The organism is Aquamicrobium sp. LC103, from assembly GCF_001014615.2.
Taxonomy (GTDB): Bacteria; Pseudomonadota; Alphaproteobacteria; order Rhizobiales; family Rhizobiaceae; genus LBCQ02.
Map to the genome: position 1 here is coordinate 223,460 of NZ_LBCQ02000001.1, position 55,627 is coordinate 279,086.

Here is a 55,627-nt window from a genome sequence, read left to right on the forward strand (position 1 = left end):
CCTATGCCGAGTTCGCCAATGGTGTGATCGCGGCCATGCGGACGTCGGGCGCCCCCAAGACCCTTTCCTCGGACGTCGCGGAAGTCGTCTGGCGCGCGGCAACCGATCCATCTGCCCCGATGCGCATCCCAGCAGGCGCCGACGCGGTTGCGCTGGACCATTAGGTCAGGACCCAGCCTTCCAGACTGACGTCCGATGCAGGGCCGAGTGGATCTGCATCGGGCGAGATCACCATCTCCCACGGGCTCCGTCCGCAAGAACATGACAATGAGCTGACGGTCTTCTTCCCACCCCGTTGCGGACCTTCGATCGAAGACTCAATTTAGCCTGCCATCATCGGCGGTAGAGGATCATGCCGGCGTGATGGAGTACGTCGTCGATGAAGTCGCCATCGGCTGTGAAGCCGGTGTCGTCCCAATATTCGATGTGCGTGCCGGTCACTTCGTAGCGGCCTTCGTAGGCGCGCTCGCGTGTCCCGCGCGCTTCCACATAGCGACCGTTGGGAAGGAGCTCGTGGCGGATGTATCCGTCCTCGGTCACCCAGAGACCGACATAGGGATGGTTGGCCTGCATTTCCGTTTCCCCGGCCGTTGCGGGTTGGGCCATAAACGTTGCGGCAACCAGGGCTGCAAATATGCGCTGCACGGTCGAATTCCTCGTTCAATGCCTCGGTGTCGTCAGTGAGGGAACGGCCGCCCGATGCGGCCGTCCCCGGTGAGGTCCGATGTCCTACTGCCGGCGCGGTTCGTTGTTGTCGACGACTTCCTGGTAGGCGACGAGATCGAGAAAGGCCTCGGCCTCGACGACCGATCCGTCCTCCATCCGGAAGATCCACACGAACTGGTTGCGGTAGGGCGCGCCCGACGTCGTGGTGGCCGCGGCGTCGAAGCGGACGATGACCCTGTCCTCGACGGCCCAGACATGGTGAACCTCCGGCGTCAGCGGAGACGCCAGGCGGCTGACGAGCGGGACCGATCCGCGCTGCACGAAGTCCTCGACGCCGTCGTAGGTATCGGCGACCGGGCCGGAACCGTGGATCGTCCAACGGACGTCCGGGGAGAGCAGGTCGAAGACATTGCCGCTTCCGGCTGCCCATTGCTCGAACGCCTCGCGCACGACGGCTTCGTTGCGGATTTCGGCTTCCGGCGCGGCGATGGTGCTGGCCTGCGCCGGTGCAACAGCAACGACGAATGCCAGGGCAGTCAGCAGATTGCGGGCGGCGGCTGGCCTGTTTCCGGTCCTCGAGGCAAAAATCATGAGTTCACTCCATTCTTGAAGGTTGCGGGTATGACCGGGACACGATCGTGCCCCTCCAGCCAGAGCAGCCGCCACAGGGCCACTTGGCATCTGGGTAGCCGGCATCAATTTGCCGATGCGGTCGGCCGGATGGTGATCTCGGTCGTATCGACGCCCGCCGGTGCCTCGATCACATGCCGCACCGCACGTGCTATGTCGGCAGGCTGAAGCGCGACGGCGCGATAGGCGTCCATGACGGCCATGGTTTCTTCATGGGTGATGGTCGAGGCGAGTTCGCTTTCGACGACACCTGGATTGACGCAGGTGACGCGGATGTTCGTGCTTTCCTGCCGCAGCCCGTCCGAGATCGCCCGGACCGCGAATTTCGTGGCGCAATAGACCGCCGCCGTCGGCACGACCTGCAGCGCGCCGATTGAACCGATGTTGATGATCTGGCCGCTGCCCTGCGCTTCCATGATCGGCAGCACCGCGCCGATGCCCCAGAGCACGCCCTTGATGTTGACGTCCACCATGCGCTCCCACTCGTCCTGCTTGCCGGCGGCAAGCGGCGAGAGCGGCATCACGCCGGCATTGTTGACGAGGACGTCGATGCGTCCCCATTTCTCCATTGCCGCCTGGGCGAAGGCGGTCATGGACGAGCGGTCGGTAACGTCCAGCGATCGTGCCTCCACGATGCCGCCCGCGTCACGGATGTCTGCCGCGACGGCCTCGATGCGGTCCAGGCGGCGAGCGCCCAGCAACACCTTCGCCCCGGCACCCGCAAGCTCTCGGGCTATGCCTTCGCCGATGCCGCTGGAGGCGCCGGTGACAAGGATGATCTTCTCCATTTACGTACTCCCTGCATGCGTTCGGAGAGAAGATGGACGCTCGCGACCGGTGATGGTATCCGTCGCCTGCTGGACTGAATGGTTAGCGTTGCTGGACAATGAAGATCGATCTCAACCTCCTGCCGCTCTTTCTTGCCGTCGCGGAAGAGCACAATTTCCGGGCCGCCGCCGATCGGCTGGGCGTGACGCGCTCGGCCGTCAGCCAGGGGATGCGACGGCTCGAGGACGTCTTCGGTACGGCGCTCGTGATGCGAACGACGCGTTCCGTGCGCCTGACGGAAGCTGGGGAGCGCCTGCACGACGCCCTGTCCCAGCCGTTCTCGGATATCGAAACCGCGCTTGAAAGCGTGTCGGCGGAAAATGCGCCGCGCGGGCTCCTCAGGATCGCCGCCACCTCAATCGCCGAGCAGTTCCTTTCGGGACCGCTCATCGCCTCCTTTGCAGAGGCCAATCCAGGCGTGACGATCGACGTCACGGTCACCGACGAGGAGTTCGACATCGTCGCGGCCGGCTACGACGCGGGCGTCAGGCTGGGCGAGGTGATCGAGCAGGACATGATCGCCATCCCCATAACCGGCGATCAGCGGGAGATGGTCGTCGCAAGCCCGACCTATCTTGCCGCCCGCGGAGTGCCGGCGCATCCGCGCGAACTCGTCCATCACCGCTGTATCGGCTGGCGTCCCGCGCCCAATGTCGCGCCCTATCGCTGGGAATTCGAGGAGAACGGCATTCCCTTCGATGTGGCGGTCGAGCCCCAGGTCACCACCAACGACCTGCGCCTGATGCTGCGCACCGCGCTTGCCGGAGGCGGCATCACCTTCGCGCCGGAGGAGACGTTCCGGCCGTTCGTGGAATCAGGCGAACTGGTGCCTCTGCTTGGCGACTTCCTGCCGCCGTTCCCGGGGTTTTTCCTGTACTTCCCGCAGCGCCGCAACATGGCCCTCAAACTGCGGGCGCTGATCGAGCACATAAGACGCTCGAACTCCCGTTGAACGGCACATGGGGTTCAGCCGGGTTTCGATCGCATCTCCGTCTTTGAAACACGGAAGCACGCAGCAAGGCGAATCCTGTGGGCAGATGCCGCTCCTGCCCGCATCGATGGCAGGAGCTACCAGGGGGCGTTACCTGCTGGCTCCACAAAGCGGCCCGACACCGCATCGTCACCAAGCAAAGCATATTCGACCGGAAGCCGTGCACCTTCTTCCGGCGTCATGAAGCCGTTATGGGCGGTAAGGTCGGTCCTGACGTAACCAGGCGCCACCGAATTGACGGCGATCGAAGTTCCCCTCAGCTCCGCTGCCAACTGCACCGTCAGCATGTTGAGGGCCGCCTTGGAGGCATTGTAGCCGATCAGCCGGGCTTCATAGTAGGGCGAGGTCGGGTCGCCATTGATCGCCAGCGAGCCCAAGGTGGTGGCTAGGTTGACGATGCGGCCCGCCCGCGACCTGCGCAGCAGCGGCAGCATCGCCTGCGTCACCGCCAGGGTGCCGATGAAGTTGGTTTCCATGAGCCGGCGCGCCGCCGCTATCGGCGCAGCGGACGGCGGGCCGTCGGCGGCATCGACGATGCCGGCATTGTTCACCAGAATGTCGAGCCGGCCATACCTGGCGGCGATATTCTCGGCGGCAGCAGCGATAGTCGTCTCGTCATTCAGGTCGATCCCGATGGCTTCCACATCCAGCCCGGCACCTGCCAACGCGCTCGCTGCGTCCCGGCCGCGCCGCATGTCGCGGGCACCCATCAGCACGGCGACACCGGACTGCGCCAACCGGCGGGCGATCTCGAGCCCGATGCCCTTGTTGGCACCGGTAACCAGAGCGATTTTCGTATGGGTCATTGAATTCCTTCAAAATGTTGGCCGAAAGCCCGGCTCAATATATGAAGGATCATTCGATTTTAGGATTCGCATATGGACGCGACACCACCCCGGCACCTCAATACCCGCAAAAAGCCGCGTCAGGCGCGCTCAGTGACCACGGTCGAGGCGATTTTCGAAGCGACCATTCAGGTTTTGCTCAGCGAAGGAATCCACCGGCTGACGACGACGCGGGTCGCCGAACGAGCGGGGGTGTCGGTTGGCACCATGTACCAGTATTTTCCGCACAAGCAGGCGCTGCTCTATGCGCTCAACGAGCGTTATCTGGACCTTCTGGCGGAACGCGTGGAGCAGGCCTGTCGTGCGCATCATGGCGCCGTGAAAGAATCGATGGTCGAGGCACTCGTCACCACCTATTGGCAAGCCAAGACCGAGCGAAGCGATGTCACCCGCGCGCTCTACAATTCCGTGGTCGAACTCGACAATCAGGCGCTGATCGACGCTTTCGCCAAACGCATGGACGCGGCGACCAGCGCCATGCTGAAAAGCGCGCCCGACGCCGACTATGCCAACATCGACCTGGTCAATGTGACGCTCCTGTCCGTGATTTTCGGCACGGTGCGAAACGTGTTTGAACGCAACCTGCCAGGATCCGAGCAGGAGGCCATACGCCGCGAACTCGTGACCATGTGCCTCGGCTATCTCAAAACGTCGGGAGGATAAAAGCCGCTGCTTTCGGCCCGCCATTTGCATCATCACCGAGCAGCATTGCAAACCGCCGAGTCCACGCCGCAGCCCGAGCCCAAAGCAGAAATTGCTCGCCCGTGTTCATGGTGCTGCTGTTCCGAGCGCGGCGGCCAGTAGATCGGTCAGGCCGCGCCCGGCGCTGCCGTCCTTGTCAAGGCGCGGATTGTAGATGGTGATCTCGATGCCGGCTGCCTTGCCGCTCGCCAAGGCAATCCGGAGCGCGGCCCCCAGCTCGTCCCACGACAACCCGCCCGGCACGCGGAAATCGACGGCCGGCATGATGGCGTCGTCGAGGCAGTCGGCGTCGAGGTGGATGAAGAAGCCGTCCAGTTCCGCTCGCGTCAGGTGATCAACCGCTTCGCGCGCGGCAGCCTCGATGCCCATCGCGCGCACGGCGGGTAGGTCAAGCGCCTTGAGCTCTTCGGGAAGCGGCCGGCTTCCATACTCCTCCTGATCCTCGTGATCGCGATATGCGAACGCGACAGCGTCTTCGGGACGGACCAGAGGGCCGCGACCTTCGATGTCGGTCAGGAGCGACGGACCGTGGCCGGTGACGAAGGCCAGGTCCATCGAGGCGCCCTCGCCATTGGGTTCCGCCTCGGGCTGGAAGAAATCGGCGTTGCCGTCGATAAAGAACAGGCCGTAGCGGCCGCGCCGTCGAAACGCGAGCATCGAGCCCAGCAGGATCGTGCAATCGCCGCCCAGCACCACCGGAAACTCGCCGGCATCAAGCACCGCTTCCACCGCGTCGGCGAGCTTGGGCGACCACGCCGCAATCGCCCCGGCGTTCAGGATGCCGGTCCCGGGATCGGGCGTCGGATCCTTCGCAGGCACCGCCAGCCGCGCGGCGTGGCGTGCGTGGATGCGCTCCGCAAGACCGAGACCCAGGAGCTTGTCGGGCAAGCGCTCCACACCGTCGGTCGCCAGGCCAAGCGTGGAAGGGGCTTCGACAATCGCATAGGGATGGGTCGGCATGCGCGCCTCCGTTGGGGATTATTTTGCGAAGTAGGTCATGGCCTCGATTTTGTGACCGTCCGGATCGTGCACGAACGCCCCATAATAATTGGCATCGTATTTGGGCCGCAGCCCCGGCGCGCCATCCTCGCTGCCACCATGTTTCAATGCTGCCGCGCGTTCGACATCATTGATCCCAACCGAGACATGGTGGATTACGGCTACCTCCCGTTCCGACCTTGTTTCCTAACGGCAGCTTCCGGTCATTGTTCCCTGGATACCCGGGCGTATTCCCACCGGCAGGCCTTGCCGGCCTTGTGACGAGACGCCCGTCATTCCGTGATCGTCAGTGCCTCGAGCCTGCCATAGACCTCGTCCAGGCCATGGGTGAAGCCCATCTCGATCGCCGCGGCCCGCGCCTCGGCATCGGCGTAGCGCATCACCATGGTCATACGGGACCCGGTTCCACGCGCGACCAGATCGGTCGTGATCGTTGGACCCGAGGAGGTGTCGCCGTTGAAATGCTCGACATGAACCATGCGATGCGGGGCATCGACCGCCAGGATCGGCCCCGAGAAAAAGAACTCGGGCCATTCATAGTGAAACGATCCGCCCGGACGCAGGTCCACCTCGCAGCGCGTCATCGTATCGCGCGAGGCCATCCACTGGCGGATCAGATCGGGCTCGGTCAGCGCACGCCAGACGCGGGCGGGCGGATGGGTGAAATCGCGCCGGACGACAATGTCGGTTTCGCCCTCCAGTACGAGCTGCAGCTTGGCTGGATCCGGGGTCATGCTCATGGCGTGCTCCTTTCAGGGTTCCCGGAAGCGATTTGGCCGGCCTCGTCCGGCAGGCCGTCGAGAACCGCGTCCAGCTTTTGGAACTGCGTCTCCCAAAGAGCGCGGTATTGGCCAAGCCAGTCCCAGAGCGCCTCGACGGCGTCCGGTTTCAGGCGGCGGGGGCGGGCGGTGCCTTCGACGCGGGTTTCGATCAGCCCCGCCTCCTCCAGCACCTTCAGGTGGCGGCTGATCGCGGGCTGGCTGATGGAAAACGGGCGGGCGAGGTCCTGCACCGTCGCCTCGCCCTCCGCCAGCCGCGCGATGATGGCGCGGCGGGTGGGGTCGGCAAGGGCGGCGAAGGAATGGTCGAGTGTCGTCATGCGAAATCCAATATATAACACACAGATTATATAGCAGATAAATGATTTAGCAAGTCCAAGGCTGCATCCGGACGGTGGGACGGGTTGAAGGATCACCCGTTCGAAGCTCGAAGCCGCCTTTTCCCTGGATTTCGGTATTTCGACGATCTACATTGACGCTTCTTGTGCCTGAATTGGCACCAGGCCTCGGCCCTCCGCATCGCCCACCGCACTGAATTGCGGTTCGGCTTGCGCTTCAGCCCTCAATACAAATCCACCGTAATCTCACCCTACAAGCGGGAGGAGTTCCCATGGCCAATGCCCAATGCGCTTGCGGCGCCCTCAGACTGATGCTCAGCGAGCCGCCACGATCGACCGCGCTATGTCACTGTTTCGCCTGCCAGCGAAGAACAGGTGCGCCGTTCAGCGCCAATGCGTTCTATTCGGTCGACAGTGTCGAAATTTCCGGACCGTCTACGGAATTCGTTCGTACCGCAGAGAGCGGCCGCAAGGTCCGGATGCATTTCTGCCCGGCTTGCGGCTCGACCGTCTATTGGAAGCCCGATGCCTCGCCTTCCGTGATCGGGGTGGCGGTAGGGTCGCTTGCCGACCCGGATTTCGCGCCGCCCGCCATGTCGGTGTTCGAACAATCGAAACATAAATGGGTGCGACTTGACGGAACGGTGGAGCGATTCCAGCGCATGCCGTCCGACAAACGGTCGAGGAGCACCTAGGCAGCTTTCGATCGCGCGGTATCCGCGACATGGCCCCAAGCACGGCGATTGTCGCGCGGTCCCGTTCTACTCGTCCGGGCGTCTTGCATGACGCGCGATCCTGGCGATCAGGATTGCTGCGATGATGGCGGTGGCGAGGTTGTAGAACATACCGCCGACGAAGGCGGAGGCGTAGAGGCCGGCAGGCGCCTCCATGTCCGTCCCGCCCGCAAGCGTCGCACCGAACAGCATGCCGACCGCCGCCACGCCCAGCGCCGCCCCCACCTGCTGGAGCGTGGAGATAACGCCTGACGCCATGCCCGCCTGCCGCTCCTCCACAAACCCCAGCACGAGGTTCAGGAGCGGCGTCATGATGAGGCCCTGCGCCGCGCCGACCACGACCAGCACCGGGATCAGATGCGCTACGACGAGATCGGCGCCGGCGAGCCAGACCTGTGCGATCAGCAGGCCGATCGACAGCGCATAGACGAATCCTCCGGCGGCGATGGCGGCCGTGCCGAAGCGGGCGACGAGGCGCGGCGCGCTCATCGAGGCCGCGACGAAGCCGATGCTGCACGGAGCGAAGACGCCGCCCGCCTCGAACGGGCTGAGCCCGAATCCGGTCTGCGCCAGGAGCGCGAAGCAAAGGAAGAAGGACGAGGCGGTGGAATAGATCAGCAGCACCAGCAGGCCGCCTTGCGCGAAACGGGGCTGGCGCATCAGTTTCATGTCGACCAGCGGCTGCAGGCCCGCCCGTCGCCGACCTTCCTGATGGCGGTGGAAGGCGAGGAGCAGCGCGACCGCCGCCGCCAGCGACACGAGGCTCCAGAGCGGCCAGCCATGGGCCGACCCCTCGATCAGCGGCACCAGCAGCAGGGTCAGGCCGAGGCTCACCAACACCACGCCCGGCCAGTCGAGCGAGGGGCGCGAGGGCGCGCGGGTCTCGGGAACGAAACGCGCCATGAGGATCGCGAAGAGGCCGATCGGCACGTTGACGAGGAAGATGATGCGCCAGCCGAGCCCAAGGAGATCGGCCTCGATCAGGAAGCCGCCGACGACCTGTCCGGCGATGGCGGCAAGGCCGAGCGTCATGCCGAGGAAACCGAAGGCGCGGCGGCTGTCGGCACCGGAGAAGTTCACCCGAATCGAGGCATAGACCTGCGGGAACAGCAGCGCGGCGGTCAGCCCCTGCACGACGCGCGCGCCGATCAGCACGCCCGTGTTCGGCGCCAGTCCGCAAAGCGCCGAAGCGAGCGTGAAGCCCGCCATGCCGACGAGAAACAGCTTGCGGCGGCCGTAGAGATCGCCGAGCCGCCCACCGGTGATGAGCAGCACCCCGAAGGCGAGCTCATAGCCGGCCACGATGAACCCTATCTCGGAAAAGCTCGCGCCGAGATCGATTTGCATGCCGGGGATCGCGACATTGACCACGAAGAGATCGAAAATCGTGACAAACCCGGCCAGCAACAGAACGGACAGGCCCAGCCAGGGCGGGCGGGCCGTCTTGGCCGCGGCCTTGATATCGAGAGTTTCAGCGGTGCAGGCGTCGGAATTCATCTTGCGTCCTTTCGTCGTGACGCGATAGGCAATACCGTCGCCGTAGCCTTTTACAATTTAGCTTCTTATGCTGTTACTACCGGTAACGAGACGACCATGCGCACCCTCCAACGAACCCGTCCCGAACTTACCGACTTCCTGCGTGCGCGCCGCGAGCGCCTGACGCCGGAAGATGTCGGGCTGCCGGCGGCCAAGCGGCGACGCACGCCGGGGCTGAGGCGGGAGGAAGTGGCAGCGCTCGCGGGCGTCGGACTCACCTGGTACACCTGGCTCGAGCAGGGCCGGGATATCGGCGTCTCAGCCGACTTCCTCGACAATCTCGCCCGCGTGCTCAAGCTCGACGCCGCCGAGCGCCGGCATCTCTTCCTGCTTGCCCATGAGCGCCCGCCGGCCGAGCCCGGCAAGACATTCTGCGCGGTGCCGTCGCTCGCGCGCCGTCTGGTGGACGATCTCGCGCCTCACGCCGCCTATGTCATCAACCTGCGATGGGATGTGCTGGCCAGCAATGAGCCGGCCGACCGCCTCTTCGGTTTCGGCCGCCACGGCCCCGCCCGACGCAACCTGCTCCGGCTGCTCTTCACCGATCCAGAGCTACGGGACGCCTTCGTTGATTGGGAGGGGCAGGCACCGGCCATGCTCGCCAGCTTCCGCCGCGATTTCGCGGCTTCGCGCGACGATGCCGACGCACGCGCATTGATCGACGAGCTGGAGCGTGTCTCACCCGACTTCAGGCGCTGGTGGCATCGGCAAGACGTGCACGGGCCCTGTACCGGCACGCGCCTGATCCGCATCGACGGGAAGCCTGTCACCTTCGAGCACACCTCGCTGGCGATCGACGGCGGCCAGCATCTCAAGCTGGTGGTCTACGCACAAGTCGACGACCGCCGATGACAGGGCGCGATCGCCGGCTTGCGTCGCCGCCCTACCCGCGATGCAGCATCTTGAGCGCGTCGAACAGGATGCGCGGGTCGTGCTGTCCCTTGTAGAAGGGCGAGACCTTCCGATCGAGCCCGAGTAGTCCGAAAACGGCGATCTGGGCCGAACGCACCGAATACTCCACGGTGAACACCACGTCGTCGGGGATTTCGGTGAACTGGCCGATGAAGGCGAGGTTCCTGGAACCGGCCGGGACGACCTTCGGGCGATCCGTGCCGGTGCGCGGCATGAACTGGCTGGTGATGTAGGGCATCATCGCCGGGATGACGATCGAGGTGTCGCGGATATGCTCCATCTTCTCCGCGAAACGGAGATGGAGCAGAATTTCCTCGAGGATCTCGCGGCCGGTGCATTCCGACATCTTCTTCTGGACAAAATTGCCGACCTTGTCCGGAAACAGGCCATATCCCCACCAGACCCAGGTGCCCTTCGGCTGCTCGTAATAGTGCGGCTGGTGATTGAGCACCACGGTCAGGAGCCAGTTGGAATCCTTGATGGTGACGAGCCCGCCCTTGCCCGCCTCGCTGCCCGAGAACGCCTCGAGCAGGTCGAAGAAGGTCGAATCGTGGGCGGTGACGGTGATCGATTCCCATTTGGTCTTCTCGATGTCCGTGCAGAAAGCCGCCGGGCGTCCGAAATCCGGCGACTTCGCCGCGAGGCGCTGCCACAGTTTCCAGGAGCCGCCATGCTTTTCCGTATCCAGGGCAGGTGCCGCGGTCGACGAGCCGTAAGTCGTGTCGGCGGTCATGCTGCCATTGGTGACGAAGACGAGATCGTCCGGCGCGAGATCGATGTCGCCTTCCTTCCCCTCGGCGAGATAACGGATGCGGGTGGCGACCTTCTCGCCGCCGTCGATGGCGACGTCGATATCGGTCACCTCGGTGCCTGCCCGGAAGACGACGCCGCGCTCCTTCAGCCAGCCCATGATCGGCCGCACCATGGCGTCGTACTGGTTGAACTGGGTACGGTAGATTCCGGCCATCGTGTCGATGGTCGAAAACAGATGCGTGAAGCGCAGGCAGTAGCGCTTGAACTCCACCGCGCTGTGCCACGGCTCGAAAGCGAAGGTCGTGCACCAGATGAACCAGAAATTGCTTTTGAAGAATTCCGGGTCGAACCACTCCTCGATCGTCCGCGTGCCGAGCACGGCCTCGGGCGTCGCGCAGAGCTCCACGAGGTCGAGCCGGTCGCGCTCCCTGAAGCCCAGGTTAGCGACGTCGACGATGGCGCCGCCCGAGACGAGTCTGGCCTTGTCGTTCCAGAAGAACTCCTGATGGAATTCCATCAGTTCGTCCCTGGCCGACTTCTTGGGGTCGCTGATGGCCGGGATGAACGACAGGAGATCGTAGGTGCAGTTGAACTTTTCCTCGAACATGCGCCCGCCGCGCATCGAATAGCCGTCTTGCGGATTGCCGCGCGCGTCGAGGCTGCCGCCGTAATTCTCTTCCTGCTCGAAGATGGTGATACTCTCGCCCGGAACCCCGCCTTCCTTCACGAGATAGGCCGCGGCGGCCAGCGAGGCGATGCCGCTGCCGACCAGATACGCCTTCCTGGCGGAATTGCCCGATCCGTCGGCTGTCGTAGTGTCGCTCATCGGTTGGTACTCCTTCCGTCCTCTATCCGTCCAGTCGGCGCGTCCATGCGGAATAGTTGCATATAGCCGTCGGAATGCAACCACCACATGACGCTAAGCCGAGCCGAGAGGTCGGATTGCACGAACCGTTCCGTGGACCATCCGAATTGGCCAGCAATTGCATTGACCCCCCTTCGGCACGGGCGGAAGATAGGCGGCTACCCATCGATCAGGAAGCCTCGTCAGCGACCGGATTCGAAAGGAAGCTGGCGAGCGCAAAGCCGCCATCCGCATAATCGTGGGGGCGGAACCGAGCTGCATTTCGAGGTTTGCTCCCATTCGCATCATCAAGGAGTTTTCCGATGCCGACTGGATCATCTTCAATGAGCCGGCGAGACCTGTTGTCAATGATCGGTACGGTCGCCGGCAGTGCCGCGATGTACCAGGCCATGACGACGCTCGGTTTCGCCCAGGAATCGCCCTTCACGGGATCGTTGAAGCTGGATGGCGACCCGAAGGGGGCCTCCGTGCTCATACTCGGCGCGGGGCTTGCCGGCATGGTGGCCGCCTACGAACTGCGCAAGGCCGGGTACAAGGTCCAGATCCTGGAGTATCGCGAAGTGGCCGGCGGCCGCTGCTGGACCATTCGCGGCGGCGACAAGTACACCGAGCTCGGCGGCTTCGAGCAGGAATGCAAGTTCGACGAAGGGCAGTACCTTAACCCCGGCCCCTGGCGCGTTCCCTACCACCATCATGGCGTTCTCCATTACGCCAAGGAATTCGGCGTCGAGATGCAGCCATTCAACCAGGTCAACCACAACGCCTACCTGCATTCGTCGAAGGCGTTCGACGGCAAGCCGCAGCGCTTCCGGCACATCAATGCCGACTTCAACGGCCATGTGGCGGAACTGCTCGCCAAGAGCACCAATCAGGGCGGGCTCGACCAGGCCGTTTCCACCGAGGATCGCGAGAAGCTGCTTGACGCGCTGCGCGGCTGGGGTGCCCTCGACAAGGACTACGCCTATGTGAAGGGCGTCGATTCGAGCGAGCGCCGCGGCTACCGGGTGGATCCGGGAGGTGGCCAGATGCCGGTGGCGGAGCCGTCCGATCCGATCGGACTTTCCGAAATCGTCCAGTCCGGCCTGTGGCGGAACCTCTCGACCGGAAACCTCTACGAATTCCAGACCGCGATCTTCCAGCCGGTCGGCGGCATGGACATGATCGCCAAGGGCTTCGAGAAGGAGATCGGCGACCTGGTCACCTACAACGCCAAGGTCATCGAGATCGACCAGGACGACCAGGGCGTGACCGTCCACTACGTCGATTCGGTGACCGGCGGCGAGCCGAAGACGGCGACAGCCGATTGGTGTATCTGCACCATTCCGTTCTCGGTTCTCAGCCAGGTCAAGACGAAGGTCTCGTCCGAAATGCAGGCGGCGATCGACAATCTGCCCTACGCGGCCTCGGTCAAGGTCGGGCTGCAGTTCAAGCGGCGCTTCTGGGAAGAGGACGAACACATCTATGGCGGCATCACGTTTACCGATCTGCCGAACACGCTGATCTCCTATCCGAGCTCCGAATTCTTCAGCAAGGGCAAGGGCGTGCTGCTCGGCGCCTATTCCTGGGGAGCGTGGGCGATGCAGTTCACCTCGCTGCCGCCGGAGGAGCGGGTCAAGAAGGCGCTCGAATACGGCGCGCAGATCCATCCGCAATACAATGACGAGTTCGACAACGGCATCTCGATCGGCTGGCACCGCGTGCCCTGGACGCTCGGCTGCTACGGCACCTGGTCGGAAGACAGCCGCAAGGCGCACTACCAGGCCGCGAGCTCGATCGACGGGCGCATCGCCATGGCGGGCGAGCACATCTCCTACATTCCCGCCTGGCAGGAGGGCGCGATCCTGTCCGGCCTCGATGCGATCAGCCGCCTGCACCAGCGCGTAATCAACGGTTGAGGAGTGCGATAACATGAACCAGATCAAATCGATCGCCGGCGCCTGCGCGGCCATTGCGATGCTCGCCGGTAGCGCCGTTGCCGCGCTCGCCCAATCGTCGGACGCGACGGGCGGCGTCACCGAGACCAACAAGGTCGTGCAGACGGACGGCGCCGCCATCTACGAGACGGTCTGCCAGGGCTGCCACATGCCCGAGGGCGCCGGCGCGATCGGCGCCGCCGCCTATCCGAAGCTCGCCAACAACGAGAACCTCGAGGCGGCGGGCTATCCGGCCTATGTGATCATCAACGGCCAGAAGGCGATGCCGGCATTGGGGTCCATGCTCGACGACGAACAGGTGATTGCGGTGGTCAACTACATCCGCACCCATTTCGGCAACAACTACGCCGAACCAGCCACGAAAGACGACGTCGAGGCGGCGCGACCCTAGGGCGCAGCAAATCCACGGGGCGCCTTCTTGCAAAGGCGCCCCGCCTTTTCGACAATCGACAGGTACACGTCCTTCCAAAATTCAAGGAGCTACGATGACGAAACGACTCGCTTCCACTTTGATTCCGCTGGCCATGCTGCTGTCGACGCCCATGGCCTTCGCTGAAGGCGAGGTGGTCCGCCATTCGACGCCGGGCTCCAACTTTCCGATCGCCCGCGCCGTCGAGGTGCCGGCCGGCCTGACCACCGTCTATGTCAGCGGAGCGGTTCCCCCGGTCGCCGACGAACAGGCCGAGAAGAACACCGTCGCCGCCTTCGGCGATACGGAGGCGCAGACGGTCGGCGTGCTCAAGTCGATCGAGAAGACGCTCACCGACCTCGACCTGACCATGGGCGACGTCGTGAAGATGCAGGTCTTCCTGGTCGGCGATCCCGAGAACGAAGGAAAGATGGATTTCGCCGGCTTCATGAAAGGCTACACGCAGTTCTTCGGAACCGAGGCGCAGCCCAACCTGCCGAGCCGCTCGGTGATGCAGGTCGCCGGTCTCGTCAATCCCGGTTGGCTGGTCGAGATCGAAGTCACGGCCGTCCGCAAGTAACGAAAGGTTCCCGGGAAGCTTTCGAAGGAAGCTTCCCGGGCGGCGCTCCGGCGCGCGCTCGTCCCCGAAGGCGACGTTCCGAGCATCGCCGCAACCAAAGCGCGAAAATTGCGGGGAAAATACTTAGAACCATTCTAAGCTATTGATCCATGAGTGTTTTTGTCATGTATGAATTGACAAGACCACTGTTCATGGGCTTTATGTCGGGTGCTCCAAGGGAGCGCCAACCTTTGATGTCTGGGCCTTGAACCCTTTCGATTGGAGGACGAAATGTCTGTCTGCCTCTCGCGGGCCGGCCGTGTTGCCGTCTGCAATCTCCGCCAACGATCGTCATCCCGGTCCGATGCGGCCGCGGGCGCCTCGCCGACATCGTCGCGGGGCCTTTGAATGCATTTTCTCGAGGAAAACGAAGGCTGTGACGTCGACTGCTATTTCCAGCGCAAGCCGGAAAAGCTGGTGCTCGAAGGCTATCGCCGCTGGATGGCGGGCTTCGAGACCGGTTCGGTCGCGCCGTGGGAGATGACGTGGGAGCTCTATGCCGCGGCGCTCGGCGCGCGGCCCGGCCGCCAAGCCCTGGCGGAGCTTTCGAACTTCGTCCGCACGCTGAGGCATTGCGCCGCATGCCCCATGCGCAGCTTCCCCTTCAACGCGCACCATATCTGTCGCGACGAATGCCTGACGCTCGGGCTCATCGCCGGCTATCAGCATGGCGACCGCAGGACCGCGCAGACCTGCCTGTCGGCGATCGCCTGCGCCGCGCGCGGCCCGCAGATCTCGGAAGCGGCCGAAAGCTTCGCCGATACGCTGGCGGCGCTGGACCAGAAATTGCTGCCGATCCCGCAATTCGCGATCGAGGACGTGCTGGCGCGCTCCCGTTCGCAAACGGTGCATTGAGGTGACGCGATGAGGCGAAGAATGGCCCAGATCTCGTCGATATTGGCCGCCTGCCTTTTGACGGCGGCGGTGTTCGTGCTGCCGGACTCGGCCGGCAACGACAACAGCGCGGCCGCGAATCTGGCGCGCGAACTGAGCGGAGTTTCGCCCCACGTCACGAATGTGGGGCTCAATCTTACCCGGTGAGGACCGGGTCCGTAAGGAAACACATCGCATGCCGATGCGCGCGATGACCCAAAAGTAGAGTTTGGAAATGCTGGTCTGTCACTGCAATCTGATTACCCAGAAGGAAATCGAGCAGGTTGTCGTCGAGCTTCTCGACGCGGATCCGTGGCAGCTCATCGTTCCGGCCAAGGTTTATCATACGCTGAAGAAGCGCGGTCGCTGTTGCGGCTGCTTCCCAAATGTGGTGGAAACGATCATTCGGGTAACCGAGGACTATCACCGGCGCGCGAGCGCCGGTGAAAACGAGATCGTACCATTCCTGGACCGCGTACGTGGATTGCGCGGCCAGTACGGGAGCAGCAGCAATGAAGGGCGAACAAAGGATCATCGAGCGGCTTAACGAAGCCCTCTTTCTCGAGCTTGGCGCGGTCAACCAGTATTGGCTGCACTACCGGCTGCTCGAAGACTGGGGATACACGAAGCTCGCCAAGAAGGAGCGTGAGGAATCCATCGAGGAGATGCATCACGCCGACAAGATCATCGAGCGAATCATTTTCCTCGAAGGTCATCCGAACCTGCAGAAGGTCGGTCCGCTGAGGATCGGCCAGAACGTCCGGGAAGTGCTCGAAGCCGACCTTGCCGGCGAATATGACGCCCGCACCTCCTACAAGAAGTCGCGCGAGATCTGCCAGGAGCTCGGCGACTACGTGACCATGAAGCTTTTCGAGGAACTGCTCATCGACGAGGAAGGCCATATCGACTTCCTCGAGACGCAACTCGAACTCTTCGACAAGATCGGCGAGGAAAAATACGGCCAGCTCAACGCCGATTCCGCCGACGAAGCCGACTGACTTCTCAATAATGGCGGCCGTGGAATTCCCGGCCGCCATTTTCTTTCGGCGCCACGGCGCATCACCTTCCCGTCACGCCTTGTTGACCCTCCCCCGTCTCGGCCCGCATTGACGCTGTTTGCCCGCATATGCTCAATCGCCGGTGAAATTCCAGACGGGAGCCTTCCTGATGAAAAGATTGCTGATCGGCCTCGCCTTGCTTCTGGCGATGGCGACGCGCGCCCTCGCCCTCGATCCCGCGAAATGGGACGAGGTTCTGGAGGACGCGAAAGGCGAGACGGTCTATTTCAACGCCTGGGGCGGATCTGAGAACATCAACGCCTATCTGGAATGGGCGGCCGGCGAGATGCAGCGGCGCTACGGCGTCGGCGTCGTCCACGTCAAGCTGGACGACACGGCGACCGCCGTCGCCAAGGTGGTGGCCGAGAAGGCGGCCGGCCGCAACGACGGCGGCAGCGTGGACCTCATCTGGATCAACGGCGAGAATTTCGCCTCGATGAAGCGTCAAGGCCTGCTGCTCTCGCCCGGCTGGGCCGAGAAGCTGCCGAACTGGCGCTATGTCGACGCCGACGACAAGCCGACGATCCGCACCGATTTCACCATTCCGGTGGAAGGGCTGGAAAGCCCCTGGGGCATGGCCAAGCTGGTCTTCTTCCATGATTCCGCGGAGACGCCCGCGGACGCCCTGCCGAAATCGGCGCGCGAGCTGCTTGCCTGGGCCGGGGAGAACCCGGGCCGTTTCTCCTATCCGCAACCGCCGGACTTCACCGGCACCTCCTTCCTCAAACAGGTGCTGGCGGAATTGGTCGAGGACCGTTCGGTGCTTCTGAAGCCTTCAGACGATGCCGATTTCGACAAGGTGACCGCACCGCTCTTCGCCTATCTCGACCAGCTCAACCCGCTGATGTGGCGCGGCGGCAAGGCCTATCCCCGCAACTATCCGGCGATGAAGCAATTGCTCGCCGACAACGAGGTCGACATCATCTTCGCCTTCAACCCGTCGGAAGCCTCCGGCGCCATCGCCAATGGCGAGCTGCCGGACACGGTGCGCTCCTTCACCTTTCCCGCGGGAACGCTGGCGAACACGCATTTCGTCGCTATTCCCTACAACGCCTCGGCCAAGGCCGGCGCGCTGGTGCTCGCCGATTTCCTGCTCTCGCCGGAAGCCCAGGTCCGCAAGCAGGATCCGAAATTCTGGGGCGACCCGACAGTGCTCGCGATCGACAGGCTCGATGAGGCCGACCGCGCGGCCTTCGAGGCGATCGATCTCGGCGTCGCGACCTTGCGCCCCGAGGAGCTCGGCCCGGCGATCGACGAGCCGCATCCAAGCTGGATGGAGCGGATCGAGGAGGAATGGAAGCGCCGCTACGGCGTGGGGAACTAGCGTCGGCGCGCGAGGCGCGAGCCGACAGCAGCGGCCCTTCTCATGGCGACGCCCCCTCCACCGCCTCCGGCGGTCCCCCTCCCCCGTAAACGGGGAAGGACCCCGGGAAGCGGCCGGCCGCAACGCCGGATCCTCCCCTGCAACGCGGGAGAAGGGGACCACGCGCAGCGTGGTGGAGGGGCAGCATGTGATGACGTCCCGCCGCCCGGAAAGAAGAACGGTAAGCTCTGCCTTACCATTCCTGCCACGACGCTGTCGACCGACGCTGGCCGGTCTCCACTTCAAGGAACGACAATCCCCACCAAGCTCAGGAGACCAGGGGGTATTCTTGCGCCGGCAATTCTATAGTTTCACTCCATGCTGACGCGCCTCGGCCCTCCCCTAACGGTGTTCCTGCTTGCCGGCCCCATCCTTTTCGGCCTCGCCGGCACGGTGCTGCCCGCCTTCGGCTATCTGCCGGCGCTCGGCGGCAACGAGTTCACGCTCGCTTACTTCGCCGACTTCCTGGCGCGACCGGGGATAGATGGATCGATCGGCCTGAGTTTCCTCGCCGGCATCGCATCGGCGGGCATATCGCTGCTCGTCGTGATGTTCTTCGTCGCCGCCTGGGCGGGCACGCGCGTCTTCTCGCGCCTCCAGCACCTCGTCTCGCCGCTGCTTTCCGTACCGCACGCGGCGGCCGCCTTCGGCCTCGCCTTCCTGATCGCGCCATCGGGCATGATCGCTCGTCTCGTCTCGCCGGAACTGACCGGCTGGACGCGCCCGCCCGACATCGCCGTCGTCAACGATCCGATGGGGCTCGCCATGATCGCCGGACTGGTGGTGAAGGAAATTCCCTTCCTGCTTCTGGTGACGCTCGCCGCCATGCCGCAGGTCAGGCTCGCCGAGACGCGCATGCTCGCCGCCTCGCTCGGCTACGGACGCGTCGCCGGCTTCCTCCTGCTTGCCTGGCCCGCGATCTACGCGCAGATCAGGCTCGCCGTCTTCGCCGTCATCGCCTTCGCAAGCTCGGTCGTCGACGTCGCGATGATCCTCGGCCCGACGACGCCACCGACGCTCGCCGTGCGGCTCCTTCAATGGATGAACTCGCCCGACCTCTCGATGCGATATCTCGCTTCCGCGGGAGCGCTGGCGCAGCTTGCCGTGACGGCGGCGGCACTTGCCGCATGGATCGGGATCGAACGTCTCGGCGCGCTCCTGCGCAACCATCTGGCGCTTCGCGGCCGGCGCTTCCGCCACGACGCGCCGGCAAGGCACGGCGCGCTCGCCGCCATGTCCGTCTCCGCGCTCGTCGTCTTCGCCGGGCTGGCCACGCTCGCCATCTGGTCGGTTTCCGGCTTCTGGAAGTTTCCCGACACGCTGCCGCAATCCTTCACGCTGAAGACCTGGATGACGGCCACGCCCCGGATCTTCTCGCCGCTGGCGACGACGCTCGTCGTTGCCGTCGCGGCGACCATCGCCGCCGTGATCCTCGCCATTCTCTGCCTGCGCCGGGAGGACGAGACCGGCCGCCGGCCGGGACGCTGGGCGCTGTTCCTGGTCTACCTGCCGCTCATCGTGCCCCAGGCGGCGTTCCTCTTCGGGCTCCAGCTCCTTTTCATCCTGACGGGGACGATGGCAAGCCTGCCGGCGCTGATCCTCGGGCATCTCGTCTTCGTGATGCCCTATGTCTTCCTTTCGCTGAGCGATCCGTGGCGCGCGCATGACCGCCGCTACGAAGCGATCGCGGCGGGCCTCGGCCGCAAGCGAAGCGAAACCTTCTGGAAAGTGAAGCTGCCGATGCTCCTGCGCACCGTGCTCATCGCCGGCGCGGTCGGCTTCGCGGTCTCGATCGGCCAATATCTGCCGACCGTTCTGATCGGCGCCGGGCGGCTCGCGACCGTCACGACCGAGGCCGTGGCGCTCGCCTCCGGCGGCAACCGCCGCGTTATCGGCGTCTACGCCTTCCTGCAGATGCTCCTGCCGACGCTCGGCTTTCTCGTTGCGACCGCTTTGCCGGCGATGCTATTTCGCCGCCGGCGCGCCATGCGCATTTGAGGACGGAACGGATGGACGACAGGGGGCTTTCTCTCGACAAGGTGACGATCGCGCTCGGCGCGACGCAACTCCTGTCGCTCACCCGCCATGTTCCGCCGGGCGAGGTACTGACGGTGATGGGGCCTTCGGGCTCGGGCAAGTCGACGCTGCTCGCCTATATCGGCGGCTTTCTCGATCCGGCCTTCACCGCCACCGGCCGCGTCATGGCCGGTCCGGTCGAGATCACACGCCTGCCGGCGGAGGACCGCCATGTCGGCATATTGTTCCAGGACCCGCTGCTCTTCCCGCATATGTCGGTAGCGGGCAACCTGATCTTCGCGCTTCCGGCGCATGTCGCGGACAGAAAGGAGCGCAGGCGCCGTGCCGAGAGGGCACTGGAGCGGGTCGGTCTTGCCGGGCTCGGCGAGCGCGATCCCGACACGCTTTCCGGCGGCCAGAAGGCGCGCGTCGCGCTTGCCCGCGTGCTGTTGTCGGAGCCGCGCATGCTGCTGCTCGACGAGCCGTTCTCCAGGCTCGACGCCGATCTGCGCCAGCAGATGCGCGAGCTGGTCTTTTCCCGCGCCCGCGAAAGCGGGCTGCCGGCGCTGCTCGTCACCCATGACGAGGCAGATGCCCAGGCCGCCGGCGGCGACGTCGCGCGGATCGGCGAATGAGCGCGCGCGCCCTTCCCCGCCTGCCCGTCAGCGAGACCCTGCCAGAGCTGGAGAAGGCATTGGAAAGCGGCCGCAACGCCGTGCTCGTCGCCCCGCCCGGCGCGGGCAAGACGACCATCGTGCCGCTCGCGCTTCTTGACACGCCCTGGCGCGGCGACGGACGCATCGTGCTCCTCGAGCCGCGTCGGCTCGCCGCCCGCGCCGCCGCCCGTCGCATGGCGAGCATCATCGGCGAGGAGCCTGGCGGCACCGTCGGCTATGCGATGCGGATGGAAAACAAGGTCTCGGCGAAGACGCGCGTCCTCGTCGTGACCGAGGGCGTGCTTGCCCGGATGATTCTCGACGACGCCGAACTGCCCGGCGTTTCCGCGGTGATCTTCGACGAGTTCCACGAGCGCTCGCTCGACGGCGATTTCGGGCTCGCGCTCGCGCTCGACGTCCAGGGCGCGCTGAGGCCCGACCTGCGGCTGCTCGTCATGTCGGCGACGATCGACGGCGCGCGCGTCGCCTCGCTGCTCGGCCACGCGCCGGTCGTCGCCAGCGAGGGCCGCAGCTTTCCCGTCGCACTGCGCCACGAAGAGCGTCCAACCGACATGCGCATCGAGGACGCGATGGCGCAGGCGGCGCGCTCGGTGCTTTCGGAAGAACAGGGCAGCGTGCTAGCCTTCCTGCCGGGCCAGCGCGAGATCGAGCGCACCGCCGAACTGCTGCGGGACCGCGTCGCGGCCGATGTCGACGTCGTGCCGCTTTATGGCGGGCTCGACGGCAAGGCGCAGGACGCGGCGATCCGCCCCGCGTCCGCCGGTCGACGGAAGCTCGTGCTGGCAACGAGCATCGCCGAAACCTCGATCACCATCGACGGGGTGCGGGTGGTGATCGATTCGGGCCTGTCGCGGCTGCCGAAATACGAACCCTCGACCGGGCTGACGCGGCTCGAGACGGTGCGCGTATCGCGCGCCTCCGCCGACCAGCGCGCCGGTCGCGCCGGCCGCACCGAGCCGGGCGTGGCGCTGCGGCTCTGGCGTGCCGAGCAGACGGCCGCGCTGCCAGCCTTCACGCCGCCGGAAATCCTGGAGGCCGACCTTTCCGGCCTCGTGCTCGACTGCGCCGCCTTCGGCGTCACCGACCCGACGACGCTCTCCTTCCTCGATCCGCCGCCGGCGCCCGCGCTTGCCGAAGCGCGCGCATTGCTTGCGGATCTCGGCGCCATCGACGTCGGCGGGCGCCTGACGGAGGCGGGCCGAGCGATGCGCAAGCTCGCCCTGCCGGTGCGGCTCGCACATATGGTCGCTGAGGCCGCGAAAAGCGGCGACGAGGCGACGGCGGCCGAAATCGCGGTGCTTCTCACCGAGCGCGGGCTCGGCGGCAACGCGGCCGATCTCGACCAGCGACTTTCGCGTTTCCGGCAGGACCGCTCGCCGCGCGCCCGCAACGCCCGCGACCTCGCCGCAAGGCAGGCTCGCTCGGCACGGCTTGGAGGAAGGAAGGCGGAAGACGAAACGGGCCGCTCGGCCGGCGCGCTCCTTCTCCTCGCCTATCCCGACCGCGTCGCGATGGCACGCGGGGAATATGGCCGCTTCGTCCTCGCCAACGGGCGCGGGGCGGCGCTCGATCAGTCGGAGCAGCTCGCCAAGGAAAAATTCCTGGTCGTCGCCGACCTGCAGGGCAAGGCCCAGAACGCACGCATAGGCTCGGCCGCCTCCATCTCGGAGGACGAGCTGCGCCGTGATCTCGCGCATCGGCTGGAGACGTCGAGCGAAAGCTTCTTCGACGCCGGGCGGCGCGCCGTGCGCATGCGCGAGACGACCAGGCTCGGCGCGATCCGGCTCGCCGAGCGGCAATTGCCTTCCCCGAGGGGCGAAGAGGCCGACCGCGCCGTGATCGAGGCGCTGCGCGCGCACGGGCTCGACCTCATCGACTGGAGAAAAAGCGCCGGCACGCTGCGCCGCCGGCTCGCCTGGCTGCATCGCGGCCTGGGTGATCCGTGGCCCGACATGAGTGACGAAGCGCTCGCCGCGAGGCTCGACGACTGGCTGGCGCCCTTTCTTTCCGGCGAGCCGTCGCTTGCCGCGATCGACGCACAGACGCTTTCCAACGGGCTGATGTCGCTGGTGCCGCACGATGCGCAGCGGCGGGTCAACGAGCTGGCGCCGACCCATTTCGATGCGCCGTCGGGCAGCAGCGTGCCGATCCGCTACGACGAGGAATGGCCGGTTCTGGCGATCCGCGTCCAGGAGCTATTCGGTCTCGACCGCCACCCGTCCATCGCCGGCGGCACCGTGCCGCTCGTGCTGGAGCTTCTTTCTCCCGCCCATCGGCCGATCCAGACGACGCGCGACCTGCCCGGATTCTGGCGCGGCTCCTGGGCGGATGTTCGCGCCGAGATGCGCGGGCGCTACCCGAAACATGCCTGGCCGGAGAACCCGCTCGAGGCGGCAGCGACGAACCGCGCCAAGCCGCGCGCGAAATAAGGCTTGGCGCGGGCCGCTGGCACGCGCATATACGGCCCATGGCAGCAAGCATAAGCAGACCCGACCCGCAGCAGATACACCATTTGCGCCTGAACACGCTGATCAGGCTGCGCTGGCTGGCGATCGTCGGCCAGAGCGCGGCGGTGCTGATCGTCGCCTATCTCCTGGAGTTTCCGCTGCCGGTCAGCCTGTGCTTCGCGCTGATCGCCTGCTCGGCCTGGCTGAACCTCTTCCTCGCCTTCCGCTATCCGGCGACCCATCGCCTGCAGCCGCTCGCCGCGCTCGGCATCCTGATGTTCGACGCGCTGCAGCTCGCGGGCCTGCTCTTCATGACCGGCGGCCTCACCAATCCCTTCTCGCTGCTGATGACCGTGCCGGTCGTCATCTCGGCCACCTCGCTGCCTGCGCGGTGGACGGCGCTCCTCGGCCTGATGGTGGTGGCGATGGCGACCGGGCTGATGTTCTTCCATCTGCCGCTGCCATGGTTCCCCGGCACGACGCTTTCCATGCCCTTCATCTATGTCGTGGGCGTGTGGATGGCGGTCGTCTCCTCGATCGCCTTCACCGCCGTCTACGCCTATCGCGTGGCGGAGGAGGCCCGGCTGCTCGCCAACGCGCTGGCGGCGACCGAACTGGTGCTCCAGCGCGAGCAGCATCTTTCGGCGCTCGACGGGCTGGCGGCGGCGGCCGCACACGAACTCGGCACGCCGCTCGCCACCATCTCGCTTGTGGCGAAGGAGATGGAGCGGGCGCTCGGCAACGATCCGCGCTATCGCGAGGACGTCACCCTTCTGCGCTCGCAGAGCGAGCGCTGCCGCGAAATCCTCAAGCGGCTGACCAGCCTGTCCTCGGAGGGAGAGGCGCACATCGCCCGGCTGCCGCTGACCTCGCTCATCGAGGAGGTGATCGCGCCGCATCGCGATTTCGGCATCCGCATCAATCTCGCGCCGGGCCAGCGCGCCGGGCCGGAGCCGGTCGGGCGGCGCAATCCGGGCGTCATCTACGGGCTCGGCAATCTGGTCGAGAACGCGGTCGATTTCGCGAAGGAAACCGTCACGCTGAGTTGGCAATGGGACGAGCAGAAGGTCCAGATCAGCGTCCTCGACGACGGGCCGGGTTTTCCCGCGGAGGTTTTGGATCGCATCGGCGAACCCTATATGTCGAAGAGGCCGGCGACCGCGGGCGGCGGCGGCCTCGGGCTCGGGCTTTTCATCGCCAAGACGCTTCTGGAGCGCTCCGGCGCCACAGTCAGCTTCGGCAATGCCGGAGAACCGGGCAAGGGCGCGGTGGTGAGGATCGCATGGCCTCACGACGCTTTCCTGTCTTCGACGGGTGCCGCCGAACTGGCCTACTAACGAATCGGCCTGCCAAAGTTGGAAACGGGCGCATTTTGGCCTAAACAGGGAAAAACAGCAGAAAGAATGTGAAAATGATCGAGGAAACCGCAATCGAAGCCGCCGATCTCCTGGGCGACGACCGTTCTTTGCTCATCGTCGAGGACGACAAGCCCTTCCTGACCCGGCTTGCACGCGCCATGGAAGGGCGCGGCTTCACGGTGGACACGGCCGAAAGCGTCGAGGAAGCGGTCGCCAAGGTCAAGGCCGGCGCTCCCGCCTTCGCGGTCGTCGACATGCGGCTCGGCGACGGCAACGGGCTGGACGTCGTGGCCGCGATCCGCGAAAGACGCGACGACGCGCGCACCATCATCCTCACCGGCTACGGCAATATCGCGACGGCGGTGACGGCGGTGAAGCTCGGCGCGGTCGACTACCTCTCCAAGCCGGCGGACGCCGACGACGTGTTTGCCGCCCTGACCCGCATATCGGGCGAGAAGATCGCGCCACCGGAAAATCCGATGTCCGCGGACCGCGTGCGCTGGGAGCATATCCAGCGCGTCTACGAGATGTGCGACCGCAACGTCTCGGAAACCGCGCGGCGCCTCAACATGCATCGGCGCACCCTGCAGCGCATTCTCGCCAAGCGCGCTCCGCGCTAGGCTACTCGCTCTCCCCTTCCAGAGCGGGGATCGACACGCCGGCCATCTCCGCCGCCGTCAGCCGCGAGGCTCCGGCGCGCGCGATGCGCAGCATCAGCGCCTTGCGGGTCGCCGGCGCCAGGCGATGCTCCGGTGCCTCGCGCATGATCTCCGCGCCGTAGCCGTCCGACAGGATGAACCCGCACTCCTCGGGAAATATCTCCGCCGGAACCTCCGGATGGGTGGCGAAGAAGAAGCGGTCGGAATGGAGCCGGTATTCCGGCCATTTGCGGTCGACGCGGAAATCCTCGATCGACGACTTGATCTCGATGATCCAGATGTCGCCCTTGCGGGTGAGCGCGACGAGATCGGCGCGGCGGCCCGTCGACAGCGACAGTTCGGGCAGGATGGCGGCGCCCATCTCCGTGAGCAGCCTCTGGACGCCGCGGCGCACGATCAGCGCGCGCTCGGACTGGCGGCCGTCGACCAGCGGGTTGGAGGGAATCGGAGAGATGATCGGCATGCGCCCATCCTGCCATTCTTCGCGGCGCGCTTGAACCCCGTTCAGTTCGCTGCCGACAATGCTCCTGCCATGTCGTCGAGAATCGGGCAGTCGGGCCGGTCGTCGCCGTGGCAGGCATGGATCAGCCGGTTGAGCGTGCGGCGCATCGATTCGAGCTCGCGGATCTTCTCCTCGATCGCCTCGACATGGGCGACCGCGATCTCGCGCACGTCCTGGCTGGCACGCTCGCGATCCTGGTAGAGCGCCATCAGCTGCCGGCATTCGTCGATCGAGAAGCCCAGCCCCCTCGCCCGTTTCAGGAAGGCCAGGCGATGCACGTCGTCACCCGAATAATGGCGATAGCCGTTGGCCGAGCGCCCGGGAGCGAGCAGGCCGATATCCTCGTAGTAGCGAATGGTCTTCGCCGGCAGGCCGGAACGGTCGGCGGCTTCTGAAATGTTCATGATGTGACCTGTCCTGCAACGAAATAGGAAGACATTGTTCCTGTCCTTCTTCTTCACGGCTTCGTGAGAATGTTGCTCAAATACCATAGAGGCACAGCAACCTGCAGTTTTAGCGGCGCGCCATCTTGGCAAATGTCGCATCCCGCGCCTAAAGGATGATGGCAGAAATGCGGCCCGAATCGGGCCTCTTCTATATGGGATCGTCGGATCGAATTATGAAGTTGAAGTCTCTCTTGATTGTCGCAGCCCTGGCAACGGCGCTGGCGGGATGCACCACCGGCGGGCTGAACGTTTTCACGGCTGAATACGGCGCCAGGAAGGACGCGGGCTATCAGCTTCCGGCAATCCCGATCTACAAGGTTCCCCGGCAATATCATCGCCAGGTGGTGAAGTACCGGTCCGACGAGGCGCCGGGCACAATCATCGTCGATACCCGGGAGAAGTTCCTCTACTACATCATGCCGGAAGGCAAGGCGATGCGCTACGGCATCGGCGTCGGCCGCGAGGGCTTCGAGTGGTCGGGCGCGGCGCGCGTCGCCATGAAGCGCGAATGGCCGACCTGGACGCCGCCGGCGGAAATGATCAAGCGGCAGCCGGAACTCGCCAAATGGCGCGGCGGACAGCCGGGCGGCCTTTCCAATCCGCTCGGCGCGCGCGCGCTCTACCTCTTCAACAAGGGCGGCGACACCGGCTACCGGCTGCACGGCACGCCGGAGTGGAACTCGATCGGCCATGCCATGTCCTCGGGCTGCATCCGGCTGATGAACCAGGACATCATCGACCTTTACGAGCGCGCCGAGGTCGGCGCCAAGGTCATCGTCAAATAAGCGGACCGTCTAGGCAACACACGACGTCCAAATGCGAAAAACCGGGCCTTGAGCCCGGTTTTTTGTTGCTTTCCGCAGGCTGGGAAAAATCAGCCGACCTGCTCGACCTGCTGCACTTCCGGCACGAAGTGGCGGAGCAGGTTCTGGATGCCGTGCTTGAGCGTGGCCGTCGAGGAAGGGCAGCCGGCGCAGGCGCCCTTCATGTTGAGGAAGACGACGCCGTTCTCATAACCACGGAAGGTGATGTCGCCGCCGTCCTGGGCGACCGCCGGGCGCACGCGCGTGTCCAGCAGCTCCTTGATCGTCAGGACGATCTCCTCGTCGTCCTTGTCGTAGAACTCTTCTCCGTCGCCGTGGCGCTCACCGGCGCCCGACTCCGTGGCCATCACCGGCTGGCCGGACATGAAGTGCTCCATGATCGTGCCCAGGATCGCCGGCTTCAGGTGCTGCCAGTCGGCGCCGTCCTTGGAGACGGTGATGAAGTCATAGCCGAAGAACACGCCGGTGACGCCGGGAACGTCGAAAAGCCGGCCGGCGAGCTGCGATGCGGCGCCCGCGGTTTCCGCGTCCCGAAAATCCGCTGTTCCTTCCTCCAGGACGACTTTACCCGGCAGGAACTTCAGCGTCGCGGGATTGGGGGTCGCCTCGGTCTGGATGAACATGTCGGTTCTCCACCTTCATTGTTTGGAATAATTCTAAATAAGCGCATGAGGAACAAACTGCAAGCGCCGTTTCACCCCTTTATCTAGGAAGCGCGGGGCCGAAGCGCAATCAGGCGAGGCTTTCGATGTCCTCGTCGGAGAGGCTGTAGGGAACGACCGTGACCGGAATGGGAAACGCCGCGCCCTTGCCGGCGACTGAGGCGACGAGGGGGCCCGGCCCTTCCTTCGAACTGCTCGCGGCGAGCACGAGGATGGCGATGTCCTGGTCCTCCTCGATCAGCTTGTGGATCTCCTCGGTCGGCACGCCCTCGCGGATGACCAGTTCCGGTTCGATGCCGAGCTTCTCGCGCACCTTGGAGGCATGCGCGTCCAGCGCCGCATTGGCGGCGGCGGTCGCCTCCTCGCGCATGATCTGTTCGACGCCGAGCCAGTGCTGGAAGTCGCCCGGCTCGATCACATAGAGCAGGACCACGGCGCCGCTGGTCGACTGCGCACGATGGGAGGCATAGGCGATCGCACGCTCGCATTCCGGCGAATCGTCGACGATCGTCAGGAATTTCCGGCGATGCCCGGCCTCCCGGCTCAGTCGTCTTGAAACCATAAGCTCTCCCGCACCTCGGCCGCGCCCAGCACCGTCATCAATCTGCCATCTGGAACGGCGGCCGGCAAGCGCCCGCCTCTCCGCCGACCCGGCGAGGCCTCAATCGTTCAGCAGGCCGACGATCTCGTGCACGGATTTCATCGTCTTCTGCGCGAGCGCGCCGGCGCGCTCGCCGCCGTCACGCAGCACGCCGTCGATGAAAGCCTTGTCGTCGAGGATGCGCCGCATCTCGGAGGCGATCGGTGCAAGCTTCTCCACCGCCAGGTCGGCGAGCGCCGGCTTGAACACGGAGAACTGCTGGCCGCCGAACTCGGAAATCACCTCCTGCCGGGTCTTGTCGGAAAGAGCGGCATAGATGCCGACGAGGTTTTCCGCCTCGGGACGCCCCTCCAGGCCCTCCAGTTCGGAGGGCAAGGGTGCCGGATCGGTCTTCGCCTTCCTGATCTTCTTCGAGATCGCGTCGGCATCGTCGGTGAGGTTGATGCGCGAGAGGTCCGACGGGTCGGACTTCGACATCTTCTTCGAGCCGTCGCGCAGGCTCATCACCCGCGTCGCCGGTCCCTCGATGAGCGGCTCGGTCAACGGGAAGAAGCCGTTGACCTTCTCCTCGCCCACTTCCATCTCGACTTCCAGGCCGAGCTCGGCGATGCGGTCGGAGAAGTCGTTGTTGAACTTCTGCGCGATGTCGCGGGTGAGCTCCAGATGCTGCTTCTGGTCGTCGCCGACGGGCACGTGGGTCGCCCGGTAGACCAGGATGTCCGCCGCCATCAGGCTCGGATAGGCGAGCAGGCCGAGCGAGGCGTTCTCGCGGTCCTTGCCGGCCTTGTCCTTGAACTGCGTCATGCGGTTCATCCAGCCGATGCGCGCCACGCAGTTGAATATCCAGGCCAGCTCGGCATGCTGCGGCACGCGCGACTGGTTGAAGACGATGTGCTTCTTCGGGTCGATGCCGGCGGCGAGATAGGCGGCCGTGATCGACCTCGTCTGCTCGGCGAGATCGGCATGGACGAGCTGCGCCGTGATCGAATGCATGTCGACCACGCAATAGATGCAGTCGTAGCTGTCCTGCAGCGCGACGAATTTGCGGATCGCGCCGAGATAATTGCCGAGATGGAGATTGCCGGTCGGCTGGACGCCGGAAAAGACGAGAGGCTTGAAGGCGGACATGGAATGTTCCTCGTGGCTTGTGGAGGGCCGTTTCGCGCGCGGCGAAAATCGATGCGCGCTTATGGCCGATGGCGCGAACGCCCGCAAGGGGACGTTGCATCCAAGTCGAAGCATTTCTTGTTCCTATAACGTTAGGCGTTATAATAGGTCGAATGATCCAAAGCTTCGCGGATGCGGAAACGGAAAAAATCTGGAACGGCTTGCGCAGCCGCAAGCTGCCGCCAGATATCCAGAACAAGGCGCTGGTCAAGCTCAGGCTTCTCAATCAGGCCCGCAGGCTCGATGACCTCAAGGTGCCCCCGGGCAACCGCCTCGAAGCTGAAAGGGGATCGAAAAGGCCAATTTTCGATCAGGATCAACGATCAATGGCGCATATGTTTTCATTGGAATGAAGGAGGATCGAACAATGTCGAAATTGCCGACTACCACTGACGATCACCTCCACAATCCACACGCGGGCGAAATCCTGGCGTCCGAATTCCTCGAGCCCATGGCGCTCAGTCAAAACGCGCTCGCGCGGGCGATTGGAGTTCCGCCTCGCCGCATCAACGAGATCGTTCTCGGCAAGCGCGCCGTCACCGCCGACACCGATCTCCGACTTGCCCGTTATTTCGGGGTATCGGAGGGATTCTTCCTCGGTCTTCAGCACGACTACGAGATCATGGAAAGGAAGCGGCAGCTCGGCGACGAACTGCTCAAAATCCGGCCGCGCGCCGCCTGATCATTCCTCCGGCGCGGATACGGGAACACCGCCCTTTCGCCTGATGCCGCGGCGAACCATGCCGATGTCGGCGCCGCCCGTGGCGAAGGCGCAGGCGAAATAGATGATCGCGCCGCCGGCAACCAGAATGCCGAGCGCCGCGACCTGCTCCAGAAGCACGGCATCGGCCGAAAGGTAGGGCGCGAGCCAGCCCGCCCCGAAATGCAGCGCCGCCGCCATGATCGCGGCGGCGAGCACCAGGCGCGGTATGCGCGTCATCAGCGGCCGGTCGCTGCCCCAATGGCCGCGCCAGACGAGGACGCCGAGCAGCATCGCCGCATTCGCCCATCCAGCCGCCGCCGAGGCGACCGCGATGCCGGGCGCGCCCATGTCCGGGAAGAGGAGCAGTGCCAGCGAAATGTTGATGGCGACCGAAATCGCCGCGAAGATCATCGGGGTGCGCGTGTCCTCGCGGGCGAAATAGCCCGGCGTGAACGCCTTGATCAGCACGAAGGCCGGAAGGGCCAGGCCGAAGATCGCGAGGACCGCCGCCACGACGGGCGTGCTGTTGCCGGCGGCGAACTCGCCGCGCTCGTAGAGCACGCGCACGATCGGTTCGGAAATCACCAGCAGGGCTGCGGCCGCCGGCAGGGTCAGGAACAGCGTGAATTCCACCGAACGGTTCTGCAGGTTGGTGGCTTCGACATCGTTGCCGGCCTTCAGGGCGCGCGCCAGCTCCGGCAGGAGCACGATGGCGACGGCGATCCCGACGACGCCGAGCGGGAGCTGATAGACACGGTCGGCAAGGGCCAGCGACGAGACCGCGCTTTCCTGCCCCGAGGCGATCGCCGTGCCGATCAACTGGTTGATCTGGGTGATGCCGCCGGTGACCGCCGCCGGGAAAGCCAGCACCAGGAGCCGCTTCACGTTCGGCGTCAGGCGCGGACGCTTGAAGCGCACGCTGATGCCGGCATGGCGCACCGCGCCCCAGACGATGGCGAGCTGGACGAGGCCGGCCGCCAGCACGCCCCAGGCGAGGCCGTAGCCCACGCCCATGCCGTCATAGCCGCGATACCAGGCATAGGCGAGAACGGCGATCAGGATGACATTGAGGAAGACAGGCGCGACCGCGGCGGCGAAATAGCGGCGCAGCGAATTGAGCATGCCCGCCATCATCGCGCCCAGCGACATGCACATGAGATAGGGGAACATCACGGTCGCGAGGCTGACCGTCAGGTCGAACTTCTCCGGATTGTCGGCGAAACCCGGCGCGACGATGGTCGCGACGAGAAGCGGCATGGCGAGCTGCATCACGATGGTCAGCCCGATCAGCACGGTGAAGAGGACGCCGAACACCTCCTCGGAGAAACGCCGGGCGCCGTCCATGCCGTTCGCCTCGATCTCCTTGGCGAACAGCGGCACGAAGGCGGCGTTGAAGGCGCCTTCGGCGAAGAGCCTGCGGAAGGTGTTGGGAAACTGGAACGCCGCGTAGAAGGCGTCGGCGATCGGACCCGTGCCGAGCGCGGCCGCCATCAGCATCTCGCGCGTGAAGCCGAGTATCCGGCTCATCAGGGTCCCGGAGGAGACGGTGGCGAATTTCCTGATGAGGCTCATGCGACCGGCCGCTCGCTTTCACTGTGTGGAGGTCGGCGGTGCGCCGATCTGGTCTTCACGCTCACTCGGCGGCCGCCCTGGGTTTGGGGCCGCGCTGCGCCGCCTCGCCTTCCAGCGTCGCCAGCAGCCTTGCGCGGATGTTGGCCTGGCGCGTCGGGTTCTCGATCTTCTGGCCGGTCAGGTCGGTGACGTAGAAAGTGTCGATCACCTTCTCGCCGAAGGTGGTGATATGGGCCGAGGCGATGTCGAGCGAGAGGTCGGAAATCGCGCCGGTGATCTCGGAAAGCAGGCCGGGCCTGTCGAGACCCGCCACCTCGATGACCGAGAAGCGGTTGGAAAGCGTGTTGCGGATGTCGGCGCGCGGCTCGATGCGGAAGGCCTTGGCCCCGCGCTTCGGCTTCGCCCGCTTCTCTATGATCTCCGGCAGCCAGCTCTTGCCGGAAAGCACGTCCTCGATGAGCCGGCCGACACGCTCGGCGCGGCGGCGCTCGTCCTCGTCCATGTCGAACTCGCGGCTGATCAGGATCGTGTCGAGCGCCCGCCCGTCGGAAGTGGTGAATATCTGCGCGTCGACGATGTTGGCGCCGGCCGCGGCGCAGGCGCCCGCGATCACCGAGAGAAGGCGCGGATGGTCCGGCGAAAGCACGGTGATCTCCGTCACCGCCTCGAATTCATGTGTGCGCACCATGGTGGCGAGCCGTCTGCCGGCTGCATCCGCCTCGCGGATGAACCCGGCGTGGCGAAGCTGGTCGTCCAGGTCGACGGTGAGCAGGTAGTTGTCGTAGTGGAGCGCGAGATAGTGCTTGCGCTGCGCGGTCTCCCAGCCCGAAAGCGCATCCTCGAGCGCGGCGCGGGCCTCCTGGGCGCGCTGGGCGCGGGCGACCTCGGAAAAGCCGCCGGTCAGCATCAGCTCGGTCTCGAAGTAGAGAGTGCGCAGGAGCTGGCCCTTCCAGCCGTTCCACACGCCGGGGCCCACGCCCCGAATGTCGCAGACGGTGAGGATCAGGAGCAGCTTCAGCCGCTCGACCGACTGCACGATGTCGCCGAAATCCTGGATCGTCTTGCGGTCGTTCAGGTCGCGCGTCTGCGCCGTCAGCGACATCAGCAGATGATGCTCGATCAGCCAGGCGATGGTTTCGGTGTCCTCGGCGTTGAAGCCCATATGCGGGCAGAGCCGGCGGGCGATCTTCGCGCCGGCCTCGGAATGATCCTCCGGCCGCCCCTTGGCGATGTCGTGGAAGAGAATGGTCACGTAGAGGAGCTCGCGGCGCGCGCGCAGGCCCGGCATCAGCGCATGCGACAGCGGATGCACCTTCGCCCCGTCGCCATGCTCGATCTCCGACATGACGCCGACGCAGCGGATAAGGTGCTCGTCGACCGTGTAGTGGTGGTACATGTTGAACTGCATCATCGCCACGATCTTGTTGAAATCGGGGATGAGCTTGCCGAGCAGCCCGGCCTCGTTCATGCGGCGCAGATTGAGCTCCGGATTGCGGTCGGAGGTCAGCACGTCCATGAACAGCCGGTTGGCTTCCTTGTCGCGGCGCAGATTGCGGTCCACCAGCGTCAGCGAGCGGGTGAGCAGCTTGAGCGCGTCGGGATGGAACTCCAGCCCGTGCCGGTCGGCGAACCAGAACAGCCGGATCATGTTGACCGGGTCGCGCTCGAACACCTTGTCGTCGGCGATGTTGATGCGGTGGTTGTCGATGATGAAGTCGCTGGTGCCGGCAAGCTTGCGCCGGCGGCGCGAGAAATTGAGAAAGATGCGGTTGAAGCCGGGGACGTGCTTGGCCTGCTCCTCCTCGAGCGCGGCGCAGAAGATGCGCGTCAGGTCGCCCACCGTCTTGGCGGTGAGGAAGTAGTGCTTCATGAAGCGCTCGACGGCGGAAAGCCCCGGATGCGTGGTGTAGCCGAGCCGCTCGGCGATGTCGCGCTGGATGTCGAAATGCAGACGCTCCTCGGCCTTGCCGGTAAGGAAATGCATGTGGCAGCGCACCGCCCAGAGAAAGTCGTCGGCCTTGCGGAACTGGAGATATTCCTGCCGCGTGAAGACGCCCTTCTCGACCAGGTCCTCGCCGGAGCGCACCCGGTAGAAATACTTGCCGATCCAGAACAGCGTGTGCAGGTCGCGCAGTCCGCCCTTGCCGTCCTTGACGTTCGGCTCCACGACGTAGCGGCTCTCGCCCGCCTTCGCATGCCTGTCGTCGCGTTCGGCGAGCTTGGCCTGGACGTATTCCGGGCCGGTGTCCTTCACCACCTCCTCGTCGAACCGGCTGACCAACGTGTCGAACAGCGCCTCCTCGCCCCAGATGAAGCGGGCCTCGAGGATAGTGGTGCGGATGGTCATATCGCCGCGCGCCTGACGGATGCACTCGTCGATGTTGCGCGTCGCGTGGCCGACCTTGAGGCCCAGATCCCACAGCATGTAGAGGATGTATTCGGCGATCTGCTCGCACCACGGCGTCCGCCGATAGGGCAGCACGAAAAGCAGGTCGATGTCGGAGCCCGGCGCCAGCGTGCCGCGCCCGTAGCCGCCGACCGCGACGATCGCCATGCGCTCGGCCGAGGACGGGTTCTTCGCGTGATAGACATGCGCGGCCGCGAATTCGTAGAGCTCGCGGATGATCTCGTCCATCAGATGCGAGATCCTCGCCGCGCAAGCGGTGCCGCTGCCGTCCCGCATCAGCATCGCCTCGGCCGCCTTGCGGCCCGCCGCCAGCCGCGCCTTGAGCAGGTGGAGCAGCGCGCTCCTCACCGTATGGCCGGAACCGTCGCCGCCGGTATCCACCGTCAACGCGGAAAGATCGCGGCGCAAGACCTCGCCGTCGATGATCTCTTCAAGTTTGAGAGGGACTCTGGCCATCAGGTTTTCCGTTTTCGGCGGCGCTGTATAGCGCGTTTCGCCGCGACAAGGAACGGCTCTGTGCGGCGGGCTTGTGCCGCCTGCCGCCAGCCGTTATTGCGGGGCGGTTTCGCACCGCAGGACAAGTAACAAGATGGAGCTTCCCGCAGCGCTTCGCCAGGCCGTCGAGCAGGCGCTGGAAGGCACGCCGCTTCCGGATCTGCGCCGCGCCGCCGATCTCCTGTCGCGCCGCTACCGCGCCGAGACCCGCGACGGGCGCCTGCATGTCGGCGACGATCTCGCCGCCAGGGCCTATCTCGCGACCCGTTTGCCGGCGACCTATGCGGCGGTGCGCCGCAGCCTCGCCGAATTCGCCGAGATGCGGCCCGGCTTCTCGCCCGCAAGCCTGCTCGACGTCGGCGCCGGGCCCGGCACGGCGTTCTGGGCCGTCTCGGACGAATGGCCGGACGTCGAAAGCGCCACGCTCATCGAGGCAAGCGGCGCCATGCGCAAGGCCGGCGAAGGGCTCGCGCAAGCCGCGCGCGCCCCGATTTCCTGGCGCTCGCTCGACGTCGAGGGCGGCCTCGAGGACATCGACGCCGCCGAATTGGTGACGCTTTGCTACGTGCTCGACGAGCTTGCGCCGCCGGTTCGCGACAGGCTGGTCGACAGGCTGTGGTCGCTGACGGCGGACACGCTCGTCATCGTCGAGCCGGGCACGCCGGCCGGCTGGCAGCGCATAATCGCCGCCCGTGACCGTCTTCTTGCCGCCGGCGCCGCCATCGCCGCGCCCTGCCCGCATCACGCGCCCTGCCCGCTCAAGGCGCCCGACTGGTGCCATTTCGCTCAGCGCGTGGCCCGCTCCCGGCTGCACCGGCGCGCCAAGGGCGGCGAGGTGCCGTTCGAGGACGAGAAGTTCATCTATCTCGCCGCGTGTCGCCATCCGCTCGAAAGCCCGCACGCCCGCGTGCTGGCATCACCGCGCGCGGCGAGCGGCGCGGTGCGGCTGAAGCTCTGCCGCGGCGATGGCACGTCAGGAGACGAACTCTTCACGCGCCGTCAGGGAGCGGCCTTCAAGACCGCGCGGCGGCTCGGCTGGGGCGATGCCTTTCACGAGAATCCGGACTGAAACGGCCCGTCCGGGTCATTTCTTCTTCGGCTGCGCCTCGCGCTTTTCCTCCTGCGTCGGCGGCTGGATACGGCTCGAAAGCCATTGATAGGCGCCGAGCGCCACCAGGGCGAACATGGCGGCGACGAAGAGCAAGGCCGGGTAGATCGCCTGCTCGACGCTGGTCTGGTGGGTCTTGAACACCATCACCAGCGCTTCGAGGCTCATGGCGATGACGATGATCGTGGTGAACTTGGTGATGGAACGTCGCGATTCCATCGACGAGCGCAGCTCGCTGTCGCGGAATATCTCCTCCTCCGCGATGAACTTGGCCGTCTCCACCACGGCAAAGCCGATGATCAGCAGGCCGATGCTGTCCAGCGTGACGTTGACCAGGTCGGGCGAGGTCAGATTGGTGGCGATCTGCCAGATCGCGCTGACCAGAAGCAGGGCGGCGATCACCACGAACAGCAGCGTGGCGACAATGAAATAGACCTGAGCGGCTCCATCGTAGAATTTCTGCATCGCGTCTCCGTCCTCCTCGCCTGTCCAGACACGCGGTTGCCCACGGCTCACGGCGATTTTTGAGCCAATTCCCGCATCCGGTAAAGGGTTTCCAACGCCTCGCGTGGCGTCATCTCGTCGAGATTGAGCGCGGCGAGCGCCTGCGCCACCGCATCGTCCCTCGCCGGTGCCGGCTGTTCCTTCCTCACGGTCGCCGAAAACAGCGGCAGGTCGTCGACCAGCCGTTCCGCCTTGCCGCTGGTCTCGCCCTCCTCGAGCCGGTGGAGCACCTCGCGGGCGCGTTCCACCACCGCTTCCGGCAGACCCGCGAGACGCGCCACCTGCACGCCGTAGGAGCGGTCGGCCGCGCCCTTGCCGACCTCGTGCAGGAAGACCACGTCGCCCTCCCACTCCTTCACCTTCATGGTGACGTTGTGGAGACGGGAAAGCTTCTCGGCCAGCGCCGTCATCTCGTGGAAATGGGTGGCGAAGATCGCGCGGCAGCAATTCTTCTCGTGGAGGTATTCGACGGCCGCCCACGCGATCGACAGCCCGTCGAAGGTCGCCGTGCCGCGGCCGATCTCGTCGAGGATGACCAGCGAGCGCAGGCCGGCCTGGTTGAGGATCGCGGCTGTCTCCACCATCTCCACCATGAAGGTCGAGCGCCCGCGGGCAAGATCGTCGGAGGCGCCGACACGCGAGAAGAGCCGGTCGACGACGCCGATATGTGCCTCGCGCGCCGGCACGAAGGAGCCCATCTGCGCGAGGATCGCGATCAGCGCGTTCTGGCGCAGGAAGGTCGACTTGCCGCCCATGTTCGGCCCGGTGAGCAGCCAGATCGCGCCGTACCTGCCGCTCTCTTCCGGCGAGAGATCGCAATCATTCGCCACGAAGGGATCGGCGAGCTGGCGGCGCAGGGCCTGCTCGACCACCGGGTGGCGACCGCCCTCGATGCGGAAGGCGAGGCCGTCGTCCATCTCCGGCCGGCAGTAATTCTCCTGCGCCGCCAATATGGCGAGCGCGGAGGAGACGTCGAACTCGGCCAGCGCGGCCGCGCCCGCCCTTATCGCGTCCGCATGCGAGACGGTCTCGGCCACCAGCTTCTCGAAGATGCCGAGCTCGATCGTCAGCGCCCGGTCGGCCGCATTGGCGATCTTGGTCTCCAGCCCGGCCAGCTCGGTCGTGGTGAAGCGCATGGCGTTCGCCATGGTCTGGCGATGGATGAAGCGCGCCTTGGCCGCGTCCGAGCCGGTCATCACCTCGGCATGGTTCGCCGTCACCTCGATATAATAGCCGAGCACGTTGTTGTGCCTGATCTTGAGCGAGCGGATGCCGGTCTCCTCGACGAGGTCGCGTTCCATCGCCGCGATCACCCGGCGCGACTGGTCGCGCAGCGCCCGCATCTCGTCGAGCTCGCCGTGATAGCCGGCGCGCACGAAGCCGCCGTCGCGCTTCAACAGCGGCAGTTCGTCGTCGAGCGCCCGGTGGAGGTGATCGGCGAGGCTCGATGGAAGCGCCGCGATCGTCTCGCAGGCCGCCTTCAAATCCTCCGGCAGCATTGCGCCGGCAAGCGCCTCGCCGGCGAGGCGGGCCGCCTCCAGCCCGCCGCGCAGGGCGCCGAGATCGCGCGGACCGCCGCGGTTGAGCGCCAGCCGCGACAAGGCGCGCGGCATGTCGGGCGCGCCCTTGAGCACCTCGCGCAGCGCTTCGCCGAGCCGCGTTTCGACGATGAGAAAGGAAACCGAATCGAGCCTGCGATTGATCGCCGCCGGATCGGTGAGCGGCGCTGTCAACCGCTCGGCGAGCAGTCGCGCGCCGCCGCCCGTGACAGTGCGGTCGATCGCCTTCAGGAGCGAGCCGTCGCGATTGCCCGAAAGCGTGCGCACCAGTTCGAGATTGGCGCGGGTGGCGGGATCGATGAAGAGGCTCGCCCCGTTTTCCTCGCGCTCGGGGCGAGCGAGCGGCGGGCGTTCCGATATCTGCGTCTTCTCGACATAGGCAACGGCGCCCGCGATCGCCGAAAGCTCGGCGCGCGAGAAGGTGCCGAAACTGTCGGGCGTCGCCACGTCGAAGAAGCGGGCGACGCGGCCGGCCGCCGAGGCCGAATCGAAGAGCGTCGCCGGCTGCGGGTTGGCGACGCGGCCGAGCACGTCGAACACGCCGCGCAGTTCGGGATCGTGATAGACCGGATCGGCGAGGATCAGCTCGCGCGGGTCGACGCGGAGAACGTCGGCGAGAAGCCGGTCCGCCGAGGATTCGGCGACGCGGAACGTGCCGGTGGATATGTCGATCCAGGCGAGCGCATAGGCGTTGTCGGCGCCGCCCTTCACCCGCCCAAGCGACATCAGGAAATTGGCTTCCGACGGCGCGAGCAGCTTCTCCTCGGTGATCGTGCCGGGCGTGACGAGGCGCACCACGTCGCGCCGGACGACGGATTTCGAGCCGCGCTTCCTCGCCTCGGCCGGATCCTCGACCTGTTCGCAGACGGCCACGCGATGGCCCTGGGCGATCAGCTTCTGCAGATAATCGTCGGCGGCGTGAACCGGCACGCCGCACATCGGAATGTCCTCGCCCTGATGCTTGCCGCGCTTGGTCAGCGTGATGCCGAGCGCGCGCGAGGCGATCTCAGCGTCGTGAAAGAACAGTTCGTAGAAATCGCCCATGCGATAAAAGAGCAGCGAATCCGGGTTCGCGCTCTTGATCTCGATGAATTGCTCCATCATCGGCGTCGCGCCGGCGGCGGTCGGCACTGCGCTTTCACGGCGGATGGGCGTTTCCTGGTTCATGCGGTCCTTCTGATCGGAACGAATGCGCGGCAAAAAAGGGATGTCTTACCTGCTTGGCGATTTACAGCCGACAAGTGTAGCCTTATTCCGGAACACGCTGCGACACTCCACAAGAAGTAGCGCCCCTGGGAAGGAAACAATGAACATCATGCCCGCCAAGAACAAGGCCGAGCAGGCCGGCCCCTCCGTCAGCCAGCAGGAAGCGCTCGATTTCCACGCCGCCGGCCGGCCGGGAAAGCTCGAGATCACGCCGACCAAGCCGATGGCAACCCAGCGCGACCTGTCGCTCGCCTATTCGCCGGGCGTCGCGGTGCCGGTCAAGGCGATCGCGGAGGATCCCTCGCGCGCCTTCGACTACACGACCCGCGGCAACATGGTGGCCGTGATCTCCAACGGCACGGCGATTCTCGGCCTCGGCAATCTCGGTGCGCTCGCCTCCAAGCCGGTGATGGAGGGCAAGTCGGTGCTGTTCAAGCGCTTCGCCGACGTCGATTCCATCGACCTCGAGGTCGACACCGAGGACGCCGACGAATTCATCAACTGCGTGCGCTTCCTCGGGCCTTCCTTCGGCGGCATCAATCTGGAGGACATCAAGGCGCCGGAATGCTTCATCATCGAGCAGCGCCTGCGCGAGCTTATGGACATCCCGGTCTTCCATGACGACCAGCACGGCACCGCCATCATCGCCGTCGCCGGCCTGATCAACGCGCTGCACCTGACCGGCCGCGACATGGCCACCGCCAAGCTCGTCTGCAACGGCGCGGGCGCGGCCGGCATCGCCTGCATCGAGCTCGTCAAGTCGATGGGCTTCTCGCCGGAGAACGTCGTCCTGTGCGACACCAAGGGCGTGGTCTATCAGGGCCGCACCGAGGGCATGAACCAGTGGAAGTCGGCGCATGCGGTCAAGACCGACAAGCGCACGCTGGCCGACGCCCTCGACGGCGCCGACATCTTCTTCGGCCTTTCGGCCAAGGGCGCGCTGACGCCGGCGATGGTGCAGTCGATGGCGAAGAACCCGATCATCTTCGCCATGGCCAATCCCGATCCGGAGATCACGCCGGAGGAAGTGGCCGATATCCGCACCGACGCGATCATGGCGACCGGCCGTTCGGACTATCCGAACCAGGTCAACAACGTGCTCGGCTTCCCCTATATCTTCCGCGGCGCGCTCGACGTGCGCGCGACCACGATCAACGACGCGATGAAGGTGGCCGCGGCACAGGCGCTCGCGGAGCTCGCCCGCGAGGACGTGCCGGACGACGTCGCCGCCGCCTATCAGGGCAACCGCCCGAAATTCGGCCCCAACTACATCATCCCGGTGCCGTTCGACCCGCGCCTGATCTCGGCCATTCCGGCCGCCGTCGCGCGCGCGGCGATGGATTCGGGCGTCGCCGGAAGGCCGATCCTCGACCTCGAAAAATACAGGCAGGAACTTTCCGCCCGCCGCGACCCGATCGCCTCGACGCTGCAGCGCATCTACGACCGGGTGCGGCGCCAGCCCAAACGCGTCGTCTTCGCCGAGGGCGAGGAGGAGCAGGTCATGCGCGCCGCCGTCTCCTACGCCAATCAGAAGCTCGGCACCGCCATCCTGCTCGGACGCGACGACGTCATCAAGGAGAACGCGCGCAATGCCGGTATCGACCTCAACAAGCAGGGGCTCGAGATCATCAATGCCCGTCTGTCGCGCCGCAACGGCGTCTATGCCGACCACCTCTACGAGCGGATGCAGCGCAAGGGCTATCTCTTCCGCGACTGCCAGCGCCTGATCAACAACGACCGCAACCATTTCGCCGCCTGCATGGTGGCGCTTGGCGACGCCGACGCGGTCGTCAGCGGCGTGACGCGCAACTATTCGACGGTTCTGGAGGACGTGCGCCGCGTTATCGACGCGAAGCCCGGCCACCGGGTGATCGGCGTCTCGATCGCGCTCTGCCGCGGCCGCACGGTGATCGTCGCCGACACGGCGGTGCACGACATGCCCAATGCCGAGCAGATCGCCGACATCGCCGAGGAGGCCGCCGGCTTCGCCCGGCGCATGGGCTACGAGCCGCGCGTCGCCATGCTCGCCTATTCCACCTTCGGCCATCCGCAGGGCGAACGTTCCGAGCGCGTCCAGGAAGCGGTCAAGATCCTCGACAAGCGTCGCGTCGATTTCGAGTATGACGGCGAGATGGCCGCCGACGTGGCGCTCAACTACCGCCTGATGCAGCAGCAATATCCGTTCTGCCGGCTTTCCGGAGCCGCGAACGTGCTCGTCATGCCGGCCTTCCACTCCGCCTCCATCTCGACAAAGATGCTGCAGGAGCTGGGTGGCTCGACGGTGATCGGCCCGCTGCTCGTCGGCCTCAACAAGCCGGTGCAGATCGTCTCGCTCAACGCCAAGGATTCCGACATCGTCAACATGGCGGCGATCGCGGCCTACACCGCCGGGAGCTAGTTCGCGGGCGGTAGCCGAGGTTTGCCGGACGCCGCGTCTCGGCAGGCGGATCGAAAACCCGGAAAGCGGTCGCGATCCGGAACCGAAACATGCGGCAAGGGGTTGGCAACCGTCGGCAGGCGCATGCTTGCCGAAACGGACGTCACCCAATAGCCTCGGAACCATGCCTGCCGACCAGACCAGACCAGATGCCGCAAAAACCCGGCAAAATGATCCTCTTCCCGAACATCTCGACGGCGTCGCGCTGTTCCTCGACATCGACGGAACGCTGCTCGACATCGCGTCGGCGCCGGACGCCGTCGCCGTGGAGCCCGGCCTGCCCGAAGCGCTCGGCCGCCTTTCCGACAAGCTTTCGGGCGCGCTCGCGCTGATCACCGGGCGGCCCGTCGATCTGGTCGACCGGCTCTTTCCCGGCAACCGTGCCTTCGTTTCCGGCCTGCACGGCGCCGAACTGCGCGACAATGAGGGAAACATCCAACGTCCGAAAGTAAACGAGGCCTTCGAGCGCGCGCGGGAGAAGGTGAAAAGTGCCGTCTCCGGCTCGGCGGGCGTGATCTTCGAGGACAAGGGCGCCGCATTTGCGGCTCACTATCGCCTGGCGCCCGAGCGGGAGCGCGACGTCGGCGAGTTGATGGCCGAGGCCGCCCGGCTCGCCGGCGACGGCTGGACGCTTCAGACGGGCAAATGCGTCGTCGAGCTGCGGCCGCGCGGCCGCGACAAGGGCGACGCCCTCAGGAACTTCATGGCAAAGCCACCCTTCCGCGGCCGTCACCCGCTGGCGGTGGGCGACGACGTCACCGACGAGACGATGTTCGAGGCCGCGAACGGCCTCGGCGGGCGGGCGGTGCGGGTTGGAGAGCCGGCAGGTCCGACCGCCGCATCGGGCTGGGTCGAGGCACCAGCCGACATCCGCGCCTGGATCGCGCGGATTTCGGCCTGATTTCGTCGTTTTCGCCGGTCAGGCGGCGAAGCGATCGGCCTCGGCGCCGTAATAGGCGATGTAGCGCGACGAGATGGTCTTTACCGGCAGGACGATCAACACGTCGGTGGTGCCGAAATCGTGATCCACGACGCAGCCGTCGCCGATCTTCGCGCCGAGCCGCAGATAGCCCTTGATGAGCGGCGGCATGGCGGCGAGCGCGGCGCGCGCATTCACCGCCTCCGACGGCATCAGGTCCATCGGATGGTGGCGCGCCGCGACCGCCCTGGCCGCCCATTCGCCCTCGGCACGGCAGTTCTGGGCGAGGAAGGACAGAGCCTCCGCATGCGCGGCGGGAATGGTGCCGTGGAAGGACGCGCAACCGGTCATGACGTCGATGCCGTGGCGGCGGACATAGGCCCAGATTCCCTGCCACAGAAGCTCGATGGTGCGCTTCGAGCGGTAGGCCGGCAGCACGCAGGAGCGGCCGAGCTCCAGGAAGCGCAGGCGCGGATGGCGCGCCACCAGGCCCTCGAGCTCGAACTCGTCGCTGGAATAGAACCCACCGGCGTCGCGCGCGGCCTCCTGGCGGAGAAGCCGGTAGGTGCCCACGATGCGGCGATGCGCCGGTCCCTCGATCGCATGGTCGAGCACCAGCAGATGGTCGCAGACGTCGTCGAAACGATCGGCGTCGCGGCGTTCGCGCGTGTCGGCGGCCGTCCCCGTCGCTCCGAGTTCCTCATGGAACACGCGGAACCGCACCTCCTGCGCGGCGGCGATCTCGGACGGTCCGAGCGCCAGCCGCACTTCCAGCGAGCCGATGCGGCCGAGCGGCTCGCCGGGCGCGGGCCCGGCATTCAGAAGCGCTCCCCGCGACGGAGCGTCGATCGCGGACGGAGAGGAAGCATGTTCGAACGTCGCACAGTTGCGCATCGTGTCGTCTCCGGACATGGGCATGTTCCAATTCTGGCGATTCAATACGCGGGAGTTGCAACAATACTATGACGAAAGTCGCATGTCACGGAACGCAGGCCGGAAAGCCGAAAGCCGGCAAACTTCAGATCGCGATGTGATTCTCCACCGCCTCTATCAGGGCCTGCGGATCGACCGGCTTGGTGACGAAGCCGCTGGCGCCATGCGCCAGCACGCCGTGGCGGGTCTTTTCCTGGCTATCGGCGCTGAGAACGAGGATCGGCACCGGCGAAAGGCCCTTCGCCTCCTCGAACTTGCGGATATGGGCGATGGCGTCCAGCCCGTCCATCACCGGCATATGCAGGTCCATGAGCACGAGATCGTATCTGTGCGCCCCGCCCTCGCCGGTCAACGCCTCGACGGCGGCGCGGCCGTTGCTGACGAGACCGACCTCGTGGCCGGCTTTCTTGAGCGCCGACCGCGCCAGGAGCGCGTTGATCTCGTTGTCCTCGGCGAGCAGGATGCTGAACGTCACCGCGCCGCGCCGCGGCGCGTCGGCGGATTTGCCGGGCACGACCGCATGGCCCGAGGGCGACATATGGTTTGCCAGCATCACACGCAGCAAGGTCTCGCCGCGCACCGGGCGCGCCAGAAAGGTGTTGTAGCCATTGGCGCGGTATTCCGCGAGATGGCCGCGGTCCGTCGGCGCGATCAGCGTTACCGCCTCGCGGACCTGGACGCCGGCGGCCCTCAGCCGCCCGAGCAGGCGGCCGTCGACACGCTCCATCGCCGCGTCGATGAGCGCGAAGCCGTATCGATGCGGATCGCCGGAAGCAGCACTTGCCGCCTCCTCGACCGTGCGGGCGATATCTGCCTCGCCGCCATGGGCGGCGATGGTGCGCGCGATCGCTTCGGCCTCCATCAGGTTGCAGGACAGGATCAGCGCGCGGCATCCGGCAAGCGCGTTGCCGAGATCCATCGCCGGCCCGACCGCCTCGCTGGCGGGTATCTCGACGACGAATTCGGCGCCCGCCCCTTCGCGCGAGGAAACCTCGATCGTGCCACCCATCGCATCGACGATGCGATGGGAGATAGCAAGGCCCAGCCCTGCGCCGCCATGGCGCCGCGTCGAGGTTCCGTCGGCCTGCTCGAACTCCTCGAAGATGCGCGCCAGATCCTGCTGCTTCAGCCCCGGTCCGGTGTCCGACACCGCGAACCGCAAACGCGAGCCGGCGCGCATCGTCACGCTCACCAGCACGCCGCCGGTTTCGGTGAACTTGACCGCGTTGCCGACCACGTTGAGCAGCACCTGCCGCAGCCGGCCCGGATCGGTGACGATCATCGCGGGCACGTCGGGCGCGACATGGCAGCCGAGCCCGATATCCTTGCCGTAGGCGCGCGGCGCCAGCAGCTCGACGACATTCTCGACGATCGCATGCGGCGCGACCTGCTGCGGCTCGAGTTCGAACCGGCCGACCTCGATCTTCGAATAGTCGAGCAGATCCTCGATCAGCGCCAGCAGGGCGCTCGCCGAGACGGAGACGGCGCCGACATAGGTCTGCTGCTCGGGCGACAGTTTCGTGTCGGCAAGCAGCTTCGCCATGCCCATGATGCCGTTCATCGGCGTGCGGATCTCGTGGCTGACGGTCGCCAGGAAGCGCGATTTCGCCTGATTGGCGGATTCGGCACGCTCGCGCGCGGCGATCAGCGCGGTCTCGGCGCGCTTGCGCGCGGTGATGTCGCGGGCGATCGCCCGGTGCGAGACCGCGTCGCTCACCTTGTCGCGCACCGAAAGCTCGATCCAGGAGAACCATTTGACCCCGCCGTCGACGCGGATCGCGACATCGGTCGAAGACAGGCATTCGCCCTCGGAAAAAGCCGTGTCCGGCACGACGCCGACATCGATGCCGAGCTCCAGGAGCTTCCTGCCGGAAAGCGCCTTCGGCTCGCAGCCGAGAAGATCGGCGAAGACCCGGTTGGCATAGACGATGCGACCGCTGCGGTCGCGGTGGACGACGACGTCGCCCAGCGCGTCTATGAGGCCGCGGAAACGCTCCTCGCTCTCCTGCAATTCCCACATGCGGTCGGCGAGCGTCTCGATTTCCTCGCGGCTGCGGGCGGCGTTCTCGTCGAGAAGCGACGCGAGACGCATCTCGCCGTTCGCATGGCGTATGATGATGAAAAGACCGGCAAGGCCGAGCACCACCAGCGCGCCGGTCACGATCGGCGCGCTTCCGGTCACGTAGGAGACGCCGGCAAGCGTCAGCAGCGCGACGACCAGGCCATTGAGCAGCAGGGGTGGTTTCGAACCGGGCGCCTCGGGGGCGAGCGGCGGCGGCGAGATGCGTATGCGGCCGGGCGCGCCCGGAATTTCCTCCGCGCCGGAAACGCCTTCAGGCCTGTGTTCGATCTTTTCGAGGTCCGCCGTCATTGTCGGCGAACCATAGCGGTGAAGGATTAGGGAAGCTTTGGGCCGATCGGTCGAATTTTAGCGATCGGTGGAAAAACCCCTCGCCCCTACATCTCGACGACGACGCGGCCCCTGATCTTGCCTTCCACGATGTCGCGCGCGGCATCGACGATGCCGTCGAAGCCTATCGTCGTGGAAAGGGCGGCGAGCTTGGCCATATCGAGGTCCTCGGCGATTCGCCGCCACGCTTCGGTGCGGATCTCCTTCGGCGCCATCACCGAATCGATACCGAGCAGCGAGACGCCGCGCAGGATGAAGGGCGCGACGCTCGTCGGCAAATCCATGCCGCCCGCCAGCCCGCAGGCGGCGACCGCGCCGCCATAGGCGGTCATGGAAAGCACGTTGGCGAGCGTGTGGCTGCCGACCGCGTCGACGCCGCCCGCCCAGCGCTCCTTGCCCAGCGGTTTGGCGGGAGCTTCGAGTTCCTGACGCTCGATGATGTCGGCGGCACCCAATTCCTTCAGATATTGCGCCTGGTCCGGCCGCCCGGTCGAGGCGATCACATGATAGCCGAGCTTGGAAAGGATGGAGATCGCCACCGAGCCGACGCCGCCGGCGGCACCCGTCACCACGACCGGGCCGCGCGCGGGAGTGATGCCGTGGCGTTCCAATGCCATGACGCAGAGCATCGCCGTATAGCCCGCCGTGCCGACGGCCATCGCGTCGCGCGCGGTGAGCCCGGCGGGCAGCGCCACCAGCCAGTCGCCCTTGACGCGCGCGCGGCCGGCATAGGCGCCATAATGGGTCTCGCCCACGCCCCAGCCGTTGAGAATGACCTTGCCGCCGGCCTTCCAGGCGGAGTTTTCCGACGAAACGACGGTGCCCGCGAGATCGATGCCGGGAACCAGCGGCCAGCGCCTTATGACGGGAGCCGCGCCGGTGATCGCCAGCCCGTCCTTGTAGTTGACGGTGGTGGCCTCGACGGCGACGGTCACGTCGCCGTCCATCAGGTCGTTCTCGGACAGTTCGACGATGTCGACCGACTGCTTCTTGTCTTCGTCGCGTGAAACGAGAATGGCCTTGAACCTGTCCGACATCGAGTGCTCCCTAAGCTGGTATTCATGCGCGAGACTTTGCGGCGGCGGCGGCGGCAGGTCAACCGGCCGAGCCGCGTGACAGAAGCTACGAGGCGTCCTTCGCGCGTTCGCGCCGCCAGTTCAGCACCTCCTCCAGCACGACCAGCGCGGCACCCACGGAAATAAAGGCGTCCGCGAGATTGAAGATCGCAAAGGACCAGCTCGGCAGGTGAAACAGCACGTAGTCGATGACATAGCCGTGCCAGACGCGATCGATCAGATTGCCGATCGCGCCGCCGATGATCAGCGCGAAGCCGAGGCGCGCGAGCCGCTGGCTGGCGCCGGTGCGCCAGGCGATGTAGCCGACGAGAGCGATGACGGCGAAGGTGATGACGATGAGGCCGACGCTGCCGAGATCGGAAAGCATCGAGAATGCGATGCCGGTATTGTGCGTGCGATAGAGCGCCAGCGTCGGGATCACGTCGACCTGGACGTGCATGTCGAGGCTGGTCTCGACCAGATATTTGATCCACTGGTCGAGCAGCACGGCGAGCGCGACGATCCCGCCATATATGCCAAGCGATTTCAGCGTCAATTGCCGTCCTTTCCGATCGTCGGCAGGGCGTTCCTGCGTATTTCATAAAGCGCGACGCCGGTCGCGACCGCGAGGTTCAGCGAATCCGCCCTGCCGGCCTGCGGGATCCGGATCACGTCGTCGCAGGCCTCGGCCAGCGCGTCGGGAAGACCCTGCTGCTCGTTGCCCATCACCAGTACGACGGGCCGGCGCGCATAATCGACCGTGCGGTAATCGACCGATCCCTTGAGATGCGTGCCGACGAATTGCGCCGGCGTGTCCCTGCGCCAGGCGAGGAAGGCTTCGAGATTGGCCCTGGCGACCGGAACGGAAAACACCGAGCCCATGGTGGCGCGTACCGTCTCCAGCGAGAACGGATCGGTCGCCTCGCCGACGAGGATCACGCCCTTCGCGCCCACCGCGTCGACCGTGCGGATGATGGTGCCGAGATTGCCGGGATCGCGCACCCGGTCGAGCGCCACCCAGACGTCGCGGCCGGCGGGCCTGATCTCCTTCAGCGGCAGCCAGCGCTGCTGGAAGACGCCGACCACCATCTGCGGATTGTCGCGCCTAGTGATCGCCGTCAGCACCTTCTCGCTGACCTCCAGCACCAGCCCGCCCGCCGCGACCGTGCGCGCGGCCGCCTTCTCGACGGCCGGATTGCCGCGTCCGGCCTTGGCGAAGACCAGCGTCCTGATCGTCCAGCCCATGTCGAGCGCGTCGATCACGAGTTTCAGCCCCTCGGCCATGAAGGCGTTCTGCTGGTCGCGGAATTTCTTCAGCGCCAGCGCCTTGATCTCCTTGACGATCGGGTTGGAAAGACTGGTGACTTCCTTCACCTGTCCCGGCGCCCGGTGCTCGCGATTGCTCATGCGACGCTCCTCCGGAAGCATCTGCCGGTGAGCGGCGCTACAGGCATACCCCCACCCCCAACCCCTCCCCACAGGGGGGAGGGGGATCTGCCTGCGCTCGCTACTGGGGAGGAAGAGCGCGGCGGTCGAAAATCCCCCTCCCCCCTGTGGGGAGGGGTTGGGGGTGGGGGTAAATGCCCCGGCTCTCGCGTAAATATGAAGATCGCAGCCCTCATGCCGCCACCCAGCGCGAGAAGAGCGAGGTGGAGAGCGCGCGGCCGGCCGATTTCTCGCGGATGATCAGCTCGCCAGATTCGACCCTTCCGCCCATGCCGGCGAACGTGTCGCGCATCAGGGCGTGGATGGCGAAGAAGGAGGCGCGGATCGAATAGGCGGTCAGCACCACGGCGAGCGGCTTCGGCGTCAGGATCGAGCGGCAGATGTCGGCCATCGCCGGCAGGTCGTCGAAGAGCTGCCAGACCTCGCCTTTCGGCCCGCGCCCATAGGCCGGCGGATCGAACAGGATGATGTCGTACCGATTGCCGCGCCGCTCTTCCCGCTCGACGAATTTCATCGCGTCCTCGCAGATCCAGCGGATCGGCTTGTCCTGCAGGCGGGCGAGCTCCTGGTTCTCGCGCGCCCAGCCGATCGCCTTCCTGGAAGCGTCGACATGGGTGACCTCGGCACCGGCGCGCGCCGCCACCAGCGAGGCGACCCCGGTATAGCCGAAGAGGTTGAGCACCTTCACCGGCCGCCTCGCGCCGCGGATCAGACCCTCCATGTGGCTCCAATGCGAGCCCTGCTCGGGAAAGACGCCGACATGGCGGAAGGAGGTGAAGCGGCCGAGATAATCGATGCCGTCATGCTTCATCGGCCACGTCTCGCCGAGCGGTTCCCTCGGGAAGCGCCAGCGGCCCATACCCTCCTCGTCGGTGTCGCCGGTGAAGATCGCGTCGGCGCGCGCCCATTCCGCCTCGCCCAGCGCCGGTTGCCAGATCGCCTGGCCCTCGGGCCTTTCGATGCGATAGGGGCCGTATTGCTCGAGTTTGCGGCCGTTGCCGGAATCAAGCAGCGCGTAGTCCGCGTTCGGCTCGACCTCGAGGATCAGCGGCAGGCGTTCCGCCGGCAGCGCGCCGGGTCGGCGGGCGAGCACGCGGCGTGCCTGCGGCTCGGCCTCGGGTTGAGACGGTTTTGGACGGGGAGCGGCGGCCTCCGGCCGCGCATGCCGGGCCTGCGCGGCTTTCTGCGGGCGGCGGTCGCGGCGCTTGTCACGCGGGGGTTTCAAGGAAAGACGTCTCCGCAGGCGGTTTCGCGCTGCTTTTGACACAGGGGCACCGGCTTCGCAACCGAGCGAAGTGACGCGCGCCCGCGCACCATCGCGAGGCGTCAGCCGCGCGACGCTCGGTAAACCGCGATTCCGGCCGCCAGGTCCTCGAGCGCGGCACCCACCGACTTGAAGAGCGTGATCTCGTCCGCGCTTTCGCGGCCCGCCTTCTCGCCGCGCGTCAATTCGAACAGGTCGGCGACGATATCCGCCTCCTTCAGGGCGCCGGACTTCACCGCCTGGACGATGTCGCCCGCTTCCTTTGTCGCGCCCGCGCGGGTGTCGACGAAGACGCGGGCACGCCGGATCGCCTCGTCGTCGCTCTCGCGCATCGTCGGCGTGAAGGCGCCGACGAGATCGACATGGGTTCCGGGCCTGAGCAGCGTGCCCTTGACGAGGGGGTCGGTGGAAATCGTCGCGGCCGAAACGATGTCGGCCCAGCCGAGCGAGGCGTCGAGATCGGAGACCACGACGGCGTCTAGGCCTTCGGCGCGCAGTTCCGCCGCCGCTTTCTCGGCATTGGCCGGCGTGCGGTTCCATATCCTGATCTCGCGGACCGGCCGCACGGCCGAATGCGCCCGCGCCAGGAACGGGCACAGCGCGCCGGCGCCGACCACCAGCAGCCTGGAGGCGTCCTCGCGGGCGAGATAGCTCGCCGCGAGCGCCGAGGCGCAGGCGGTGCGCCATTGCGTGATGCGCTGCCCGTCAATCAGGGCCTGCGGCTCGCCCGTCTTGCCGTCCATCAACAGATAGAGGCCCATCACGGCCGGCTTGCCGACGGCGTTGTTGTCAGGCGAGACGGTGACGATCTTGACGCCGATATGGCTGTCGTCGGACGTGCCGGCGGCATCGAGGTCGTTCCAGGCCGGCATCAGGAGCAGGGTCGACGCGGCGCCGTCCGGACGCTCGATCGTATGATGGTGCCGCACCGGCTGGACCGCCCCGTTGCGGAAGGCTTCCCGCAGCGTTTCCACGAGCCCCGAATGTGTAAGGCAGCGGTCGACCTCGCCGGCCGTTATCATCAGCATGTCGTTTCCTCCGGAAATCAGGCGATCGGTTCAGGTGCCGGAACGCGGCAGCGCCGGCTGGCTCGGCCCCTGCCTGGCGGGCTGGGGCGGCGGGATGTCGTCCTGGCGCCGGCGCGCCAGCTTGCGATAGCGGCCCTGCTTGTACCAGGTCACGAAACTGCCGATGAGGACGCCGAGCGCCAGGGCGGCGAAAATATAGATGAACAGCGGAAGATTGACCGTCAGTCCGGGATTGCCCGGATTGAACGGATCGAGCGTGAACGGCACGGAAGCGCGATTGGCCACCGCCAGCGCGATCAGGACGATTGCGAGCGGTATCAGCACCACGATGGTCAGGAATCTGTTCAGCATGTCATGTTCCGGCGCGGGAACGTCCCGTCCCGCACTTCGTCATTTTTCGGAGTTCAGGCGTTCGCGCAGGTCCTTGCCCGTCTTGAAGAAGGGAACCCACTTCTCCTCCACCTCCACCGATTCGCCGGTGCGGGGGTTGCGGCCGACGCGTGCGGGCCGGTTCTTCACCGAAAAGGCGCCGAAGCCGCGCAGTTCGACACGGTTGCCCTCGGCCAGCGCATCGGTGATCTCGTCGAAGATCGCGTTCACGATGTTCTCGACGTCGCGCAGAAATAGGTGCGGATTTCGATTGGCGATGGTCTGCACGAGTTCTGACTTGATCATGGCCTGGTTCCCTGCCTGACACTTCCCGTTTCGCTTAGAATTGTGATTTTATTTGTTTTTTCAGTTCTTCAAAGCAGCCGGATCAGGTTGCCAGAGCGACAGCAAGCCGTCAAGAAACATGCTCTCGCCGCCGAGGCGCTTGACCAGGCCCTCGCCCTGCTGGCCGAGGCCGAACAACGCCGCGACGATGCCGGACGCCGAGAGCGGGCTGAAAAAGCCGCCACGATCCGTCGACTTCCATTCCACCACGCTCAATTTGGCGTCCACGCCCTTGGTGGCCAGCCAGTCGACCGCCTGCTGCTCGCCGCCGAGCGAATCCACCAGCTTCTTCTCCAGTGCCTGGCGGCCGGTGTAGATCGAGCCGTCGGCCACGGCCAGCACCTCGGCGCGGGACAGCGGACGGCGATCCTCGACGAGGCCGACGAACCAGTCGTAGCTGTCCATGACGAGCGCGCGCAGCATGGCGCGCTCCTCTTCCGTCGTCGGAGAGAAGGGCGAAGGCTCGGCCTTGAGCGGCGAGGATTTGACTCCCTCCAGCTTGACGCCGATCTTTTCCATCAGGCCGGTGATGTCGGGAAACTGCACCAGCACGCCGATCGAGCCGACGATGGAGGATTGGCGGGCGACGATATGGTCGGCCGCGCTGGCGATCATGTAGCCGGCGGAGGCGGCGAGCGTGCCGACCTGCGCGACGACGGGTTTCTCCTCGGCGAGCTTGCGCACCGCCTCGAAGATCGCCTCGCCGCCGGCGGTCGTGCCGCCGGGCGAATCGATCGACAGTATGACGCCCTTCACCAAGGCGGACTTGCCGATGCGGTCGAGCCGCTTGAGCAGTTCCTCGTCCTCGGTGATCGTCCCCTCGATCTTCACCTTGGCGATGTGGTCGGCGCCCGCGCCGCCCACCCGTTCGGGAAAGAGCCAGTAGGAAAACCCGAAGACGGCCAGCGCCAGCAGGAGGAAGGTGACGATCCGCCAGAACGTCAGTTTGCGCCTCAGGCGCCTGCGGTCGATGATATCGTCGGCTCTCACGGCCATGATGCGCCTCGTCAATGTTCGTCGGGGCGTTTTAGAGCATAGTGCGCGCCGATAGAAGGGCCCAGCCGCTTTTCCGCCGGGGTAGGGCATGCCGGCAAAACGAATGTTTGATGTTCTTCCGGTTGCAGGGCTGCTATTTTATCGAAAAATAACCATATTGCGGTGTAAGTCCGGCCCAGCATGGGCCAAATGCGTGAAACAACGGCTCCGGAAGCCTAACTCGAACCACGACTCAACCTGCGATCCGGCCTGGAAATGCCGGACGGATGAGGGTGCGGGACGGTTGCCGGGCGATGGAACAAGCGAAAAGATGACCAGATCGGCAGTCCAGGACACAAGCGACCCGACCCGGGCGCCCGCGAGCGCGGCCGAGGACAGCGGCATAAGGGATGCATTCGCCCGCGCGCGGCGCCATTCCGGCCGCGTGCGCGCGCTGAAGCTCATGCTCCCGGTGGCGGCGACGGTGCTGGCCGTCGCCTTCCTGGCGAAATCCTATTTCGCGACCCCCGCCGGCGTGAGCGTCGATCTCACCGGCACGGCGATCGAGAACGGGCGGCTCGTGATGGCGAACCCGAAGCTCGACGGCTTCACCAGGGACGACCGCGCCTATACGATGACCGCCGACCGCGCCATTCAGGACATCGGCAGCGGCGGCAGCATCGACCTGGAAGGGATCGACGCGAAGCTGCCGCTCAACGACAGCGACTGGGCGACGGTGAAGGCGAGCCGGGGCACCTATGACCGCAACGCCAACACGCTGGACATAACGAGCGAGATGACCGTCGTGACCGACAACGGCATCTCGGCCGCGTTGAATTCAGCCACGGTGGACATCGCCGCCGGGGACCTCAAGACCGACAAGCCCGTCCGCATCGATCTTGAAGGAACACGGATCGATGCCGATTCCATGGAGATCACGAATCGGGGCAAAGTGCTGATCTTCGAGCAACGCGTGCGCATGGAAATCGACGGCAACAAACTGCAGACGGCGGCGCGCGCCACAGAGGGAAATGCGAATGAGAACTAACGGAGGGGTGCTGGCGGGGGCGATGGCTGTCATCGCGCTCGCGACGACGGTTGCATTCGCGCAGACGAGCCAGGAAGGCCGCCTCAGCGGCCTCAAGCTCGACGGCGACAAGCCGATCCAGATCGAGAGCGACCGGCTGGAGGTGCGCGAGAACGAGAGCATCGCCATATTCACCGGCAATGTCTCGGTCGTGCAGGGACCGACGCTGCTCAAATCGGGCAAGATGACCGTGCACTACGCCAATGACGGCGGCTCGGCCACCACCGGCTCGGCGAATATCGAGCGCCTCGAGGTCGAGGGCAAGGTCTATGTGAAGTCGGAGACCCAGGTCGCCACCGGCGATCAGGGCAGCTTCGACATGAAATCGGAAGTGCTGGTGCTTTCCGGCAAGGAAGTGGTGCTTTCCGAGGGCGACAATGTCATCGTGGGTTGCAAGCTGACCGTTCAGATGGCGACGGGACAGGCGCAGCTCGACGGATGCGGCCAGGCGAGCGGCGGCAGCGGTCGCGTCAAGATGCTCCTCAAGCCCGGATCGCAGCAGGACCGCTAGTGTCAGCCTCCTTCATCTCCAAGCTGGCGGAACCGTTTTCCCGCAAATCCGCCACGCCCGTCGACGAGAAGGATCGTACCCGCTTCAAGGGAACGATGATCGCGCGCGGCCTCACCAAGAGCTACAAGGGGCGGCAGGTCGTCAGCGGCGTCTCCTTCGGCGTGCGCGCGGGCGAGGCCGTCGGCCTGCTCGGCCCGAACGGCGCCGGCAAGACAACCTGCTTCTACATGGTCACCGGCTTGGTGCCGGTCGACCACGGCACGATCGAGATCGACGGCTACGACGTGACCTCCATGCCGATGTATCGCCGCGCGCGGCTCGGCATCGGCTATCTGCCGCAGGAAGCCTCGATCTTCCGCGGGCTTTCGGTCGAGAACAACATCCGCGCCATCCTGGAGGTCACCGAGCGCAACCGCAAGGAGCGCGAACGCCGGCTCGACGAATTGCTCGAGGAGTTCCATATCTCGCACCTGCGCAAGGCGCCCTCGATATCGCTTTCGGGCGGCGAGCGGCGACGCCTGGAAATCGCGCGCGCGCTGGCCTCGAACCCCAATTTCATGCTGCTCGACGAACCTTTCGCCGGCGTCGACCCCATCGCCGTCTCCGATATCCAGCAGCTCGTGCGCCATTTGACCTCGCGCGGCATCGGCGTTCTCATCACCGACCACAATGTGCGCGAGACGCTCGGCCTGGTCGAGCGCGCCTACATCATCCATGCCGGGCAGGTTCTGACCCACGGCCTGCCCTCCGAGATCGTCGAAAACCCCGACGTGCGCCGCCTCTACCTCGGCGAAGGCTTCACGCTTTAGGACGAAATCCGGGCGGTGCGCCCGGCCGCCGGCCCGAAAGCGGCATCCGCCGCGGCGATAACGTCGCGGTAAGGCGTCCTTGCTATCGTTTCCCTTGACAAGCAAAAGCCGGGCCAGTTTGTATCCCCGGCGAAAAGAACAACGCCCGGCCCCTGCCCGGGCAAGGTGACGGGGTAGGCATTCGATGGCTCTTGGCGCCAAGCTGCAGTTGCGCCAGTCGCAGTCGCTGGTGATGACGCCGCAACTGATGCAGTCGATCAGGCTGCTGCAGCTTACCCATGTCGAGCTGGACCGCTTCGTCGAGGAGGAGATCGAGCGCAACCCGCTTCTGGAGCGTGCCGAAGCGCGCGACGACGAGCCCGCCGTCGACGAATCCCCATCGTCGGAGCTGCGCGAGACCTCCGGCATCGACCAGTGGTTCGACGATACCGCGGCCGCGAACGCGCAGACCATGTCGGAACGCCTCGACACCTCGCTCGAAAATGTCTTCCCCGACGATCCCGGCATCGGCGAGACGCTTTCTCCCGATCTGGCGCTCAACTGGAAGTCCGCAGCGACCTCGGGCGGCACCGGTGCCGGCGAGGGCTTCGACGTCGGCGAGATGGCCGGCGGCGGACCGACGCTGCGCGATCATGTCGGCGAGCAGATCGCCCTTGCCTTCCGCGACCCGACCTCGCGTATCATCGCGGCGGAACTTGCTGACGCGCTGGACGAAGCCGGTTATCTGCGCGCCGACCCGGTTGAAATCGCCGAAAGGCTGGGGACGGGCGTGGAGGCCGTGCTCGACGTGCTCTCGATCTGCCAGAGCGCCGATCCCGCCGGCCTCTTCGCCCGCGATCTCGCCGAATGCCTGGCGCTCCAGCTCAAGGCGCGCGACCGTTTCGATCCGGCCATGCAGGCCATGGTCGCCAATCTGGAGTTGCTGGCCAAGCGCGACTTCGCCCAGTTGCGAAAGCTTTGCGGCGTGGACGAGGAGGACCTCGTCGACATGATGGCCGAGATCCGCGCGCTCGATCCCCGGCCCGGCCTCGCCTTCGGCGGCGGAACCGCCGATCCGGTGGTGCCGGACGTGATCGTCAGGCAGGCGGCCGACGGAAGCTGGGCGATCGAGCTCAATGCCGACGCGCTGCCGCGCGTGCTGGTGGACCAGACCTATTTCGCCGTCGTTTCGCGCCGCGTGCGCAATCAGCGGGAGAAGGAATTCCTCGCCGAATGCCTGCAGAACGCCAACTGGCTGACGCGCAGCCTCGACCAGCGGGCAAAGACCATCCTGAAGGTCGCCAGCGAGATCG

55 protein-coding genes and 2 pseudogenes (2 of these 57 cut by a window edge) are annotated in these 55,627 nt (G+C 65.8%); 28 read left to right on the forward strand and 29 right to left on the reverse strand.

All coding sequences use genetic code 11. The features are described from left to right. On the forward strand, positions 1–164 hold the end of the coding sequence (locus XW59_RS01110; protein ID WP_047147022.1) for an SDR family oxidoreductase. It extends 583 nt beyond the left edge of the window; 164 of the gene's 747 nt are visible here — the last part of the coding sequence; the start codon falls outside the window, past its left edge; it ends in the stop codon at positions 162–164. A gap of 169 nt (positions 165–333) precedes the next feature. On the opposite strand, the gene XW59_RS01115 is transcribed toward XW59_RS01110, so the two are convergent. The 3 genes from XW59_RS01115 to XW59_RS01125 form a co-directional block, all read right to left on the reverse strand. After that, a complete protein-coding gene (locus XW59_RS01115; RefSeq protein ID WP_047147021.1) occupies positions 334–606 on the reverse strand; it encodes an Atu4866 domain-containing protein in 273 nt (90 codons plus the stop codon). A gap of 123 nt (positions 607–729) precedes the next feature. Beyond that, complete coding sequence (locus XW59_RS01120; RefSeq protein WP_047147020.1) at positions 730–1,257, reverse strand: nuclear transport factor 2 family protein; 528 nt, start codon at positions 1,255–1,257, stop codon at positions 730–732. 104 nt (positions 1,258–1,361) lie between these two features. Beyond that, on the reverse strand, positions 1,362–2,084 hold the full coding sequence (locus XW59_RS01125) for an SDR family oxidoreductase (protein ID WP_047147019.1): 723 nt from the start codon (positions 2,082–2,084) through the stop codon (positions 1,362–1,364). 98 nt (positions 2,085–2,182) lie between these two features. On the opposite strand from XW59_RS01125, the gene XW59_RS01130 reads away from it, so the two are divergent. Beyond that, the gene (locus XW59_RS01130; protein ID WP_047147018.1) at positions 2,183–3,076 is read left to right on the forward strand and encodes a LysR family transcriptional regulator; all 894 of its coding nucleotides are present in this window, start codon (positions 2,183–2,185) and stop codon (positions 3,074–3,076) included. A 116-nt stretch (positions 3,077–3,192) separates the two neighbouring features. On the opposite strand, the gene XW59_RS01135 is transcribed toward XW59_RS01130, so the two are convergent. After that, positions 3,193–3,921 carry an SDR family NAD(P)-dependent oxidoreductase gene (locus tag XW59_RS01135; RefSeq protein WP_047147017.1) on the reverse strand — a complete coding sequence of 243 codons (729 nt, stop codon included), beginning with the start codon at positions 3,919–3,921 and terminating at the stop codon, positions 3,193–3,195. A gap of 72 nt (positions 3,922–3,993) precedes the next feature. On the opposite strand from XW59_RS01135, the gene XW59_RS01140 reads away from it, so the two are divergent. Continuing rightward, positions 3,994–4,623, forward strand: coding sequence for a TetR/AcrR family transcriptional regulator (locus XW59_RS01140; protein ID WP_047147016.1), 630 nt, complete (start codon positions 3,994–3,996; stop codon positions 4,621–4,623). 105 nt (positions 4,624–4,728) lie between these two features. On the opposite strand, the gene XW59_RS01145 is transcribed toward XW59_RS01140, so the two are convergent. From XW59_RS01145 to XW59_RS01155, 4 genes and pseudogenes are all read right to left on the reverse strand, one after another. After that, a complete protein-coding gene (locus tag XW59_RS01145) occupies positions 4,729–5,622 on the reverse strand; it encodes an arginase family protein (RefSeq protein ID WP_047147015.1) in 894 nt (297 codons plus the stop codon). A gap of 18 nt (positions 5,623–5,640) precedes the next feature. Continuing rightward, positions 5,641–5,775 (reverse strand): annotated as a pseudogene (locus XW59_RS29575) (VOC family protein); the annotation flags it as partial. A gap of 158 nt (positions 5,776–5,933) precedes the next feature. After that, complete coding sequence (locus XW59_RS01150; RefSeq protein WP_052958263.1) at positions 5,934–6,401, reverse strand: SRPBCC domain-containing protein; 468 nt, start codon at positions 6,399–6,401, stop codon at positions 5,934–5,936. After that, the gene (locus tag XW59_RS01155; protein WP_047147014.1) at positions 6,398–6,760 is read right to left on the reverse strand and encodes a metalloregulator ArsR/SmtB family transcription factor; all 363 of its coding nucleotides are present in this window, start codon (positions 6,758–6,760) and stop codon (positions 6,398–6,400) included. The genes XW59_RS01150 and XW59_RS01155 overlap by 4 nt, the downstream gene beginning before the upstream one ends. 290 nt (positions 6,761–7,050) lie before the next feature. On the opposite strand from XW59_RS01155, the gene XW59_RS01160 reads away from it, so the two are divergent. After that, entirely contained in the window at positions 7,051–7,473 is a 423-nt protein-coding gene (locus XW59_RS01160; protein ID WP_047147013.1) for a GFA family protein, read from the forward strand. A gap of 66 nt (positions 7,474–7,539) precedes the next feature. Here the strand turns inward: XW59_RS01160 and XW59_RS01165 are convergent, their stop codons facing one another. Continuing rightward, positions 7,540–9,009 (reverse strand): MFS transporter, encoded by a 1,470-nt coding sequence (locus XW59_RS01165; RefSeq protein WP_047147012.1) that lies wholly within the window; start codon positions 9,007–9,009, stop codon positions 7,540–7,542. A 96-nt stretch (positions 9,010–9,105) separates the two neighbouring features. Between XW59_RS01165 and XW59_RS01170 the strand changes: the two genes are divergently transcribed. Continuing rightward, entirely contained in the window at positions 9,106–9,900 is a 795-nt protein-coding gene (locus XW59_RS01170) for a helix-turn-helix transcriptional regulator (protein WP_047147011.1), read from the forward strand. 31 nt (positions 9,901–9,931) lie between these two features. Here XW59_RS01170 and XW59_RS01175 read toward each other — a convergent pair whose 3' ends face one another. Beyond that, positions 9,932–11,539 (reverse strand): oleate hydratase, encoded by a 1,608-nt coding sequence (locus XW59_RS01175; protein WP_047147010.1) that lies wholly within the window; start codon positions 11,537–11,539, stop codon positions 9,932–9,934. A gap of 386 nt (positions 11,540–11,925) precedes the next feature. Between XW59_RS01175 and XW59_RS01180 the strand changes: the two genes are divergently transcribed. From XW59_RS01180 to XW59_RS01235, 13 genes are all read left to right on the forward strand, one after another. After that, positions 11,926–13,473: a flavin monoamine oxidase family protein gene (locus tag XW59_RS01180; protein ID WP_246665971.1), complete on the forward strand. Its 1,548-nt coding sequence runs from the start codon at positions 11,926–11,928 to the stop codon at positions 13,471–13,473. 13 nt (positions 13,474–13,486) lie between these two features. Next, entirely contained in the window at positions 13,487–13,903 is a 417-nt protein-coding gene (locus tag XW59_RS01185) for a cytochrome c (protein WP_047147008.1), read from the forward strand. A 94-nt stretch (positions 13,904–13,997) separates the two neighbouring features. Beyond that, complete coding sequence (locus XW59_RS01190; RefSeq protein WP_047147007.1) at positions 13,998–14,501, forward strand: RidA family protein; 504 nt, start codon at positions 13,998–14,000, stop codon at positions 14,499–14,501. 387 nt (positions 14,502–14,888) lie between these two features. Further along, a complete protein-coding gene (locus XW59_RS01195; RefSeq protein WP_047147006.1) occupies positions 14,889–15,395 on the forward strand; it encodes a hypothetical protein in 507 nt (168 codons plus the stop codon). Between the two features lie 21 nt (positions 15,396–15,416). Further along, entirely contained in the window at positions 15,417–15,581 is a 165-nt protein-coding gene (locus tag XW59_RS29235) for a hypothetical protein (RefSeq protein WP_170990088.1), read from the forward strand. A gap of 67 nt (positions 15,582–15,648) precedes the next feature. Beyond that, complete coding sequence (locus XW59_RS01200) at positions 15,649–15,960, forward strand: (2Fe-2S)-binding protein (protein WP_082137694.1); 312 nt, start codon at positions 15,649–15,651, stop codon at positions 15,958–15,960. Beyond that, complete coding sequence (gene bfr / locus XW59_RS01205; protein ID WP_047147005.1) at positions 15,926–16,411, forward strand: bacterioferritin; 486 nt, start codon at positions 15,926–15,928, stop codon at positions 16,409–16,411. The genes XW59_RS01200 and bfr overlap by 35 nt, the downstream gene beginning before the upstream one ends. Positions 16,412–16,577: 166 nt before the next feature. Next, complete coding sequence (locus XW59_RS01210) at positions 16,578–17,795, forward strand: ABC transporter substrate-binding protein (protein WP_047147209.1); 1,218 nt, start codon at positions 16,578–16,580, stop codon at positions 17,793–17,795. A 357-nt stretch (positions 17,796–18,152) separates the two neighbouring features. After that, positions 18,153–19,832, forward strand: a complete 1,680-nt coding sequence (locus tag XW59_RS01215) for an ABC transporter permease (RefSeq protein WP_047147004.1) — start codon at positions 18,153–18,155, stop codon at positions 19,830–19,832. Between the two features lie 11 nt (positions 19,833–19,843). After that, positions 19,844–20,485 carry an ATP-binding cassette domain-containing protein gene (locus tag XW59_RS01220; protein ID WP_047147003.1) on the forward strand — a complete coding sequence of 214 codons (642 nt, stop codon included), beginning with the start codon at positions 19,844–19,846 and terminating at the stop codon, positions 20,483–20,485. Next, positions 20,482–22,956 (forward strand): ATP-dependent helicase HrpB, encoded by a 2,475-nt coding sequence (hrpB, locus tag XW59_RS01225; RefSeq protein ID WP_137326957.1) that lies wholly within the window; start codon positions 20,482–20,484, stop codon positions 22,954–22,956. Before XW59_RS01220 ends, hrpB begins: the two co-directional genes overlap by 4 nt. A 38-nt stretch (positions 22,957–22,994) precedes the next feature. Then, a complete protein-coding gene (locus XW59_RS01230; protein WP_047147001.1) occupies positions 22,995–24,311 on the forward strand; it encodes an ActS/PrrB/RegB family redox-sensitive histidine kinase in 1,317 nt (438 codons plus the stop codon). Between the two features lie 74 nt (positions 24,312–24,385). Then, positions 24,386–24,952, forward strand: coding sequence for an ActR/PrrA/RegA family redox response regulator transcription factor (locus XW59_RS01235; protein ID WP_047147000.1), 567 nt, complete (start codon positions 24,386–24,388; stop codon positions 24,950–24,952). Position 24,953: 1 nt separating this feature from the next. Here the strand turns inward: XW59_RS01235 and XW59_RS01240 are convergent, their stop codons facing one another. Beyond that, complete coding sequence (locus XW59_RS01240; protein ID WP_047146999.1) at positions 24,954–25,454, reverse strand: MmcB family DNA repair protein; 501 nt, start codon at positions 25,452–25,454, stop codon at positions 24,954–24,956. 41 nt (positions 25,455–25,495) lie between these two features. Continuing rightward, on the reverse strand, positions 25,496–25,897 hold the full coding sequence (gene cueR / locus XW59_RS01245; protein ID WP_047146998.1) for a Cu(I)-responsive transcriptional regulator: 402 nt from the start codon (positions 25,895–25,897) through the stop codon (positions 25,496–25,498). Between the two features lie 215 nt (positions 25,898–26,112). Here cueR and XW59_RS01250 point away from each other — a divergent pair, with 215 nt between their 5' ends. Continuing rightward, positions 26,113–26,724 (forward strand): L,D-transpeptidase, encoded by a 612-nt coding sequence (locus XW59_RS01250; RefSeq protein WP_047147208.1) that lies wholly within the window; start codon positions 26,113–26,115, stop codon positions 26,722–26,724. An 89-nt stretch (positions 26,725–26,813) separates the two neighbouring features. Here XW59_RS01250 and XW59_RS01255 read toward each other — a convergent pair whose 3' ends face one another. The 3 genes from XW59_RS01255 to trpS all read right to left on the reverse strand — a co-directional run bounded on the left by XW59_RS01255 (position 26,814) and on the right by trpS (position 29,154). Further along, positions 26,814–27,386 carry a NifU family protein gene (locus XW59_RS01255; RefSeq protein WP_047146997.1) on the reverse strand — a complete coding sequence of 191 codons (573 nt, stop codon included), beginning with the start codon at positions 27,384–27,386 and terminating at the stop codon, positions 26,814–26,816. 109 nt (positions 27,387–27,495) lie between these two features. Further along, on the reverse strand, positions 27,496–27,987 hold the full coding sequence (locus XW59_RS01260) for a universal stress protein (RefSeq protein ID WP_047146996.1): 492 nt from the start codon (positions 27,985–27,987) through the stop codon (positions 27,496–27,498). A gap of 99 nt (positions 27,988–28,086) precedes the next feature. Further along, complete coding sequence (gene trpS / locus XW59_RS01265) at positions 28,087–29,154, reverse strand: tryptophan--tRNA ligase (RefSeq protein ID WP_047146995.1); 1,068 nt, start codon at positions 29,152–29,154, stop codon at positions 28,087–28,089. 152 nt (positions 29,155–29,306) lie between these two features. On the opposite strand from trpS, the pseudogene XW59_RS01270 reads away from it, so the two are divergent. Then, positions 29,307–29,586, forward strand: a pseudogene (locus tag XW59_RS01270) (type II toxin-antitoxin system RelE/ParE family toxin). Next, positions 29,561–29,875 (forward strand): HigA family addiction module antitoxin, encoded by a 315-nt coding sequence (locus tag XW59_RS01275; RefSeq protein ID WP_047146994.1) that lies wholly within the window; start codon positions 29,561–29,563, stop codon positions 29,873–29,875. The pseudogene XW59_RS01270 and the gene XW59_RS01275 overlap by 26 nt, the downstream one beginning before the upstream one ends. Here XW59_RS01275 and murJ read toward each other — a convergent pair whose 3' ends face one another. Together murJ and XW59_RS01285 are read right to left on the reverse strand one after the other, a co-directional pair. Continuing rightward, positions 29,876–31,468: a murein biosynthesis integral membrane protein MurJ gene (gene murJ / locus XW59_RS01280; RefSeq protein ID WP_047146993.1), complete on the reverse strand. Its 1,593-nt coding sequence runs from the start codon at positions 31,466–31,468 to the stop codon at positions 29,876–29,878. A gap of 61 nt (positions 31,469–31,529) precedes the next feature. Next, the gene (locus tag XW59_RS01285) at positions 31,530–34,331 is read right to left on the reverse strand and encodes a [protein-PII] uridylyltransferase (protein WP_047146992.1); all 2,802 of its coding nucleotides are present in this window, start codon (positions 34,329–34,331) and stop codon (positions 31,530–31,532) included. Positions 34,332–34,464: 133 nt separating this feature from the next. Here XW59_RS01285 and XW59_RS01290 point away from each other — a divergent pair, with 133 nt between their 5' ends. Beyond that, complete coding sequence (locus tag XW59_RS01290) at positions 34,465–35,439, forward strand: small ribosomal subunit Rsm22 family protein (RefSeq protein ID WP_047146991.1); 975 nt, start codon at positions 34,465–34,467, stop codon at positions 35,437–35,439. 15 nt (positions 35,440–35,454) lie between these two features. On the opposite strand, the gene XW59_RS01295 is transcribed toward XW59_RS01290, so the two are convergent. Together XW59_RS01295 and mutS are read right to left on the reverse strand one after the other, a co-directional pair. After that, complete coding sequence (locus tag XW59_RS01295) at positions 35,455–35,943, reverse strand: hypothetical protein (RefSeq protein WP_047147207.1); 489 nt, start codon at positions 35,941–35,943, stop codon at positions 35,455–35,457. A gap of 47 nt (positions 35,944–35,990) precedes the next feature. Beyond that, a complete protein-coding gene (mutS, locus tag XW59_RS01300) occupies positions 35,991–38,708 on the reverse strand; it encodes a DNA mismatch repair protein MutS (protein WP_047147206.1) in 2,718 nt (905 codons plus the stop codon). 148 nt (positions 38,709–38,856) lie between these two features. Between mutS and XW59_RS01305 the strand changes: the two genes are divergently transcribed. Beyond that, positions 38,857–41,145 (forward strand): NADP-dependent malic enzyme, encoded by a 2,289-nt coding sequence (locus tag XW59_RS01305; protein ID WP_047146990.1) that lies wholly within the window; start codon positions 38,857–38,859, stop codon positions 41,143–41,145. 163 nt (positions 41,146–41,308) lie between these two features. Continuing rightward, complete coding sequence (gene otsB, locus XW59_RS01310; protein ID WP_137326958.1) at positions 41,309–42,085, forward strand: trehalose-phosphatase; 777 nt, start codon at positions 41,309–41,311, stop codon at positions 42,083–42,085. An 18-nt stretch (positions 42,086–42,103) separates the two neighbouring features. Here otsB and XW59_RS01315 read toward each other — a convergent pair whose 3' ends face one another. The 10 genes from XW59_RS01315 to sppA form a co-directional block, all read right to left on the reverse strand. Beyond that, positions 42,104–43,015 (reverse strand): GNAT family N-acetyltransferase, encoded by a 912-nt coding sequence (locus XW59_RS01315; RefSeq protein WP_246665972.1) that lies wholly within the window; start codon positions 43,013–43,015, stop codon positions 42,104–42,106. 106 nt (positions 43,016–43,121) lie between these two features. Beyond that, positions 43,122–45,407 carry an ATP-binding protein gene (locus tag XW59_RS01320; RefSeq protein ID WP_047146988.1) on the reverse strand — a complete coding sequence of 762 codons (2,286 nt, stop codon included), beginning with the start codon at positions 45,405–45,407 and terminating at the stop codon, positions 43,122–43,124. 86 nt (positions 45,408–45,493) lie between these two features. Next, positions 45,494–46,483, reverse strand: a complete 990-nt coding sequence (locus XW59_RS01325; RefSeq protein ID WP_047146987.1) for an MDR family oxidoreductase — start codon at positions 46,481–46,483, stop codon at positions 45,494–45,496. A gap of 85 nt (positions 46,484–46,568) precedes the next feature. Further along, positions 46,569–47,057 (reverse strand): signal peptidase II, encoded by a 489-nt coding sequence (gene lspA / locus XW59_RS01330; RefSeq protein WP_136068345.1) that lies wholly within the window; start codon positions 47,055–47,057, stop codon positions 46,569–46,571. Then, a complete protein-coding gene (locus XW59_RS01335) occupies positions 47,054–47,908 on the reverse strand; it encodes an RNA methyltransferase (protein ID WP_047147203.1) in 855 nt (284 codons plus the stop codon). The genes lspA and XW59_RS01335 overlap by 4 nt, the downstream gene beginning before the upstream one ends. A gap of 211 nt (positions 47,909–48,119) precedes the next feature. Beyond that, on the reverse strand, positions 48,120–49,172 hold the full coding sequence (locus XW59_RS01340) for a class I SAM-dependent rRNA methyltransferase (protein ID WP_047146986.1): 1,053 nt from the start codon (positions 49,170–49,172) through the stop codon (positions 48,120–48,122). Positions 49,173–49,273: 101 nt separating this feature from the next. Next, complete coding sequence (locus XW59_RS01345) at positions 49,274–50,239, reverse strand: ornithine cyclodeaminase family protein (RefSeq protein WP_047146985.1); 966 nt, start codon at positions 50,237–50,239, stop codon at positions 49,274–49,276. A gap of 30 nt (positions 50,240–50,269) precedes the next feature. Next, positions 50,270–50,590 (reverse strand): LapA family protein, encoded by a 321-nt coding sequence (locus tag XW59_RS01350; RefSeq protein ID WP_047146984.1) that lies wholly within the window; start codon positions 50,588–50,590, stop codon positions 50,270–50,272. Between the two features lie 39 nt (positions 50,591–50,629). Continuing rightward, complete coding sequence (locus XW59_RS01355) at positions 50,630–50,914, reverse strand: integration host factor subunit beta (protein WP_047146983.1); 285 nt, start codon at positions 50,912–50,914, stop codon at positions 50,630–50,632. Positions 50,915–50,974: 60 nt separating this feature from the next. Continuing rightward, complete coding sequence (gene sppA / locus XW59_RS01360) at positions 50,975–51,949, reverse strand: signal peptide peptidase SppA (RefSeq protein ID WP_047146982.1); 975 nt, start codon at positions 51,947–51,949, stop codon at positions 50,975–50,977. A 310-nt stretch (positions 51,950–52,259) separates the two neighbouring features. On the opposite strand from sppA, the gene lptC reads away from it, so the two are divergent. The 4 genes from lptC to rpoN form a co-directional block, all read left to right on the forward strand. Continuing rightward, a complete protein-coding gene (lptC, locus tag XW59_RS01365; protein ID WP_047147202.1) occupies positions 52,260–52,976 on the forward strand; it encodes an LPS export ABC transporter periplasmic protein LptC in 717 nt (238 codons plus the stop codon). Then, positions 52,960–53,526: an LptA/OstA family protein gene (locus XW59_RS01370; protein WP_047146981.1), complete on the forward strand. Its 567-nt coding sequence runs from the start codon at positions 52,960–52,962 to the stop codon at positions 53,524–53,526. Before lptC ends, XW59_RS01370 begins: the two co-directional genes overlap by 17 nt. 95 nt (positions 53,527–53,621) lie before the next feature. Beyond that, positions 53,622–54,335, forward strand: a complete 714-nt coding sequence (lptB, locus tag XW59_RS01375; protein WP_246665982.1) for an LPS export ABC transporter ATP-binding protein — start codon at positions 53,622–53,624, stop codon at positions 54,333–54,335. A gap of 184 nt (positions 54,336–54,519) precedes the next feature. After that, positions 54,520–55,627, forward strand: partial view of an RNA polymerase factor sigma-54 gene (rpoN, locus tag XW59_RS01380; RefSeq protein ID WP_047146980.1) — the 5' portion only. The gene runs 419 nt beyond the window's last position; the window shows 1,108 of its 1,527 coding nt (coding positions 1–1,108); its start codon is at positions 54,520–54,522; its stop codon lies beyond the right edge, outside the window.

Bases quoted from the DNA above. Each gene is read 5' to 3' on its own strand.
- XW59_RS01150 (WP_052958263.1), bottom strand. From the start codon at position 6,401: ATGAGCATGACCCCGGATCCAGCCAAGCTGCAGCTCGTACTGGAGGGC.
- XW59_RS01145 (WP_047147015.1), bottom strand. From the start codon at position 5,622: ATGCCGACCCATCCCTATGCGATTGTCGAAGCCCCTTCCACGCTTGGC.
- XW59_RS01345 (WP_047146985.1), bottom strand. From the start codon at position 50,239: ATGCTGATGATAACGGCCGGCGAGGTCGACCGCTGCCTTACACATTCG.
- XW59_RS01335 (WP_047147203.1), bottom strand. From the start codon at position 47,908: ATGAGCAATCGCGAGCACCGGGCGCCGGGACAGGTGAAGGAAGTCACC.
- XW59_RS01140 (WP_047147016.1), top strand. From the start codon at position 3,994: ATGGACGCGACACCACCCCGGCACCTCAATACCCGCAAAAAGCCGCGT.
- XW59_RS01240 (WP_047146999.1), bottom strand. From the start codon at position 25,454: ATGCCGATCATCTCTCCGATTCCCTCCAACCCGCTGGTCGACGGCCGC.
- murJ (WP_047146993.1), bottom strand. From the start codon at position 31,468: ATGAGCCTCATCAGGAAATTCGCCACCGTCTCCTCCGGGACCCTGATG.
- XW59_RS01160 (WP_047147013.1), top strand. From the start codon at position 7,051: ATGGCCAATGCCCAATGCGCTTGCGGCGCCCTCAGACTGATGCTCAGC.
- hrpB (WP_137326957.1), top strand. From the start codon at position 20,482: ATGAGCGCGCGCGCCCTTCCCCGCCTGCCCGTCAGCGAGACCCTGCCA.
- bfr (WP_047147005.1), top strand. From the start codon at position 15,926: ATGAAGGGCGAACAAAGGATCATCGAGCGGCTTAACGAAGCCCTCTTT.
- XW59_RS01220 (WP_047147003.1), top strand. From the start codon at position 19,844: ATGGACGACAGGGGGCTTTCTCTCGACAAGGTGACGATCGCGCTCGGC.
- XW59_RS01170 (WP_047147011.1), top strand. From the start codon at position 9,106: ATGCGCACCCTCCAACGAACCCGTCCCGAACTTACCGACTTCCTGCGT.
- sppA (WP_047146982.1), bottom strand. From the start codon at position 51,949: ATGGCCGTGAGAGCCGACGATATCATCGACCGCAGGCGCCTGAGGCGC.
- mutS (WP_047147206.1), bottom strand. From the start codon at position 38,708: ATGAACCAGGAAACGCCCATCCGCCGTGAAAGCGCAGTGCCGACCGCC.
- XW59_RS01275 (WP_047146994.1), top strand. From the start codon at position 29,561: ATGTCGAAATTGCCGACTACCACTGACGATCACCTCCACAATCCACAC.
- XW59_RS01175 (WP_047147010.1), bottom strand. From the start codon at position 11,539: ATGAGCGACACTACGACAGCCGACGGATCGGGCAATTCCGCCAGGAAG.
- cueR (WP_047146998.1), bottom strand. From the start codon at position 25,897: ATGAACATTTCAGAAGCCGCCGACCGTTCCGGCCTGCCGGCGAAGACC.
- XW59_RS01230 (WP_047147001.1), top strand. From the start codon at position 22,995: ATGGCAGCAAGCATAAGCAGACCCGACCCGCAGCAGATACACCATTTG.
- XW59_RS01285 (WP_047146992.1), bottom strand. From the start codon at position 34,331: ATGGCCAGAGTCCCTCTCAAACTTGAAGAGATCATCGACGGCGAGGTC.
- XW59_RS01370 (WP_047146981.1), top strand. From the start codon at position 52,960: ATGCGAATGAGAACTAACGGAGGGGTGCTGGCGGGGGCGATGGCTGTC.
- XW59_RS01120 (WP_047147020.1), bottom strand. From the start codon at position 1,257: ATGATTTTTGCCTCGAGGACCGGAAACAGGCCAGCCGCCGCCCGCAAT.
- lptC (WP_047147202.1), top strand. From the start codon at position 52,260: ATGACCAGATCGGCAGTCCAGGACACAAGCGACCCGACCCGGGCGCCC.
- XW59_RS01115 (WP_047147021.1), bottom strand. From the start codon at position 606: ATGGCCCAACCCGCAACGGCCGGGGAAACGGAAATGCAGGCCAACCAT.
- XW59_RS01290 (WP_047146991.1), top strand. From the start codon at position 34,465: ATGGAGCTTCCCGCAGCGCTTCGCCAGGCCGTCGAGCAGGCGCTGGAA.
- XW59_RS01195 (WP_047147006.1), top strand. From the start codon at position 14,889: ATGCATTTTCTCGAGGAAAACGAAGGCTGTGACGTCGACTGCTATTTC.
- XW59_RS01350 (WP_047146984.1), bottom strand. From the start codon at position 50,590: ATGCTGAACAGATTCCTGACCATCGTGGTGCTGATACCGCTCGCAATC.
- trpS (WP_047146995.1), bottom strand. From the start codon at position 29,154: ATGTCCGCCTTCAAGCCTCTCGTCTTTTCCGGCGTCCAGCCGACCGGC.
- XW59_RS01190 (WP_047147007.1), top strand. From the start codon at position 13,998: ATGACGAAACGACTCGCTTCCACTTTGATTCCGCTGGCCATGCTGCTG.
- XW59_RS01155 (WP_047147014.1), bottom strand. From the start codon at position 6,760: ATGACGACACTCGACCATTCCTTCGCCGCCCTTGCCGACCCCACCCGC.
- XW59_RS01305 (WP_047146990.1), top strand. From the start codon at position 38,857: ATGCCCGCCAAGAACAAGGCCGAGCAGGCCGGCCCCTCCGTCAGCCAG.
- XW59_RS01125 (WP_047147019.1), bottom strand. From the start codon at position 2,084: ATGGAGAAGATCATCCTTGTCACCGGCGCCTCCAGCGGCATCGGCGAA.
- XW59_RS29235 (WP_170990088.1), top strand. From the start codon at position 15,417: ATGGCCCAGATCTCGTCGATATTGGCCGCCTGCCTTTTGACGGCGGCG.
- XW59_RS01135 (WP_047147017.1), bottom strand. From the start codon at position 3,921: ATGACCCATACGAAAATCGCTCTGGTTACCGGTGCCAACAAGGGCATC.
- XW59_RS01200 (WP_082137694.1), top strand. From the start codon at position 15,649: ATGCTGGTCTGTCACTGCAATCTGATTACCCAGAAGGAAATCGAGCAG.
- XW59_RS01355 (WP_047146983.1), bottom strand. From the start codon at position 50,914: ATGATCAAGTCAGAACTCGTGCAGACCATCGCCAATCGAAATCCGCAC.
- XW59_RS01180 (WP_246665971.1), top strand. From the start codon at position 11,926: ATGATCGGTACGGTCGCCGGCAGTGCCGCGATGTACCAGGCCATGACG.
- XW59_RS01165 (WP_047147012.1), bottom strand. From the start codon at position 9,009: ATGAATTCCGACGCCTGCACCGCTGAAACTCTCGATATCAAGGCCGCG.
- XW59_RS01185 (WP_047147008.1), top strand. From the start codon at position 13,487: ATGAACCAGATCAAATCGATCGCCGGCGCCTGCGCGGCCATTGCGATG.
- XW59_RS01295 (WP_047147207.1), bottom strand. From the start codon at position 35,943: ATGCAGAAATTCTACGATGGAGCCGCTCAGGTCTATTTCATTGTCGCC.
- XW59_RS01250 (WP_047147208.1), top strand. From the start codon at position 26,113: ATGAAGTTGAAGTCTCTCTTGATTGTCGCAGCCCTGGCAACGGCGCTG.
- XW59_RS01320 (WP_047146988.1), bottom strand. From the start codon at position 45,407: ATGACGGCGGACCTCGAAAAGATCGAACACAGGCCTGAAGGCGTTTCC.
- XW59_RS01325 (WP_047146987.1), bottom strand. From the start codon at position 46,483: ATGTCGGACAGGTTCAAGGCCATTCTCGTTTCACGCGACGAAGACAAG.
- XW59_RS01215 (WP_047147004.1), top strand. From the start codon at position 18,153: ATGCTGACGCGCCTCGGCCCTCCCCTAACGGTGTTCCTGCTTGCCGGC.
- XW59_RS01255 (WP_047146997.1), bottom strand. From the start codon at position 27,386: ATGTTCATCCAGACCGAGGCGACCCCCAATCCCGCGACGCTGAAGTTC.
- XW59_RS01130 (WP_047147018.1), top strand. From the start codon at position 2,183: ATGAAGATCGATCTCAACCTCCTGCCGCTCTTTCTTGCCGTCGCGGAA.
- XW59_RS01315 (WP_246665972.1), bottom strand. From the start codon at position 43,015: ATGTCCGGAGACGACACGATGCGCAACTGTGCGACGTTCGAACATGCT.
- lptB (WP_246665982.1), top strand. From the start codon at position 53,622: ATGATCGCGCGCGGCCTCACCAAGAGCTACAAGGGGCGGCAGGTCGTC.
- XW59_RS01260 (WP_047146996.1), bottom strand. From the start codon at position 27,987: ATGGTTTCAAGACGACTGAGCCGGGAGGCCGGGCATCGCCGGAAATTC.
- XW59_RS01235 (WP_047147000.1), top strand. From the start codon at position 24,386: ATGATCGAGGAAACCGCAATCGAAGCCGCCGATCTCCTGGGCGACGAC.
- otsB (WP_137326958.1), top strand. From the start codon at position 41,309: ATGCCTGCCGACCAGACCAGACCAGATGCCGCAAAAACCCGGCAAAAT.